The following is a 57,671-nucleotide window of genomic DNA, read 5'->3' on the forward strand; positions in this document are numbered from 1 at the left end:
CGTAAAACGTTGTCTTTTTCAAAATCCGTGGAAATGCATGACCGAGTCATTGGATATTATCTGAACATTCATCATTATCAATAAATTGGAATCATGACCGATATTCTGGGAAAAAAGAAATGAGTACAACATTGGAAAAAAGAGTTGAAAACCTGGAATCAGATGTTGCACAAGTAAAAACGGATATTGCCGTTATAAAGTCAAATTATGCGACAAAGGCCGACATTGAGGGGGTTAATTTACTGATTCATAAGGAGATAGCTTCAGTTCGAAGTGATATGTCATTATTGAGTAGTGAAATGTCATCTGTGCACGAGGATATAGCTTCAATGAAGAAAGATATAGTTTCAATAAAGAAAGATATTTTATCTATACATCAGAGAATATCATCTATACATGAAAGTATGTCTGATAAAATATTCTCCCAAACTAAATGGATGATAACAATAATGTTTGGTCTATCCGGTATAATTATTGCTGCAATGAGGTTTATGTTATTAAATTCTCATTAATGTAGAAAAATTTAACTTCTGTAGGCCTATTTTTAAAATATATTTTTTGTTATTAATGAATTGAATAAAATTGAAAGGTGCTTAAGATAAGCTATGTTTTCCATTCGTTTAACACAAAAATCAGATATAACCCAATTACCCGCAATAGAACATTCTGCTGCGAAATTATTTAGATTTATACCTGAATTGGCTTGGGTAGCCGATGGGCATGTACAAACGGAACAGCAGCATTTGGAGTATATTGAGCAAGGTAATAGTTGGGTTGCCCTTAATGTGATTTCTCAGCCTATTGGTTTTATTTTGGCTAAGCCGTTGAATGGCGGATTACATATTATGGAGCTTTCTGTGCATGAAGATTGGCAAAGAAATGGTATCGGAAAGGCATTGATTGATAAGGTAATTATGGTTGCAGAACAGAACCATCTTAACGCTGTTACATTGACAACTTTTCGTTATGTTAACTGGAATGCTCCTTTCTATCACAAATTGGGATTTGAGATCTTATATTCTCAGCAATTGACTGAGTCATTACGCCAAATATTACAACGTGAAATCGATTATGGATTTGCTGAAGGACAACGTTGTGCAATGAAACTTTTGCTTACTAGACCCACTGTATCTGAATAAGATCGTGAGCTTGAATATGGTTCCAGTTTTGAAAAGAATGAAGAGATTAGAATTGACACCAGATATGATTTTTTCCATATCTGGTGTCAAAGAATCGACTATTTTAAGGTCTTTCTGCTTTTACTGTTTTTCCGCGTAATAGTTTCCTGACCCAAAAGCGGTTTGGATGTAAAGCCGCTAATGTCTCATCATCAAGTGGCAGGGCTTCTCCAAAAATCTGACTAGCCAGTAATTCTGCACTTAAGGGGGCGGAACATAAGCCCCGCGAACCTAATGCACCAAGAACAAATAAACCAGAATAACAAGGAGATTTTTCAATAACCTTATTAGCATTTATTTGCTGAGATAAGTTTGCATATTTATCCATAAGTTCACTGAAAACAGGAACGTTCCCAACCATTGGCATATGATCCCGAATGACACACCGTATACCCTGACGGGATTTTTCTTCTGAAATATCAACTTCCTGTGTCCAGTCAACATCAGGAAAACATTTTAGTAAACGCTCACGGTTTTCTTGTTGTTCGATAGAAGAATATTGTGTATCCAACTGATTGCGCTGATAACTGGCGCCGATACAGTGATATTGAGTATGAGGATTAACGGGTGTCATATAGCCATCGTAACACAGCACGCTTTTCAATTGGCGCAGGCTATTTGTGGTTGGAATATGACTCACCTGACCCCGGACAGAGGTAACAGGAAGTTTTTTAGTTTGTTCAAATTGTGGCAGGCAGTGACCATTGGCAATAATGACAACATTGTGATTTTTGCACTGTAGGTTTTCCTTGTCTTCAATTTGTAACTGCCAGCCGCTTTCACTTTGAATGAGTTGCGTTACTTTATGATTAAAATAAATCTGCATTCCACGCTGTTCAGCAAGTTTAATTACTGCTTGGGTGAGTTGTGCTGGGTATAACCACCCTCCTTGTGGATAGTGAATACCATCATAATTCACATCTAATCCACTTACGTGGCTTAATTGGTTGCGATTCATACCAAGTGCGATTTCTTCTGGCCATGCTGTTCGTAGCATTTTGCTAATTTTACTCGCACTTTTTTCATCATAAGCCAACTGGCTGACACCACACCATTGATAATCAAACAATACATTTTCGTCAATTAATTGCTCATACTGACGGCGAGCAAAAGTAAATGCTGATGTAAAAAAACGTTCTAGTGGATCATCATTTCCATTCAATAAGGGATAAATGGCTCCTTGTTGATTGCCTGATGCATTCTGAGCTGGCTGATCATCCTGACAATATAGCGTGACTTTGGCACCGCGGCGTAATAGAGCAAGTGCGGTCAGTGCGCTGGCAACACCGCCGCCAATAATTGCAATATCATCGGTATGAAGAGCAGCTTTGCGAGAAAACCATGGTGTGTCGGTTAAGGGAGTTGGGTCATTTAATGGAGATAAGATACCAGTCAGCATCTCCCTTTTACGCCCGAATCCTTTGATTTTGGTGACATTGAAGCCTGCTTCCTGTAATCCCCGACGGACTATACCAGCAGATGTGAATGTTGCAAATGTACCTTCAGGGCGGCAAAATTTTGCCATTGCAGCGAACAACTGTTCACTCCACATCTGTGGATTTTTGGAAGGAGCAAAACCATCTAAAAACCAGGCATCAACTTTGCCTGTCAGGTTTGAACTTATCTTCGGTAATAAATCATTTACATCTCCAAACCAAAGATCCAGAGTGATAGCTCCATTAGCCAGAATCAATCTATGACAGCCAGCTAATGCCAAAGGCCATTGTTGGCATAATTGTGCAGAAAACTCTTTAAGTTCAGGCCAGCGTTGGTGTGCTGTTTTCAGGTCATCTGGTTTTAATGGATATTTTTCAAAACTGATATAATGGAGTCGTTTTAATGCAGCTTCAGGGTGTTGTTGCCTAAAATGTGAAAAAGATCGACAAAGTGTCAAAAAATTCAATCCAGTACCGAATCCTGTTTCTGCAATAACACACTCTGAACGAGAGTGTGTATTAAAGCGTTGAGGAAAATGATTACCTTTCAAAAATACATATAAAGTTTCTTCTAAACCATCTTGATTTGAAAAATAAACATCATCAAACTGCTCTGAAATGGGGGTGCCCTGCTCATTCCAGCTTAAAGTTGCGCTGTTGATAGTACGGTTTTTCACAATAATGCCTGTACTGTTGATAACAATAATATGAGGATTTTAATGGTCTTCATTTGTTTGTACCACCTATGATAGGGCTTCAGAATTGAGTCCAGATCAATTTTTTCGTGAATTTTTAACCTGATCGGACTTGTTCAGCGTACAAGTGTACGCTAAAGTGCGGATAAATAAATCCCGCAGGCAAACATATTGATGAGGTAAGCAATGAAACGTGCAGTAATCACTGGTCTGGGTATTGTTTCCAGTATTGGTAATAACCAGAAAGAGGTGCTGGAATCTCTGAAAGAGGGCCGTTCCGGGATAACTTTCTCAGAAAAATTTAAAGAAATAGGAATGCGCAGCCATGTTTGGGGAAATGTAAAGCTGGATACTACCGGTTTGATTGACCGCAAAACCCTACGTTTCATGAGTGATGCATCTATTTATGCTTATCTGGCAATGGATGAGGCGATCAAAGATTCAGGCCTGTCCGATGAACAAGTTTCTAACTTCCGCACTGGCTTAGTTGTTGGATCAGGAGGCGGTTCTCCTTATAACCAAGTCGCTGGCTCAGATGGTATGCGTGCTCGTGGATTGCGTGGCGTTGGCCCTTATATGGTCACGCGTGCAATGGCTTCTGGCGTATCAGCTTGTTTAGCAACACCATTTAAAATCAAGGGAGTCAACTACTCCATCAGTTCTGCCTGCTCAACTTCTGCACACTGTATCGGTCATGCCGTTGAATTAATTCAGCTTGGCAAGCAAGATGTCATTTTTGCTGGAGGTGGTGAAGAATTAAGCTGGGAAATGGCTTGTGAATTTGATGCAATGGGAGCACTTTCTACTAAATATAATGAAACACCAGAACAAGCCTCCCGTACTTATGATCAAGATCGCGATGGTTTTGTGATCGCTGGCGGTGGCGGTATTGTTGTTGTTGAAGAGTTAGAGCATGCATTGGCACGTGGCGCGCATATTTATGCTGAGATTGTTGGCTATGGGGCAAATTCAGATGGTGCAGATATGGTCGCTCCTTCTGGGGAAGGTGCTGTGCGTTGTATGAAGATGGCCTTAGATGGTATTGAAGGTGGAGTCGATTACATCAATACCCATGGAACTTCGACACCAATTGGTGATTTGAAAGAACTGGAAGCCATTAGAGAAGTTTTTGGCGACAATACACCTGCCATTTCTGCCACTAAAGCGATGACAGGACATTCATTGGGTGCAGCGGGTGCCCATGAAGCGATTTACAGTTTATTGATGTTGGAGCATGGAATTATTGCACCAAGCATCAATATTGAAAACTTGGATGAAAAAGCACAGGGCATGGATATTATCACTGAACCAACCGAACGCGAGCTAAGAACAGTAATGTCCAATAGCTTCGGGTTCGGTGGTACAAATGCATCCCTAGTGATGCGCAAGTATTCAAACTGATTTTTATGTACTGAAAAATTTATTAATTGTAATGAAAGCCAATCCATTGATTATGTGGATTGGCTATTTTAATTAGGGTGTCATGACATTATTGCGATGTTTCTTAATGATGCGTAAAACCGGTGGGATAACAATCACCATTACCGCCAGAACCAGCAAAATTTGAGCAATATTACTACTCCACAGGATCTCAAAATCTCCATTGCTGATTGATAATGCCCGTCTTAGGTTTTGTTCCAGCATTTCACCTAAGACAAAGCCTAAAATCAGTGGTGACATCGGAAAATTCATTTTTCGGAGTATGTAACCGAAAACGCCTAATCCAACCATCAACATAAGATCAAACGTGGTACTGTGGACGGCATATACTCCGACTGCGGAAATGATGGCGATTGAAGGAACCAGAAACCACGTTGGAATATGCAGCATACGCGTGAATAACCCAATCATCGGGATATTCATAATCAATAATAATACATTGGCGATCAATAAAGCAGCAATAAGCCCCCAGACGATATCAGGTTGTTCTGTGAACATAGTGGGACCGGGAGTGATGTTATAAAGCGTCAAAGCTCCTATCATTACTGCTGTTGTACCTGAGCCGGGTACACCGAGAGTCAGCATGGGAATGAATGAACCACAAGCTGACGCGTTATTAGCGGCTTCTGGCGCAGCTACACCTCGGATATCACCTTTGCCAAATGAATCACTGTTACCACTGATTCGTTTTTCTGTCATATATGTGATTGCGCTGGCAATTGTAGCGCCCGCACCGGGTAATATCCCTACGAAAAACCCAATGAGTGAAGAACGTAAGGTTGGCCCCACACAAGTTGCCGCTTCTTTTCTATTGAATAGTAAGCGTCCTGTTTTTTTAATTACTTTTTGACCTGCTGAAGTACTTTCCAGCATTAATAATATTTCACTGACTGAAAACAGCCCGATAACGACAACGATAAATTGAATGCCATCGGAGAGGTGTACGTTATTAAAGGTGAAACGATAAACACCTGTATTGGAATCTACACCTACAGTTGCCAAGCCTAGGCCAATTAAGGCTGCAAATAGTGATTTTACGGGATTCTGGCTCATCATGCTGCCGAGACAGGCGATAGCAAAAACCATCAATGCAAAATACTCAGCAGGCCCAAATGCCAAAGACCATTGTGCAAGAAGGGGGGCAAACAAAATAATTCCAATAATGGCCAAAAGTGAACCACAAAATGAACTGACGGCGGAGATAGAGAGGGCTACCCCTGCTCGTCCCTGTTTTGCCATTGGATAGCCGTCAAGGGCTGTCATGATAGCGGCCGCATCTCCTGGTACATTCAGTAAGATTGAAGATATTCGGCCCCCATATTCGCAACCAATGTAAACGGTTGCCAGTAATATTAAGGCAGATTCGGCAGGCAATTTTAGTGCAAAAGCCAGAGGTAGCAAGATCGCCACCCCATTTATGGGGCCAAGGCCGGGCAATAATCCAACAACAGTACCGATAAAACAACCAATTAGCGCAATGAACAAGTTTTTGGGCACTAATGCGACTTCAAAACCCTGGCTCAGATATACCCAAGTATCCATTGTTGTCTCCTTAACTAAGCCAACTGCCAATTGGCAGAGTGACATCTAACAGGCGATCAAAAACAAAAAAGAGTGAACTACCGAGGAATAGACCAGAAATAATTGCTGCAAAGAGTGTGGCGTTAAAGAGTAAAGCCACACAGATAGTCAATAATGTGGTTGCTAATGGAAAACCCAGCCACTCAAATGACCATGCATAAATGGCTAATGAGGCAATCAATAAAACTAAGCGACGTAATACTTGTAGTGCCGGCCAGTGGGCGGTATCAGGTTTTTTCAATAGCAACAGTAAAGCACAGAGTGCCATTAATGAAATAATAGCGATTGGAAATGGGCGGGGGCCCAGAGGCTCGTAACTGTATTCGCTATGGATCCCCCATCCAATGACCAGCCCTATTCCACATAGCACTAGCCATACGGTAGCAAAGATACGATCACTCATGATGCCACCCCTGTTATTTTGCTAAACCAAAGGATTTAGCCATTTCATGGTATTGAATAACTTGTTTTTTCACATAGTCATCCAGCTCTTTGCCGGTCATATTGAATTCAAATAACCCGCGCAGTTCACGTTGTTTTTTGAATTCATCAGTTTGTTGGAGTTTTTTAAAGGTATCCACCCACCATTCATATTGTTCATCAGAAACTTTTGGCCCCATATAAAAACCACGAATGACAGGCCAGACAAGGTTATAACCCTGCTCTTTTGCTGTTGGAATATTTGCTAGATCACCGCCTAAGCGTTTATCTGCATAAACAGCGAGTACGCGGATTTTATCGCCATTGAGATAAGGTAACGTTTCACTCAGATCACCGGATACGACTTGAATATGATTACCCAATAGAGCAGTAATCGGTTCACCGCCACCTTCGAACGCGACATAGCGCATTTTGCGGGGATCAATACCAACCTCTTTTGCCAGTAATGCTGTTTTCATCCAGTCTTGACTGCCGATAGAAGCACCTGCCCCAAACACAATACTACTGGGAGCTTTTTTAAAAGCATCCATCAAATCTGTCAGGGTTTTGTAAGGAGAATCATGGCGTACAGCAATCATACCGTAGTCTGTACCGACACTGGCCAGCCAGCGCACATCATTTACGTTGTAGCGCCCAAACTTTCCTTGTGCAAGATTCAATAAAGATCCCCCGGAAAAGGCAACGATAGTACCGGATTCAGCAGGTCGTTGGGCAATAATGGCATTATAGGCAACCGCACCAACACCTCCGGGCATGAATGTCACCCGCATGGGAGACTCTATGGTTTTGGTTTCCAATAGTGAAATTTGGACGAGTTTGCAGGTTAAATCGAAACCACCACCGGGTTTGGCTGGTGCAATACATTCAGTTCTGTTAGGAGCAGAAGTTGCAAAAGCGCAGGCACAAATAAGCAGGTTTGCAGCGGTTAATAATGTTTTGAAAGTTTTCATTTTGATTCCTCACATAGCACCAGTAAAGGATATGAATGACAAGTTTCCGGCGCATATTTACTTATAAAATTGAAACCTTTCAATTACCTTTCATTAACAAAAAGAATTGTCTGGATGTGACTTTAGTCGCTTAATTTGCGTAGAGTTTCGCATAGTTGTGTTAATAAATTGTTTGCAATCATGTTTTTTGTTAACTCGTGTACAATTGTTAAATCTTAATATTGCAATTGAGTAATATCTCCGCTTTATTCCTCTGGTTGATTTTAACAATAGGCATTATTCATGCGTCTTTTATTGGTTGAGGATCATCCGGAGTTATCACATTGGTTACAGAAGGCCTTGAATAATTCTGGATTTGTGGTTGATTTGGCTGAAGATGGCATTGTGGCAGATCAGTTTTTACAGACTGAAAATTATGCTTTATTGATTTTGGACGTTGCTTTACCCAGATTGGATGGGTTATCTCTGCTATCACGCTTACGTAAGCGTGGTCAAAACTTACCTGTATTGTTATTGACCGCCAAAACAGATGTTACGGATCGTGTGAAGGGGTTGAATTCCGGTGCTGATGATTATCTGACCAAACCCTTTGATTTTCAGGAGTTGGAAGCCCGTATTCGCGCGTTATTGCGTCGTGGTACAGCTATACAGCAAGAAACACAAAAATTCGGTTCATTAGCTTATGAAGACAAAGGGTATTTCATATTGAATAATGCCCCATTGGTACTGACACCCAGAGAATTATCTGTTTTAACAGCATTATTTCATCGTCGAGGGCGTCAGGTCTCTAAACAACAATTGTTTGAGCAGGTGTTTTCTCTATCGGATGAAGCGAATCCACAAAGTATAGAGCTTTATGTCCACCGGTTACGGAAAAAGTTACTTAATAGTAATGTAGGGATCAGAACATTGCGTGGGTTGGGATATCAGTTGGAGCTGCTGGAATAATGAATTGTCTGAAAATACCACGGTCGTTATTTCACCAATTGTTGCTGTTCTTTGGAGTACCGTTACTATTACTGGGCTGCGCTTCTGTTTATAGCCAGTATGTCAGTGTAAGTAATGCAGCAATGTTGGCTTATGATAGAACACTGCTTGCATCAGCAAGAACAGTCGCTGAACGTTTGACTATCCGGAATCAGAATTTGATCGTCGATGTGCCTTATGTTGTCCTGGACAGTTTTGAACGCAATACGAATGATCGCCTGTACTATCAAGTTATATCTCCCGAAGGAAAAACGATTTCTGGTTATAGTGACCTTCCTCGAATACCGCAGCATATCCAGCGTTCACCCTTGTATACGGCACTGGCATATTTTTATGATGCGGAATATCAGGGGCAACCTATACGTGTGGTGGGCTTATATCAGCCCATCAATGAAAGCGGTACAATGGGGATGGCATTGATATTGGTGGCAGAAACGGTAATTTCCCGCCAATATATGGTTCATCAATTACTGTTCTCTTCGCTGGTTAATCAAGGGGTTGTCATATTACTGGCATTGTTCCTTGCTTATATCCTGCTCAAGCTACTGCTTAAACCACTGCGAAAACTCTCAGGCCTGATTATCCGTCGTTCTGCTAATGATTTGACACCATTGCCAAATGTTTTACCGTGGTCTGAACTGTCTCCATTGCTTCAGTCATTTAACCAATATATCGAGAGACTGAAATTAATGGTCGGACGCCAAGAGCGATTCAGTGCGGATGCTTCCCATCAATTAAGGACACCTTTAACGGTATTGAAAACACAGGTTGCTGTAGCGCGTGGTGATCAAAATCAAGACCAAAGGGATAACATACTGACGGCAATTGATAAGAGTTTGGATAACATGATCTTGCTGACTAATCGCTTATTACAACTTTCACAGCTTAAAGTGCATGAAAAAGAAGCAATACAAAATTATCAGCCAGTTAATATCGTGGAATTGTTGCAACAAACCTGTTTTTCCCGCTTACAACAAGCAGAAAGTAAAAATATTGACTTAGGCTATGAAGGGGAAGATGCCTTGTGGATCAAAGGTGATCCTCTATTGCTAACTGAAATGTGCGCCAATTTGCTGGATAATGCCATCAAATATACCCCACAAATGGGAATGGTGACGGGAAGGGTTAGCATCATGCCGGATAAAAAATACGGCTGCCTTGAGATCGATGATTCAGGGCCGGGTATCTCCCAAAAGGATATTCATCAATCGTTCATGGCGTTTAATCGCCTGGACAATTCAGCCGGGCTGGAGGGCGCAGGATTAGGGCTGACCATAGTTAAAGAAATCAGCCTCTATCACGGTGCTACTCTCCAGCTTTTACCCAGTGAAGTATTGGGCGGTTTACTGGTGCGAATTTTGTTCAGGCTTTCTGCGAGTGAGCGGGATGCGTAATTGTTGTGCGAGTATCACTCCCGCCAGAACAATGATCCCCCCGATTAAGTGATAACTGTGCATCTCTTCATGGAGAACCAGAATAGCAATGATGGCAGTAAATACAGGAGCCAGATTCATAAAAATAGAAGTCATGTTTGCACCAATGCGAACGAGACCCTGTACCCATAAATAGGGGGCAATAATTGATGCAGGAATACCAGCAAACAGAACAAGGGAAATATTATCGGTCGTTAACTGAATATTGTCGGCCATCATAAAATTGGGCAAAAGCAATAAAACGCCAAACCCAATTTGTACATAGAGTGATTGCCAATTAGGTAATGGAATTGCCCAGCGTTTGGTTAAAACTCCATACAGGGCGTAAGAAGCTGCTGCGATAAACATCATTATTTCTCCGATGCTCATACCATGTTGCAATAGGAAAGAGGGTTCTCCTTTGCTGACCAGCCATACAAGGCCGAATAAAGACAGAACAGTGCCAAGGGTAATACCAACAGTGGGGGCAACCCGCAAAACAAAGATGCTGATAATGACGGTTAATAATGGTATCAATGAAGTGAAAATTCCAATGATTGTTGCATTGACAGTACAGGCTGCGTAGTACGCCAAACTTTGGTTAAGCACCATGCCCAGTGATCCCAGAATCAATAATTTCCACCAATATTGAGCAACAATTTTCCGCTGCTTCAGAACCGGCAATAAGATAAAAGGCGTTAAAACCAGAAAGGCAATGAACCATCGATAGAAAGCAATTGCAGCAGGTGCAATAAGGGTGGCTGCCGCTTTACTGACAACGGCATTGATTGACCAGATCAGTACAGCGACGAGGGGAAACAATAGATTCTTCATTGAGCTAGACTATTTGTGTAAGAGTATCGTCCATTTATTTTAGCAATGACCGATTTATTATATATATTGATAATCAGACAACAGATATGGCAATTAAGACAAGATTTATATCCTTTACTATTTTATGGATAAAAGATTACGGGAGTAAAAATGATAGGGTAGATGGAGGTAACCAAGCTATGTTTCAGCCAGTGATGCCGGATACACTCTCTTTTCGTGATGAAACATTGAATGCTGATACTGAATGTCGGTTACATACACATTCTTTTGGTCAACTAATTTATGTCGTTTGTGGCGTCATGGAAACACAGGTGGAAAAGCAACGTTTCCTTGCCCCTCCGGAATTTTGTATCTGGATACCGGGAAATATTGCTCATTCGAGTTATAACCGGAAGGCGTTAAGATTTTGGATAATTGATATTTCTTCTCAATGGGCTGATATCTTACCGCAAGAGCCTTGTATTATTCGATTGAGCGGTATTTTCAATGCCATTATGGTGGACTTTTTTGAACGAAAAATCCGGCAGCCGGAAACAGAAAAAGATCGACGTTTAGCACAAGTATTGGTTGATCAGTTGGAGTTGTCACCAAGGCAATGTACCTATTTACCTTCCTCAAAAGATAAGTTGCTCGCTCCTATATTACAGGTACTAGAATGCAATCCAGCGGATAATACCCCTTTAGCTGAATGGGCAAAAAAACGTTATACCTCAGAGAGAACTTTATCACGGCGTTGTAAACAAGAGTTGGGGATGTCATTTAGTGAATGGCGGCAGCGGCTGCGTTTTCTGCATGCCATATCCTTATTGGAACAGGGTAAAAGTATTAATGAAATCGCATTTGATGTGGGCTATGGCTCATCATCGGCTTTTATTGCTATGTTTCAGCAGATTGCAGGTACAACTCCCGAACGTTTCAGAAAAGGCTGACCTGATAAAAACTATATAGCCGTTAACGATGGGTTAAAAAAGCGATGATTTGAAAGATGAAGGTATATAGGTTTTATGTGGATAAAGTGGCAGAATAGCGGATCACGCCCATTTAAGCTATTGGATGAGAAAAGTGAAAATTCTGGTTGATGAAAATATGCCTTATGCTGAACAACTCTTTCAGCAATTGGGTGAAGTGCAGGTAATTCCAGGGCGGCCAGTGCCTGAGGGAGTTCTGGAAAATGCCGATGCCTTTATGGTTCGATCTGTCACTAAAGTCAATGAATCCTTATTACAAGGCAGTTCGGTGAAATTTGTGGGAACTGCCACTGCGGGAATGGATCATGTTGATCAGCAATGGTTGTCTCAGGCTGGGATTGGTTTTTCCGCAGCCCCGGGGTGTAACGCAATTGCTGTGGTTGAGTATGTATTTTCAGCGTTGATGTTATTGGCTGAGCAAGATCAATTTCAACTCAAAGATAAAACTGTCGGTATTGTTGGTGTTGGCAATGTCGGAGGACGCTTGGCTGATCGACTGGCAGCTTTGGGTGTGAAGACTCTATTGTGCGATCCGCCCCGTGCAGATCGTGGCGATGAAGGGGATTTTTGGCCTTTAGAAAAATTGGTGAAAGAAGCGGATATTCTGACTTTTCATACACCTCTTAATCAATCTGGGCCATATCAGACTTATCATTTGGCTGATGCAGAATTATTTTCTGCATTACCGGACAACCGAATTTTAATTAATGCCAGCCGAGGTGAGGTGGTTGATAATCAAGCATTACTTTCCGTACTGCAAAATGGGAAAAAATTACGTGTAGTGCTTGATGTTTGGGAACCTGAGCCTAACCTTTCTTTACCTTTGTTGGCTTTAGTTGATATTGGTACTCCTCATATTGCCGGTTATACCCTGGAAGGCAAAGCACGTGGTACAACTCAGGTTTTTGAGGCTTATTGTGAGTTCTTGGGAGAACCTCGCAAGACTGAGCTGGCTGATCTGTTGCCAACACCTGATTTCAGTCAAGTTACGGTGCAGGGAGAAGTGACACAAAGCGTCCTCAAGCGTTTGATGCATTTAGTGTATGATGTGCGCCGTGATGATGCACCCTTACGTCAGGTTGCGGATCAGGAGGGCGCTTTTGATCAATTACGCAAGCACTATCCAGAACGGCGGGAATGGTCTTCCCTGATAGTGCATTGTAATTCAGCAGAGAGCGCTCAATTACTGTCCAGAATTGGATTTAATGCAAAAGTAATTTAATACAGGCAGGACCCTGCCTGTCAGCAAAATAAGAGAAGTGGAGAAAACCAACATGTCAGAAGGTTGGAATATTGCGCTTTTGGGTGCAACAGGCGCAGTAGGTGAAGCGATATTGGCGTTATTACAGGAGCGTCAATTTCCGGTTGGTGAACTGCATCTTCTTGCCAGTGAACAAAGTGTCGGAAAGATTCAGCGTTTTAACGGAAAAAATTTTACTGTTTGTGATGTGGCAGAATTTGACTGGTCACAGGTACAACTCGCTTTTTTTGCCGCGACGATGGAAATAACAGCACAGCATATTGAAAAAGCAACAGAATCTGGTTGCTTGGTGATCGACAGTAGTGGCTTGTTTGCGACAGAGCCGGATGTGCCTTTGGTTGTTCCTGGCGTTAACTCACACGCATTGGCTGAATATCGTAACCGTAATATCATTGCGGTGGCAGATAGTTCAACAAGTCAGGTTCTGACCGCCATCAAGCCATTGATCGATGCGGCTGGAATTGCCCGTTTACAGTTGACCAATATATTGCCGGTTTCCGTCCATGGCAAAGCAGCTATTGATGAACTGGCAGGGCAGAGTGCTCGCTTATTAAATGGCATTCCACCGGATGAAGGGCGTTTCATTAAACAATTGGCTTTTAACTTGTTGCCTTTATTACCTGATGCAGAAGGTACAGTGCGTGAAGAACGCCGTATTGTCGATCAGGTTCGCCGGATATTGCAGGATGAAGGGTTGCCTGTTTCTGTAAGCTGTGTCCAGTCTTCTGTTTTCTATGGAATAGCACAGATGGTAAGTGTGGAAACACTGCGCCCGGTTGGTATAGAAGAAGCTCGTGGTGAATTTGAACGCTTTGAAGAAATTAAAGTCTCAGAAGAAGGTGATTATCCGACTCAGGTAACAGATGCTTCAGGCAATGATGGTTTGAGCATAGGTTGCCTGCGCAATGATTACGGTATGCCCGAAATGCTGCAATTTTGGTCAGTTGCCGATAATATCCGTTTTGGTGGCGCATTAATGGCGGTTGAAATTGCAGAAAAACTGGTGCAGGAGCAATTTTACTGATGTCTGATACAGAGCTGAGTCAGTCTGTGCCAGAGGCAAAGAAAGTGAAAATTGCACTGGGGATTGAATATGACGGCAGTCGATATTATGGTTGGCAACGCCAGCAAGAAGTGAAAAGTGTACAGGAATGTTTGGAAAAAGCCCTGTCGAAAGTAGCTAATGAGCCAGTTGCAGTTTTCTGTGCGGGCAGAACAGATGCAGGGGTACACGCAACCGGGCAGGTCGTCCATTTTGAAACCTCAGCGCAACGCAAAGATGCTGCATGGACAATGGGGGTGAATACGCATTTACCACCAGCTATTGCAGTACGTTGGGTCAAAACGGTGGATGATGAATTTCATGCTCGTTTCAGCGCAACAGCTCGCCGTTATCGCTATGTGATTTTCAACCATCGCTATCGTCCGGCGGTATTGGCGAGGGGTGTTACACATTTTCATTATCCATTGGATGAGAAAAAAATGCATGAAGCTGCACAGAGCCTGTTAGGAGAAAATGATTTTACTTCTTTCAGGGCGGTGCAGTGCCAGTCCAATTCACCGTGGCGTAATATAATGCATATTAACGTTAGTCGGCACGGGCATTATATTGTTGTGGACATTAAGGCAAATGCTTTCGTTCATCACATGGTACGCAATATTGTCGGCAGCTTGCTGGAGATTGGCTGTGGTAATCAGGACATTGGCTGGATGGCTGAATTATTGGCACTGAAAGATCGAACAAAAGCGGCAGCAACAGCTAAGGCTGAGGGCTTATATTTAGTTGCCGTGGATTATCCTGCGTGTTTTGGTTTACCTGAACCCATTATGGGGCCGCTATTTCTGGAAAATGATTTAGCTTCTGGCGAATGATTTAATCTGACATTTTCGGATAATGACAAGGATGTTTGGTCATAACGAGGAATATTATGGAGTTTTTGACTCATTTTGTTGATTTTGCGAAATTCATTGTCGATTTTATTTTACACATTGATGCTCACTTGAAGGAATTGGTTAGGGATTATGGTAGTTGGGTATATGGCATTTTATTCCTGATCGTATTTTGTGAAACAGGTTTGGTAGTTACGCCATTTTTGCCGGGAGATTCCTTGCTATTCGTGGCTGGTGCACTATCCGCATTAGATTCCAACGATCTTAATGTACACATCATGGTAGCCTTGATGATTACAGCCGCGATTATTGGCGATGCTGTAAACTATACCATCGGTAGAATTTTTGGTGAGAAACTGTTCACTAATCCAAATTCAAAAATTTTTCGCCTGAGTTATTTAGAGAAGACTCATGAGTTTTATGAAAAACATGGCGGGAAAGCAATAATTTTGGCTCGGTTTGTGCCAATTATTAGAACGTTTGCACCGTTTGTTGCAGGGATGGGGAAAATGTCTTACCGCCACTTTGCTGCTTATAATGTAATCGGTGCATTTATCTGGGTGCTATTATTCACTTATGCGGGTTATTTATTCGGTGATATGCCAGTTATACAGGAAAATCTGAAATTATTGATTGTTGCAATAATCTTTATTTCTATTCTGCCCGGTGTAATAGAAGTTTGGCGTCATCGCCGTGCTGCATCAAAAAAAGCGGCAGGTAGTACAGTAGATAGATAGTAGATAACCGTAAACAGGTTTGAGCAGTTTTTTATCCACACTGCAATAGCATTGTGGTTTAATGGCACGTAAAACAAAAGCTGGCAGCAGCCAGATTCAGACGGAAAGGTTCATTAATGAGCTGGATTGAAAAGATTCTAAATAAAAGCAAAATTATGCAAACTCGTAAGGCAAACATACCTGAAGGAGTTTGGACAAAATGCGATAGTTGTGGTCAGGTACTTTATCGTGCTGAATTAGAGCGTAATCTTGAAGTGTGTCCCAAATGTGACCATCACATGCGCATTTCAGCCCGTAATAGATTGAATTCATTTTTGGATGAAGGCACTGGCACAGAATTAGGCAGTGAGCTGGAACCTAAAGATATCCTGAAATTCCGCGATATCAAAAAATACAAAGATCGCTTAGCTGCTGCTCAGAAGCAGACGCAAGAAAAAGATGCGCTGATCGTGATGAAAGGTCAGCTGCATAATATGCCTGTTGTGGCAGGTGCCTTTGAATTTAATTTTATGGGCGGTTCAATGGGTTCTGTTGTTGGTGCCCGTTTTGTCCGTGCTGTCGAACAAGCACTGGAAGATAGCTGCCCATTCGTCTGTTTTGCTTCCAGTGGTGGGGCTCGTATGCAAGAAGCCCTGATGTCACTGATGCAGATGGCAAAAACCAGCGCTGCGCTGGCGAGAATGCAAGATCGTGGTTTACCTTATATTTGCGTTCTGACCAATCCAACAATGGGTGGGGTGACAGCAAGTATGGGAATGCTTGGTGATATCAATATCGCTGAGCCTAAGGCATTGATTGGTTTTGCGGGTCCTCGCGTAATCGAGCAGACCGTGCGTGAAAAATTGCCGGAAGGTTTCCAACGCAGTGAGTTCTTATTGCAGAAAGGCGCGATTGACATGATTGTACCTCGTACGGAAATGCGTGATAAAGTTGCCAGTCTGCTTGCAATGTTGACTCACAAACCGCAGCCGGGCACAAAAGCAGAGTCAGTAGAAGAAGACGTTGTTGAATCTACTGAGGTCGAAGCTGATATAAACATCAATCCTAATAAAGAAGATGTCTGATATTTTGCAAATTCCTCAAGCCACGTCGCCGCTGATGGTGTGGCTTTCCTACTTAGGAAACCTGCATGCCAAAGCCATTGATATGGGGCTTGAGCGTGTAGGTAAACTTGGTCGCCAATTAGGCTTATTGAACCCAGCACCCAAAATCATCACGGTGTCAGGCACCAATGGCAAGGGAACTACTTGCCATACCCTTGAATCTGTTTTTCTGGCAGCAGGGCTTAAGGTCGGTGTATATAGCTCCCCACACTTGGTTCGCTACACTGAGAGAGTACGTATTCAGGGTAAAGAACCAACGGAACAAGATTTCTGTCGTGTATTTGCAGAGATTGAGGCCCAGCGTGGCGACATCTCATTAACTTATTTTGAATACGGAACATTGGCAGCATTACAGCTGTTTAAAGAAGCTGATCTTGATGTTGTGATTTTGGAAGTTGGGTTGGGTGGTCGTCTGGATGCCACCAATATCGTTGATGCTGATATTGCAGCAATCACCAGCATTGCATTGGATCATACCGATTGGCTGGGTGCTGATCGCGAACACATTGGTCGTGAAAAAGCCGGCATCTTTCGTCGCGGGCATTTTGCTGTTGTAGGTGAGCATGATATGCCTCAGTCAATTGCTGATGTTGCGGATGAATTGGGGGCGAAGCTCTTTCGTCGCGATGTTGATTGGCACTTCTCACAAAATAAAAATAGCTGGAATTGGCTAAGCGATAACCGGCATTTCAATGAGTTGCCTTTACCCAATCTTCCGTTGGCGAATGCTGCAACTGCGATGGGAGTGATCCACTGTTTGTTGCAGCAGGATGACAAAGTCAGCCGAGCCATTAATGAACAGGCAATCCATGCAGGACTGAGAAATGCCCAATTGCCGGGGCGTTTCCAAATTGTCAGGGAAAACCCGCTGATCATTTTGGATGTTGCCCATAATCCACATGCAGCAGGCTATCTGGTACAAAAATTGGCAGAACTGCCTCGTTCAGCAGACAGTAAAATTCGTGGTGTAGTTGGCATGTTGGGAGATAAAGACATTGCGGGTACGCTTGCTTGTCTTTCTCAACAGATTGATGAATGGTACTGTGCATCATTACATGAACAGAGGGGAGCAGAAGCTGGAGTCTTGTCTGGGCATCTTATGCTCGCCCGCACATTCTCCAACGTGGAGGCAGCGTGGCAGCAGGCCATAGAAGATGCATCGGTGCAAGATATCATAGTGGTTTGTGGCTCTTTCCACACTGTCGCGCATGTTATGGAGACATTGGAGGGGGGCAAGGAAGATGGCCAGTAAATTTCAAAATCGCTTGGTTGGAACCATCGTTCTTGTTGCATTGAGTGTGATTGTCCTGCCTATAGTTTTTGATAGCGACAAGAAATATAACGACGGTAAATTTGCTTCGATTCCTTTGGTGCCAAAATCGGGTAATGAAGAGAATATTGACTCGATCCCACCATTGACACAAAACATGCCGCCCACACCGTCTAAAGGTGCTGCGGAAACAATGCAACTACAGGATCAAGCGTCAGACACAGGCATGCCGTCTACGGTGAAATCCGAAATATCTCCTCCACGAGAGGTACTTCCTCCACGAGAAATACCGCCTCAGCGGAAAGAGGAAATTAAACCACCGGTCAAACCTGAACCTCGTATTGAAAATAAACCAGAAACTAAATTGAAGTCAGTAGAGCAAGCTCCTCAGGCAACAGCATATGTTGTTCAACTTGGCGCATTAAAAAATGCGGGTAAAGTTGATGAGATATTGGCGAAATTGCGCCTTTCGGGGCATCAGGTATATACAGTCCCTTCTTCTCCGGTACAGGGGCAGTTAACACGAATCTATGTTGGGCCGAATGCGTCAAGGCAGAAGCTGGAATCCATTTTATCCGAATTAAGGGAAATCACGGGGTTACAAGGACAGATCAAAAACTATAAGCCATAACCAATTGGCGCTTCGTGGGGAGCTGAAAGCTTCCCATGATCACACCACAAGCTCTACCATGGAGTTTATAAGGGTTAAGTATGACAGGTGATTTTCCATTGTGGAAACAGCAGTTAAAGATTGACCCATCACAGCGAATGCAGTTTGTTTACTTACCGAAAATAATTTTCAGTGGAGTGATAAATCTACTACGCAAACGTTTTCGTTTTCTGTTAGAATGCGCCCGACCTGAATGTTGGGAGCCTGTTTTTGGATTAAAATATGGTCTGGATTGATTATACGATTATTGCCATCATTGGTTTCTCGGCACTGGTTAGCTTGATCCGTGGTTTTGTTCGCGAAGCGCTCTCCCTGATAACGTGGGGCTGTGCTTTCTTTGTCGCAAGCCACTTCTATACTTACTTGGCGGCGTATTTTACCCGTCTTGAAGATGAACTGGTGCGTAATGGAATAGCGATTGCTATCTTATTCATTGCAACACTGATTGTTGGCGCGGTAGTAAACTATGTAATTGGTTCACTTGTTCAGCGAACTGGCCTGTCAGGTACTGATCGGGTTCTGGGGATCTGTTTTGGGGCCTTGCGCGGCGTCTTGATTGTGTCTGCTATTTTGTTTATTGCAGATTCTTTCACGCCACTTCCCAAAAGTCAGGATTGGCAACAATCACAATTGATCCCACAATTCAGTCAAATCATCAGGTGGTTTTTTGACTACCTACAAAGTGCGTCGAGTTTCCTGCCGGAGAGATAATGCTCTCCGCTTAGCTGATGAGGAAAGGCTACATGTGCGGTATTGTCGGTATCGTCGGTTTTACACCGGTTAACCAGTCGATTTATGATGCATTAACGGTGCTTCAGCACCGTGGACAAGATGCAGCAGGCATTGCAACTATTGATGGTAACAATGGGTTTCGTTTACGTAAGGCTAATGGGTTGGTCAAAGATGTGTTTGAAACGCGGCACATGTTACGTTTACAGGGAACCATCGGAATTGGACATGTTCGTTACCCTACGGCGGGCAGTTCCAGTGCATCTGAAGCGCAACCTTTTTATGTGAATTCTCCTTTTGGTATCACGTTGGCGCATAACGGCAATCTTACAAACGCACATGAATTAAAAAAAATGCTGTTTGAAAATGCCCGCCGTCATGTCAATACCACTTCAGATTCTGAAATCCTACTGAATGTTTTTGCTAATGAGTTAACCCAGTTTCCATATTTTCCATTAGAGCCTGATGATATTTTTTCAGCAGTCGCAAAAATGCACAAAAAAATTTGTGGTGCTTATGCTTGTGTTGCCATGATCATTGGGCATGGATTAGTCGCTTTTCGTGACCCGCATGGTATTCGTCCTCTGGTGCTGGGCAAAAAAACCTTGGAAGATGGTCGTAATGAATACATGGTGGCATCAGAAAGTGTGGCACTGGACACATTGGGTTATGAGTTCCTGCGTGATGTGGCTTCTGGTGAGGCGATTTATATCACTGAAAACGGGCAATTGTTTACTCGCCAATGTGCAGAAAATCCATCATTAACCCCTTGTCTGTTCGAATTTGTTTATTTCGCTCGTCCGGATTCCTTTATTGACAAAATTTCGGTATATAACGCACGATTACGGATGGGAAGGAAACTGGGTGAAAAAATTGCCCGTGAATGGGAAGACTTGCATATTGATGTTGTTATTCCCGTACCGGAAACGTCTTGTGACATCGCCCTGGAAATCGCCCACATTCTGGATAAACCCTATCGCCAGGGCTTTGTCAAAAATCGTTATGTCGGGCGTACTTTTATTATGCCGGGTCAACAGGAACGACGTAAATCGGTTCGTCGCAAACTGAATGCCAATCGTGCTGAATTCCGGGGTAAAAATGTTTTGCTGGTGGATGATTCCATTGTGCGTGGAACCACGTCTGAACAAATTGTTGAATTAGCGCGTGAAGCTGGAGCCAAGAAAGTCTATTTTGCTTCGGCAGCACCGGAAGTTCGTTTCCCGAATGTTTATGGCATTGATATGCCGAATGCCAATGAATTGATTGCCCACGGGCGGGAAGTGGATGAAATTCGCCAGATCATTGGTGCTGATGCTCTGATATATCAAAACCTCCAAGATCTTGTTCAGGCTGTACGGGAAGAAAACCCTGATATTGAAAAATTTGAATGCTCCGTATTCGATGGTATTTATGTCACGAAAGACATTGACCAGATTTACCTCGACTATCTGGAAAACTTGCGTAAAGACGATGCCATGAAAGTACGTGGACAGGGCGAAATAGAGAATCTGGAAATATATAATGAAGGATAATATTCTTATTATCATTTAGTTATAGTCAGAATCTCAGAGGAAAACATGAAGAAATTGATTGTCGGGCTGACCGGGGCAAGTGGTGCGATTTATGGTGTCAGGTTACTGCAAGTTTTGCAGCCAGTAAAAGGCATTGAAACGCATTTAGTGATCAGCCAATCAGCTCGGCAGACACTGGCATTGGAGACAGACTATTCCCTGCGAGATGTACAGGCGTTGGCTGATGTTGTGCATGATAATCGTGATATTGCTGCATCCATTTCCTCTGGTTCCTTTAAAACATTGGGGATGGTGATTTTACCTTGTTCAATAAAAACCCTATCAGGGATTGTGCATAGTTACACTGACGGTTTAATCACCCGTGCCGCAGATGTTGTTCTGAAAGAAAATCGCAAGTTAGTGCTGGGGGTGAGAGAAACCCCCTTACACTTGGGGCACCTGAGATTAATGACGCAGGCCGCAGAAATCGGGGCGGTGATAATGCCGCCTGTTCCCGCCTTTTATCATCGCCCTGAACATATTCAGGATATCATTGACCAAACGGTTAATCGTGTGTTGGATCAGTTCAATATTGATTTGCCAGAAGATCTGTTCAGCCGCTGGCAGGGTGCTAGACCCATTGGGTATAGCACTTAACCTCAGTAATCTTAGTTACAATCTTAGATAGGAATAACGTTTAATCTATTAGAATGATTTCTATTCGATTAATCCCTCTTCCTTTGTTTTTCCTTGAAATTTTGATCTTTCCGATTTCTTTAGTATTGGAAACATGAGTGCCGCAACATAACATTTTTATGTTACGGCATTGCCAATACCTTAGCTCATCTTCTGTCGTGAAGGTAATTTCATTTTCCAAGAAAATGAAATTATTGACTTGCTCTTCAACACGAACTTTATAATTATTTTCAGGGTCACTCTATCCCTTATTGATCTTCCAAGATTATAAGATTCCAGTTTAATTTTAATATCCCGGCATTGTTTTTATCTGAATGCGTTTTTATCTAAATAAACTGTTCTCTTAATAATAAGAAGAAATGCTGCTGTAAACAGAACACAGCAGCACCTCATCAAATCGGCAGATATATCAAATTAGCAAGGATTGTTTTTTGCTTTTATCACATCTTGCAAGGCTTCTTCTAATTGAAAATAACGGAAGCCAAATCCGGCTTTTTCCAGTTTCTCTGGAATGGCTTGTTGGCCACCTAAAACTAATTCTGCGGCTTCCCCCATCATTGCTTTCAATACAAATTCAGGAATGCGCATAAAGGCAGGGCGATGTAAAACACTTGCGAGTGTGGAACTGAAATGCTCATTATGAACAGGATAAGGGGATGTCATATTAAAAGGACCATATAACTCAGGTGATGCCAGTAGGTAATAGATACCATTAACCATGTCATCAATGTGTATCCAGGGCATGTATTGCTTGCCACTACCGATTGCCCCACCTAAACCTAACCGAAACAGCGGCAGCATTTTTTGCAGTGCCCCACCTTCCGGAGCCAGCACGATACCTGTACGTAACAAGCATACACGGGTTTTGTCGCTTTTGGCTTGTAAAGCAAGTTGCTCCCAACGTTCACAAAGCTGATGGGCAAATTCATTGTGAGGAGGATCATTTTCGGTAACCACCGATTGTCCCTGATCACCGTAATAGCCGGCGGCTGAACCAGAAATAAATACAGATGGTGGAGATTCACTGGTTTTGATTAGTTTGCTCAGCTGTTCTGTGAGTAGCCAGCGGCTTTGGCAAAGTATTTCTTTTTGCTTCGGTGTCCATCGTTTATTGACAATAGGTTCGCCGGCAAGATTGATCACGGCATCAAAACCGTTTAGATCGCGCAGCTCATTTAGCGTTGTCCAACATTCAACGCGATCAGAAAACAGAGAATAGACCTTTTGTGGTGAGCGACTCAAAATGGTGATGGAGTGGGGGAGCGAAAGTAATTGGCGGGTCAAGCGACAACCAATCAACCCTGTTCCTCCCGTAATTAAAATACGCATAGCCACCCCCTGAGATAATAATAGACAATTGCATATTGACTATAACAAGGAATGGCTTAAATGGTAGCGAAACATGCTGTTATCTGTTAACAATGTCAAGTTTTGTGGTGAAATATATCGCCATTAACTGAATTTTTTACATGTATCTGATTCAGGCATCTTTATAGGCTGTTTGGGTCGCAGGGCGTTGACTGATCTTATCCAACCATTTTGCAACCGCAGGATAATCCTGCAAATCGACTTTTTGGTGTTCATGGCATTTCGCCCATGGGTAAGTAGCAATATCTGCGATGCTGTATTCATTTCCTCCAAGGTAGGCCGTTTTTTCCAGTTGGGTATTTAGCACCTTATATAAACGTTTTGATTCTTCCACATAGCGTTGAATGGCGTAAGGTACAACTTCTGGGGCATAGCGATTGAAGTGGTGATTTTGACCGAGCATTGGGCCGAAGCCAGCAACTTGCCAAAATAGCCATTGCAATTGTTCGGTACGTTCACGTAAGTCTTTGCTTAATAGCCGATCTGTTTTGTTTGCCAGATAAAATAAAATGGCCCCTGATTCGAAGATGGAGACAGGTTCTCCGCCGTCGGCGGGTTGATGATCGACAATAGCCGGGATCTTGTTATTGGGTGCAATGGCAAGAAATTCAGGTTTGAACTGCTCTCCAGTGCTGATATTGATGGGATGAAGAGTGTAAGGAATACCGGTTTCTTCGAGAAAGAGGGTAATTTTATAGCCATTTGGAGTAGGGGCATAATATAGGTCTATCATATAAACTCCGTTAATAATAACTCACTGAAAAATATAGCGGTATTACATTACCATCGTTTGTCTGTAAAATGTTATAAATTTCTTGTGATAGCGTTGGTGGATTTATTTTAGTCAATTATGGTAATTCTTATCTGTTTTAGCCTCCTTAACCGGGGCATTACAGTAAAAACTGGCATACAACTCATTAATAAAAGGTTTTTAGGATGGTGCAAGAAAAATCAGCAAATATTGAATGGATTGACATCGTTAATGAAGACAATCGAGTGATTGCGCAATCGACTCGCCAACAGATGAGAGCGCAGAACTTGAGGCATCGCGCTACTTATATTGTAGTGCATGATGGTATGGGAAAAATTCTGGTTCAGCATCGTACAGAAACAAAAGATTTTTATCCGGGAAAATTGGATGCAACGGCAGGTGGGGTCGTTATGACAGGGGAAACTCTGCTGGATGCCGCTCGTCGAGAAGCTGAGGAGGAGCTGGGGGTTGCAGGTATTCCTTTTGCCGAACATGGCATTTTTTATTATGAAGAGCAAACTTGTCGTATATGGGGTGGCCTGTTCAGTTGTGTGACTCATGGCCCATTTGCATTACAGGAAGAAGAAGTAACAGCGGTTTACTGGTTAACACCAGAAGAAATTACAGCCCGTTGTGATGAATTTACTCCGGATTCTTTGAAAGCACTGTCCCTTTGGTTATCGCGTAACAAGCAAACGGAACTGTCCTAGTATATTTTATCGTTTATATGACTCTCTTTATAGAGAATTAAACAATGATTTAAAGAGGGAGAGATATATTTAAAATATATCTCCCTTATTTTTAATTATTTTTATTTTATGAGTCTATCTATTAAAATAATGTGACAGATAAAATAAATTAACAATGGTAACTTTGCTTAATAAAATGCATTAGATATGATTTCAAATGAAATCATATGCAAAGACACAACGGAAATTGATTTAAATTATATTGCAATTGCATAAAAATTAATTTCTTTCAATTCATTTATATAATTCAATAAGTTACTTTTATGATTTTTTATTTTTAATGATAAACAATAAAAAATAAATTTTAAAATAAAATAAAAAATCAAATACTACTCGTTGCAAGATGAATGAATCCATTCATTACTCCGTTAAGATTAATAGCACTAAGGGAGTTACCATGTCTTATTATGACAATTTCAAAAGACTTGATGATTTAACAATCGCTTTTACTGGAAGTACATCTAATAATGCGAAAATTTACGGTAATGGATTAAATCAGGTAGAGATTATTGTTGGTGTTAAAATAATCGATGAAAATGATAAACCCGTGACGATGACACAGGATGATTTGAAAAACAGCATTTTTTTATGCGACTATACGACTGGTGATGGGATTAGCAATAATGGAAGCAGCAGCACCTGGAATTACTCTTATAATGAAAATGATTATACAACCGCAGTGAATTATTCTAATGCCAGTAGTTTCTTTACACCTTCTGATGACGGCTCTGTCGGTTATAATTATCTTAAGTTATATATTTATTCTAAAAGTCCCAGTGATGGAAAAGTATTTGCCGCAGGGATTAATATTCCTACTATTGGTACATTCAATACAACGAAAACTGGCACCAATACACCAAATGGACCAAATGGTACAGGTTCGAAATTTGTTAAACCTGCTAATGTTACCGTTTCTGCTTTAACACCTTATAGTTATCAGACAGGTGATTTTTCATTTAATCTAGACGACCAATCTTTAAGTAATTCAAGTGATCAAGGTGCAATTCTTTATAATGTAGTGTGGCGAAATTTTTACTTAGATATCCAGAAAGAAGGCTATCGTATCGTCAAAATAGAATCTAATAACAGCTCTGGATATCGTTTCACGAGTGATTATAGCGGCTGGTGGGTTTGTCAGGGGTTTGATTTTTCTGCCGAGTATGGAAAAGGCGAGATGAAAAAATCAGTCAGTATTGTTTTTGGTAAATATACATTTGGTGTTTCTGGAAATATAAATAGACAAAAAGGTATTTGTTTTTCCGCGATCCATGCTACCTGTACCGTTCCTACCGGATATTCCTCGAAAGGCACTACGTCAGTCACTATCTACGATCAATATGGTAATAAATCAAAGCCTATTATTGCCCAAGATGGGGATAACCTAAAAATACAAGGTATGGGTTAATAAAAATATAAAACAAAGAACATGCAAAGGAAACCTAAGAATGAAAGACGATATCTGTATTCAAAATCACTTACCACAAATGGTATGTGAAGAAATTGAAAAAAATCTTCCTTTAATGACTTGTGGCTTGATTATCAATTTACATACTGAAAGTGAAGTTGATACATTAAATATTCATTATGAATTTTTTGAAAATAAAGCACTAAACCAGAAAGAATCTTCTTTGCTTCCTGAAAATGCCCTAAATATAGGGAGCAGCATGGGAGTTGTCAGTCATATGATTTTTACTCATTGTGATGACAATGCTGACGATTTATCAATGTATCAGGAACAGAGTAATCAGCTGGGTCTTTGTTCTATTGTCGTATTATGGCCAAGTGGTCGCTGTGTAAATATTGATCCAGAAACGCATTTTTCTTTTGAAGGCCGTCCTTATATTTTGGGAAAATACGATTGTTATTCTTTAATTCGCGATTATTATCATTCCAAAGGAATTATCTTATCTGACTATTTGCGAAATGATTATTATAGCAATCCCAATATTTTTGCTGATAAATCGCCAAACGAAGGATTTATTCAAGTCAATATTGATGATATTAAAATTGATGATATGCTGATATTTGATATTCCTGATTCAATATTAAAACATGCGGGTATCTATACTGAAGATAACATGCTTCTTCATCATTTACCACCGGGTAAGAGTGTCTATATGCCTTTTACAGAGAAATGGAGAAAAAGAATTGATTCTGTCTGGCGGCATAAACAATTAGTTAAATGATATAAATCATCTCTCATTTGAATCGTAATTGAAACATCATGCTCTTTGTATAAAGAGCATGATTTATTAAAATTAAAAGTTAAGGTATGAAACATGAATAATAGTTTTAACACTCAAGCTTTTAACTTCCTCAGTGCCTCAGAAGGTGGCGTTGATCCTCGTACAGGGTTATATAATTTAAGCCTTCCTCTAATGAAAGTGACGGCAAATAATTTATTAGGGCCTGAATTAAAATTATCGTTAAATTATTCTCCTCTGGAGAATATGAATCAGGGATTAGGAATTGGTTTTACGTTAGGGCAAACGATTTTTAATAGCAGCACGAATCAATTACAGCTAAGTACAGGGGAAAACTATAAAATCGTCCCCGGTACAACTGATGCCCGTGATAAAAAAATTGATAACTTCCAATTCTCGTTTACCAATGGTGAAAATGAAAGTGCAGGTTATGATATTCAATATAAAAATGGGACTTATGAGCATCTGTCCTTAATCGGGGGCAATTTTTATGCCGCGGATCTGATCCAATCCCCCATCGGGCGGAAAATTACACTTAACTGGTCATACACCGGGCAATTTATTCAGTTATTCACCGTAAAAGATGAACTTAGAACGTTATGCTCTTTCAATTATGATAATTCTGTCATTTTAACCTTATGGCCTGAAACACCTGATAGTTATCAGCTAGAATTTGTTTTACTGGGAAGTGAACAACTTACTGAAGTATTACTTCACGATAATGATTCTCCTCTTTCATGGCAATTCGGTTACGAATATGTTGGCCCCGGAGGAAGTATCAATGCCATTACTTCAGTAAAATATCCGACGGGTAAAGAAGAAAAAGTGGTTTACAACTCGACGGAAGGAATGCAATTCCCGGATAATTCCGGCTTGGCGCCTTTACCTTATGTGATTGAATTTACGCAGCTACCGGGAGGTGGTCAGCCCGCTAATATTAAAAATTATGAATATACCACAACGAATTATTTAGGTTATGCCGGTGATTTTGGTCATTGGAGTGCAGATAGTGATTATACCTATACAACATTGACAGATTATATTTATGGTTCAACAGAATATTTTCTCGATGAACAAGGAAAACCGGCTATTTCAATTCAGCGTTCCTATAACAACTATCACTTATTAATCAATGAACGCCATGAACGTCAGGCGTGTGTAACAGAAAATACGACTGATTATTACGCTGAAAAGGGGGTTTTCTTTGATGATCAACCTAAACAGTTTCTTCTGCCTAAACAGAGCTCGATCATTTATATCGATGCTGATCAGAATCAGCGAACAGAAATTACCACAACTGAATTTGATGAATATGGCAACCTTACGCTGAAAATTACGCCTGATGGTACAAGAACAGAAGTCAGCTGGTATAAAGCCGAAGGTGAAGAAGGATGCCCGCCAGAACCCAATAACTTTGTCCGGTTTATGAAAAGTTCTGCCACTGTTTCTATGCAAATACCCGGTATACCCACTCCACCTATACAGGAAACCCGCTATACCTATGCGACAATAGGTGATTCCTCTTTTATTGTTCAGATTTCGGAAGCATTTTATAGCGATAATAAACGTCTTCATCAGAACACGACTGAATATCAGTCTCAGCTCAATAGTCAGGAATTCGGCAGAATAACCGGAACAAATAATATTATTTATTCTGAATCGAGTGATAGCTATCAATCGTCCCAACATATTGATTCTCAGGTCAGTGAAGATGTATTAGCTCAAACCAGCACATTGACAGGCTATGACAATATCCAAACTTCATTTTCACGCAACTATTGTGCGAAAAAAGGACTTTTACTCAATGAAAAAAATGTGCAGCAAGTTGAAACCCATTATGAATACGATGTATTAGGGCGGATTATCTCCCGTACTTATAACCCTGATTCATCCTATGAAAATAAAACACGCTGGCAATATGAATTCTCAAATCAATCGCTGTTAACAACGGAAATTGATGCGAAGGGAAATGCCATCCGTCACCATTTTGATGGTTTAGGGAACCTGATTCAGCAACAAAAAATGGAAGTGAACGAAGGGAAGTGGTTTGAGATCAAAAATTACCAATTTAACTCATTGGGTGAAATCAACACGGGCACCGGCTACGACTGGCCTGATGATGCGCAGCCAAAAAACAGCCATTCTGTGACAGCAGAAAACCAATATGATGGCTGGAGTAGCCTCGCTGTCACGCAGTATAGCGATGGCACAACCAATCATCAGATCAATCATCCGGTTGATATGCAAAGTATCGTTTATAAAACAGGGCAATCAAATTCGGAAAATAGTGAAAGTGGCCATGTAACAATTACTTATGATGTTAACCATAGGCCTTTAACCCTCTCACGCACCACAGTTTCAGGTACAGAAGACGGGCAACGGCACTTTGTTTATGATGGCTTAGGGCGTTTATATCAGGAAATCAATGAAGTCGGAGCAGTTGTAACGCGTATTTATGATGACTACCATCGCGTCATAAAACAGATTCAACCTGATAACACCGAAGTGAACATCACTTATGCACCGTATTTAACCGGAAATTATATTAGTGCTATTTCAGTGAAAGGCAAAAATGCGCAGAGTGAAATTAAAACCTGGGATTTGGGTACACAGCAATTTGATAGCCTTGGCCGACTGACTGAGCGTGTCAGTGGAGGACGATTATATCAATATCATTATGAAGGCGGGGCAACAAAGCCTGCGCAAGTCATCACACCAGCCGGTGAGCAATTAGAATACACTTATATTCCCGAACTGAATAACGTCGTTAATCAGTTTACGGCTAATGGTATAACACAACAGTTTACTTATGATCGCATCACCGGGCTTTGCGTATCCGCAGATGTATCAGGGGGGCAACGCACTGTTAACCATTGGAATGGTGCCGGAAAACTTTCTGCGGAACAATTTTATAATCAGACAGAGACGTTAAAAGAAACCGCTTATCAATGGACTCTGATGGGGCAGCTTATAAACTTTACCGATATTTCACAAAAAACCACTTATTACACTCGAAACTCAGTCGGCCAGATCACTCAAATACACGATGATAGCTTGAACTGTGCGCTGGGTTATGATCCTTTAGGGCAACAAGTGTCCCAACTCACTCAAAATACACAAACACAAGAGAGTTTACAGACCATATTGGGTTACGATGACTTTGGGCGAGAAATCAGCAGGGAGATACTGAATAATCAGGGAAGTAGTATCAAACTCTCACAATCATGGCGTGAAAATGGTCAATTGGCGACAAGAGAAACCTCTCAGGACGGAAACGCTGTTCGTACAGAAAACTGGGAGTATGATATTTGTGGCCGAATGACCCGCTATCAGGCCAGCGGGCAGTACCTCTCTGATAGTTACGGTATGCCGATTGCTGAACAAACGTATAGCTACGATGCTTTGAATAATGTGTCGCAAGTTGTCACAACACAGCCTGATGATTCAAAAGATATCGCAAGTTATTGGTATGAAAATACTGATGACCCAACCCAGCTAACGAGAGTCACACATTCCCACCCAGGCTATCCGTCTGAAATTGCCTTATCTTATGACGCTAATGGCCGTATGCTCAAAGATGAGGCCGGACGCACACTGACTTATGATGCTTTAGGGCGGCTGACTCGTGTTCAGCAGGATGATACTGGCTGTGAATATGGTTACGATGCGTTCAACCGCATGGTGACACAAAATATTAATCAGAATAATCTGCATGAACTGTATTATCGCGGCACTGAATTAGTTAACGAAGTGCAGGTTGAGCAAAATGAAACATCTCGTCTGGTTAAGCTGGATCAACAGTGTCTTGGCGTTGCCGCGAATGATGAGTTAACACTGTTGAATGGTGATCAACACAACAGCCTGTTATGGTCCCAACCAACAGGACAAGGTGGAGAACTGCACGGCTGGACACCTTATGGTGAAGGAAGCAGCGCATCGTTACCTGTCGGATTTAATGGTCAACGTGCTGACCCTGTCAGTGGCATGTATCACTTAGGTAATGGTTACCGTACTTATAATCCGGTTTTAAGGCGCTTTAACAGCCCGGATAGTTTCAGCCCATTCGGTGCGGGAGGGATTAACCCATATGCCTATTGTCTGAATGACCCCATTAATCGCCTTGATCCAACAGGTCATATCAGCAGTCAGGCAATTGCCGGGATCGCGATGGGTGTTATTGGCTTATTGGCGACGATATTCACTGCCGGTGCTGCCATTGCGGCTGCCGGTGGCGTGATGGCGGCTGTCGCGGCGGCGAGTACAACCTCTCTTGTCACCGGCTCAGTAGCGGCAGTTTCCGATGTCACGGCAATTGTCAGTGGTGCATTAGAGGATGCCAGCCCGGAAGCCTCTTCTGCATTAGGCTGGGTATCGATGGCGACCGGTTTCGTCGGATTAACCACTGATCTGGCAAAAAGTGCCGGTAAGTTCGCCAAGAATACGAAAAATGCCATTCAGGAAGCACGGGGTCGGTTATATCGGATCCAGCAGGAAGGGTTATCGGGACGCGGAGCCCCCGCAGCAGCCAAAGCCTGGAAAGCCGAAGATGCAATGACTTTCTATCGGGCAGATGACAGAAGCCCTGACCAAATCCGCCAAGCAGGCGGTTTTTATCCAAGAAGCGCAGATTCAGCAGACACAATCAAAGATAGATTCAAAACAAATTTCAGCCAAGATGGCGGGACACTATCTCAAAATCATGTGAGATCACCAAACCCTGATTTTGTTTCATTTGGTACAGATCTTGAATCAGGTGGATATGCGGGAACACGTAACTACCTTTATAAAGTAGAAATTCCGGGAATGAAAGAAATGCCGATTACGCCGGGGGTGATGGGAACAGCAACGGTGGGGAGGATTATGCCAGTAAGTGCCCCCAAATTACTGCTGACAGGGGATAATGTGGCTTCTTCACAATTTATTGCAATGATGCCGAAGAGAACATCTGAAGCAACATTCGCAACCCCGGTTCCATCAGACTATATTACGGGTTATCGTGCCAGAGGGGCAGAAGGGTCACAATTTTTAGACTTCAAGATTTGATATCTGGCGGATTTGACTAATAAGAGCACCCGTATAAACGGGTGCTCTTAAATATCTTAAGCGTCTTTTTTGCTTGTTATTTCATTAAGCAATGCTTTACCAACAAATTGAATATCAGGTTGTTGCATAATGGAGAGATGAGTACCCTTGATATCAATAATGGTTAACTGTGCTTGTGGAATGACCTTATGCCAGCCGAGACTGACACTATTTGCAGTGTCAGTTTCTTGTTCTGTTGCCCTGAATAGGGTGATGTTAACGTTGGCAGGGCATACCGATGGGACATGATAATTAGCCGCAACCGAGATATTGTGATACAGGAGCAGGTGCTGTCTGACATTTTCAGGAGTAATACCATTTGGCAGCAAATTGTTCTCTTGCGCCAATATTAATAATGCCTTGAAATCACGTTTAAGCACCAGTTCATCGATTGCCTTTTGCAGGTTATCAGGGAGGTTTTCTGGTATGTTTTCCACGAAAAGGATTGTTTCATCAAAAACAAATCCAGCCTCTTTATCCGCCTGTGTGAAGGTATCTTCGTAGCTGGCATGGGAGTCAAGAAGCCCAACAAAACGCACGGCTTCACCTTCCGCAATCATTTGGCAGGCCATTTCATAGGCGATAGACCCCCCAACAGACCAACCAGCGAAGCAGTAAGGCCCCTGAATCTGTGCCTGACGGATGCATTCAACATATCCTTTAGCTCTGTCTTTCAAGTTGATTGGGGTATCTTCTTCCTCTGGTACAATATTGGCGACAAGTCCATAAATTGGTATTTCTTTGTCATTAATATGAGGGGCAAGATCGTAAGCATAATCAATGTTTCCCCCGACAGGATGAACCAAGAACAGTGCAGGTTTGGCGCTGTCTTTATGATTACCTTTGTGATCCTTTTTACGATTGTCTTTGCGATTATCTTTGCGAATAGTCACTAAATTCGTCTGTTGGGTAAGGGTGTTATCTGACTGAATAAACGCGACGAATTCACTAATGGTTGGATATGCAAGAAAATCCCGCATTGCAACATCGATATCCAAGACTTGGCGCAAGCGTGCAACAATTTGTAAGGTTAACAGTGAGTGACCACCCAACTCGAAGAAATGATCATGGCGTCCGACCCGTCCTATACTGAGGCACTCTTGCCATACTTTGGCCACAGTATTCTCCATTTCTCCTATCGGAGCCTCATATCCTTGCGTAATGATGGCGGATTCATCCGGTGCAGGCAAAGCTTTACGATCCAGTTTACCGTTGGCGGACAGCGGGAAGGCATCCAATATCACAAACGCACTGGGGAGCATGTTTTCCATCAGGCGTGTGCTCAGGTACTCACGCAGTTGGGAAGGGGTGAGAGTGACGTCTGATTGCGGGATAACATAGGCCACCAGACGCTTGTCACCACTCTCTCCTTCCCGGGCGATAACGACCGCATCACTGACATTTTCGCAGGTCGCCAATTGCGCTTCGATTTCACCCAATTCAACGCGGAATCCACGGATCTTAACCTGAAAATCATTACGTCCCAGATACTCAATCATGCCATTTGGCAACCAGCGTCCCAGATCACCTGTTTTGTACATGCGCGCATCTGGTTGCCTGCTGAATGGATCAGAAACAAATTTTTCTGCCGTCAAATCGGGACGGTTTAAATAACCACGGGCAACGCCGGCTCCACCAATATGAATTTCTCCACCCACACCAAGAGGAACCGGTTGTCCGAGTGTATCCAGAATATAAATGCGGGTATTGGGTAATGGGCGGCCAATCGGAATATTATCGGTGATATCCCAGGACTGCTTGTTATCCGGTGTTGATGCTTTATCCAGCGTTAATGTTGTGACGATAACCGTCGTTTCCGTCGGGCCATAGGAGTTAATCCAACGGCAAGACTGTGTTTCCGGCATAGATTGCCAGCTCAACAAATGGCGTAACTCAGCTTTTTCACCGCCGACGATAACTGTGTGCAGATATTGGCCGAAACCACTGCGTTCCATCATCATCTCTTGTACCCATTGATGCCAGAAAGCCGTCGGCATATCCATGATGGTGATTTTCTGCTCATTCAATAGATCGACAAATTCTTCATCCGGCACGCGGATATGAGCAGGACGCAGAACCAACGTTGCACCGGAGGCAAGGGTCGGGAATATATCCGATACTGAGGTATCAAATGCCACGGTTGCAAATTGCAGGATGCGATCACCCGGTTGAGGCTCGCTGGTCTTGCGCTGGGCATGAATAAAGTTCACCACATTGCGGTGTTCCAGCATGACGCCTTTCGGTTGTCCGGTTGAGCCAGAAGTATAGATGATATAAGCCAGATGATGTGGCTGGAGTCCTGTTTGGCTGGCATCAGGGTTGTGTACTGGCTGTTTTGCCACGCTATCACGATGAATTTCCTCATCCAACAACCAGACATTCACACCCTGTATCGGTAAGCGTGCCTGTAAATGTTGCTGGGTCAACAGTAACACGGGTTTGCTGTCCGATAACTGATAGGCCAGACGATCGACAGGATATTCTGGATCGAGTGGAACATAACCTGCACCCGCTTTGAGAATACCGTACATGCCAATGATCATGTCCAGACTGCGGTCAGCACAGATAGCGATGCGATCATCCGGACGCACACCCGCAGCAATCAGTTGGTGTGCCAATTGGTTGGCATGGCGGTTCAGTTCCGCATAACTCAGTTGCGTATCATCAAACACCAGTGCAGTGGCATCCGGTGTACGTTCTGCCTGTTGTTCGAACAGTTGATGGATCAACATATCCTGCTGATAATCCATCTCAGTCTCGTTAAAATCCTCCAATAATTGGCGACGTTCTGCCAGTGGCAGGATGTCGATTGATTGGATTGGTTGTTCAGGGGCATGTTGCAGTGCAGCCACAATACCTTTCAGGGCAGCATTGACATAAGCATTGATGCGTACAGGATCAACTTTCTGGCTGCATTGCGCCGTGAGTTCGAATCCGTCATCAAAATCATCTACGTCCAGTGATAACGGATAATTACTACGCTCCTCACTTTCCAATTCCTGAATACCTTCCCAGGCTGGTGAATCTGATTGCTCTTCATCACGTGGGCTATGACGGAAATTAAGCAAGCTGTTAAACAGTGGCAATGATGCCTGAACGCTACTGCAACGCTGAGCAATCGCCAGCGGTGTCTGTTCATGATCCAGCAACTCGCTCAGGCGTTGATAAGTTTCCTGTATCGCCTGCTCAACTGTGCGCCCTTGTAATTGAATACGGACTGGCAGGGTATTGATAAACATACCAAGCACTTGAGAAGCACCCATGCCACCCTGTAACCGGCCCAGCAGAACCGTACCAAACACCACATCATCACGACCACAGCATTGTGCCAATACTTGTGCCCAAGCCACATGGAACAGAACCGCTGAACTGATGCCTTGCTGGCGGGCGCAATCACGGATCTGCTGTGCCAGTTCGTCATCCAGCGTGAAAATATTTTCCACTATTTTATCGTGTTCATCGTATTCATCGCGGTTATTCCCCTGTACATCAAGCAATGCGAACGGCAGGGTCGGCTCTTCCACATCGCCCAGTAACTGCTGGAAATAGGCTTTATGTACTTCAATCGGAACTTTACGAATTTGGGCAATAAAATTGCGGTAAGGCAGGGGAGCCGGCAGGCTATCTTCTTCACCCAAGATCAATGTTTGCACTTCGCTGAAAATGATTTCCAGCGACAGATGGTCACAAACCAGATGGTGATGCAGCAGGCCCAGCCACCACAGACCAGATTCAGGATCTTTGGCAATGTGAGCTGCCAACAGTGGCGCTTTGGTAATATCCAACCGTATTGAATCAGGATCAGTCAGGCGCTGTAACTGCGTTTCGGCACTTTCTCCGGCTGATAATGTGACTTCAATAATCGGCAGTGGTGCATGGCGATGGACAACTTGCACGGGTGCAGGCAGTTCTTGCCAGTGGAAAGCGCTGCGCTGAATATCATGGCGATTAATGACCTGTTGGAGCGCCTGCAAGAAACTATCCAATCGCGTGCGGCTGTCAAAGTTCATCAGAATGTTTTCGAGATAGGTATCGCCTTTTTCTTCCAGTAAATGGTGGTAAAGAATACCTTCCTGCAATGGCCCAAGTGGATAAATATCCTGAATATTGGCGACGCCGCCCGGTACACGGGCAACAATTTGGTCAATTTGTGTCTGAGTTAATTCCACCAGAGGCAGCATATCCGGGGTAATGTTCTGACTGTCTTCGTGGATCAGGTTAGGTGGAATAGCCAGTGGATCAGCATCTTGATCACTATCCTGATTCAAGCGGGCGCTCATGGCAGCCAGTGTTGGCGCAGAGAAGACCGCGCTGACATCAATCGATAGCCCTTGCTGACGCAACTGTTCAATCAGGCTGACAACCAGCAATGAATGGCCGCCCAGTTCAAAGAAATTATCATGGCGTCCGACCTGTTCTAATTCCAAAATAGATTGCCAGACTGCTGCCAGTTTCTGTTCTGTTTCTCCTTGCGGTGCTTCGTACCCACGGCTGACGGTGGCTGAGCGATCTGGCGCAGGCAGTGCCTTGCGATCTAACTTACCGTTGGCAGACAGCGGGAAGGCATCCAGCATAACAAACGCACTGGGTAGCATGTATTCCATCAGGCTGGAACTGAGTTGTTCGCGTAAATCTGCCGGTTTCAGAGTGATGCCGGTTTGTGGGATCACATAAGCGATTAAACGTTTGTCACCGGTTTTTTCCTCACGGGCAATGACTACAACATCTTTAACGCCTTCACAAGCAGCCAGTTGCGCTTCGATTTCGCCCAACTCAATGCGGAAGCCGCGTATTTTGACCTGAAAATCATTGCGTCCCAGATATTCGATATTACCATCAGGCAGCCAGCGTCCCAGATCGCCGCTTTTATACAAGCGGGCATCGGCTTTTTTGCTGAATGGGTCAGGTACAAAACGCTCTGCCGTCAGATCCGGACGATTCAAATAACCGCGGGCAACACCGTTACCTCCAATATGAATTTCTCCGCTGACGCCAATGGGGGCAAGTTGCCCTGATTTATCCAGAATATAGATTTGAGTATTGGCGTGTGGATGACCAATCGGAATGGTGTCGGTGATGGGGTAGGTATTATCACTTAAAATCAGATTCGTGGCCGTAACGGTGGTTTCAGTCGGGCCATAAGAGTTGATCCAACGGCAGCGCTGTGTTTCTGGCAGAGATTGCCAACTTACTAAATGACGAGATTCTGCTTTCTCACCGCCAACAATGACCGTATTCAGGTAAGGGCTAAAACCCATGCGATCGGCTTTCATTTCCTGTATCCATTGATGCCAGAAAGCAGTCGGCACATCTATGATGGTGATCTTATGCAGGTTTAGAAAGTCGATAAACTCTGCATTTGGTACACGGATATGTGCAGGGCGCAGGACTAAAGTCGCTCCCGAAGCCAGTGTCGGGAAAATATCAGACACTGAAGTATCAAACGCAACGGTTGCAAATTGCAGGATGTGCTCGCCTAATTTAGGTTCGCTTATCTGGTGCTGGGCATGGATAAAGCTCGCCACATTGCGGTGTTCCAGCATCACGCCTTTAGGCATTCCAGTAGAGCCGGAAGTATAGATGATATAGGCCAGATGATGCGGTTCAAGTCCCAATTGGTGAGTATCCGGATTATGGACTGGCTGTTTTGCCACGTTATTCTGATGGGTTTCATCATCCATCAACCAGATGGGTAAGTCGTGTGTTGGCAAGAGTCCTTGCAAATGTTGCTGGGTGAGCAATAAAGCAGGTTTGCTGTCCGATAGCTGGTAGGTCAGGCGTTCGACGGGATATTCCGGATCGAGCGGAACGTAACCAGCACCCGCTTTAAGAATACCGTACATGCCAATGATCATGTCCAGACTGCGGTCGACACAAATTGCCACGCGATCATCGGGACGCACGCCGGACGCAATTAGCTGATGGGCCAGTTGGTTGGCCTGCTGGTTCAGTTCGGCATAACTCAATTGGTTTTCACCAAAGATCAGCGCAATGGCATCAGGCGTTCGTTCCACTTGCTGTTCAAATAATTGGTGAATTAAGGCATCTTGCGGATAATCGACGGCGGTATTGTTAAATGTTTCCAGCAATTGGGTACGTTCAGTCAGTGACAAAATGTCGATTGACTCAATGGCCCGTTCTGGTGCCTGCCGCAGTGCGGCGACAAGACCTTCCAGAACTGTATTCATGTAGGCATTGATACGGGCCGGATTAATTTGCTGGCTGCATTGTGCGGTAAGCGAGAATCCATCGTCAAAATCATCCACATCCAGCGACAATGGATAGTTACTGCGTTCTTCGCTCTCTAGTTCGTCAACACCTTCCCAGGCGGTTGAGGCCGTTTGTTCATCATCACGTGGGCTATGGCGGAAGTTCAGCAGGCTGTTAAACAGCGGTAATGGTGCCTGAATACCACTGCAACGTTGGGCGACGGCCAGAGGTGCCTGTTCATGTTCCAGCAATGCACTTAACTGCTGATAAGTTTCCTGTACTGCCTGTTTAACGGTACGTGCCTGTAATTTAACGCGGATAGGTAAGGTATTGATAAACATACCGAGCACTTCGGATGCGCCAACTCCACCTTGCAGTCGTCCCAACAAAACTGTGCCAAATACGACATCGTCTCGTCCACTGCATCGCGCCAGTACTTGTGCCCATGCAACATGGAAAAGTGCGGCAGAACTCATACCCAGTTGACGGGCGCAATTACGGAGATTGTGGGCGAGTTTGCTGTCCAAAGTGAAGACGTTTTCCACTATCTCATTGAGGTTGCTACCTTGTACATCAAGTAATCCAAACGGTAAGGTAGGCTCTTCCACATCTCCCAATAATGCACGGAAATAATTTTGGTGAACTTCCAGCGGCACATTGCGGATCTGCGCGATAAAGTTCCGGTAAGGCAATGGCGTTGGTAGATTCTCGCTTTCTCCCAAAAGCAGGGCTTGTATTTCACCGAATATCATATCCAGTGATATGTGATCACAAACTAAATGATGATACTGCAAGGAAAGCAGCCACTTATCGCAGGATGGTTCTTTAGCAATCTGAGCTGACAATAATGGTGCTTTGGTAATATCCATCCGTATTGAACGGGGATCGGTAAGGCGACGCAACTGTGCTTCCGGAGTTTCTGTTGTGGATTCGTCTGTCGATTCTGCCGATAAAGTCAGTTCGGTAATAGGCAGTGGAGCATGACGGGAGACAACCTGCACGGGTTTGAGAAGTTCTTTCCAATAAACAGCACTGCGCAGGATATCGTGTCGGTCGATAACTTGCTGGAGTGCCTGTAAGAAACTATCCAACCGTGTCCGGCTGTCGAAAATCATCAAATGGTTGTCCAGATAGAGGTCACCTTCAGTTTCCAGCAAATGGTGGAATAAAATACCTTCCTGCAATGGCCCTAATGGATAAATATCCTGAACGTTGGAAACACCGCCCGTGACATGGGAAACGATTTGGTCAATCTGGTTTTGGGTCAATTCCACCAGTGGCAGCATGTCTGGCGTAATGACAGAACTGTCTTCTTTGATCAGATTAGGTGGTACTTCCTGTATGGTGGTAGCCTGGTCACTATTATGATGAATGAGTGCGCTCATTGCGGCCAGTGTCGGTGCAGAAAATACCGCGCTGACATCAAGGGACAGACCGTGTGGGCGGAGTTGCTCAATCAGATTGACCACCAACAATGAATGCCCGCCCAGTTCAAAGAAATTGTCCTGACGTCCGATTTGTTCCAAATTCAGCAGAGATTGCCAGATTTCTGCCAGTATTTGCTCGGTTTCTCCTTGTGGTGCTTCGTACTCGCGGCTGACGATAGCAGAATGATCAGGCGCCGGCAGCGCTTTGCGATCCAGCTTGCCGTTGGCGGACATCGGGAAAGCATCCAAAATAACAAACGCACTGGGCAGCATATGATCCATCAATCGGCTGCTCAGTTGCTTACGTAATTCAGCAGGGCTGAGTGTAACCCCCGTCTGTGGAATCAGATAAGCGACCAGCCGCTTGTCACCCAGGCCTTCTTCACGGGCAATCACCACGACGTCGCTGACGCCTTCGCAGGCAGCCAATTGCGTCTCAATTTCTCCCAGCTCAATGCGGAAACCGCGTATCTTGACCTGAAAATCGTTGCGTCCCAGATATTCAATCATGCCATTGGGCAGCCAGCGCCCCAGATCGCCGGTTTTGTACATACGGGCGCCTGCGTGTTCGCTGAATGGATCAACAACAAATTTCTCTGCCGTCAAATCAGATCGTTCCAGATAACCCCGGGCAACACCTGCGCCACCAATATGGATCTCGCCACTGACCCCGACAGGAACGGGCTGACCGTGAGTATCCAGAATATAAATTCGGGTATTGGGCAGCGGGTAACCAATCGGGATGATGCCTTCGAAATGCAAGGGATTTTTGTTGTCCAGTTCCAGTGTCGTGGCAATCACGGTGGCTTCCGTCGGGCCATAGGAGTTAATCCAGCGGCAGGATTGGGTTTCCGGACTGGACAGCCAATTCATTAAATGCCGGTATTCTGCTTTCTCACCACCCACAATAATGGTGTGCAGGTAAGGGCTGAAACCACTGCGGCCGGCCATCATCTCCTGTACCCAGTGATGCCAGAAGGCGGTCGGCATATCCATGATGGTGATCTTCTGCTCGCGCAAGAAGGTGACAAATGTCATATCCGGAATTCTGACATGCGGCGGACGCAGAACTAGCGTGGCGCCAGATGCAAGGGTCGGGAAAATATCAGACACTGAGGTGTCAAATGCCACGGTTGCAAATTGCAGGATGCGATCACCCAATTCAGGCTCGCTGGTCTGGTGCTGGGCATGGATAAAGTTCACCACATTGCGGTGTTCCAGCATCACGCCTTTAGGCATTCCGGTAGAGCCGGAAGTATAGATAATATAGGCCAGATGATGCGGTTCAAGACCCAATTGGCTGGCATCCGGATTATGCTCTGGCTGTTTTGCCACGCTATCCCGGTTATTTTGATCATCCAGCAGCCAGACCGGCGTGTCCTGTATTGGCAAGCGTGCTTGTAAATGGTGTTGAGTCAGCAATAACACCGGCTTGCTGTCTGATAGCTGATAGGCCAGCCGTTCGGCGGGATATTCCGGATCAAGGGGAATATAGCCGGCACCCGCTTTCAGGATACCGTACATGCCAATGATCATATCCGGGCTGCGCTCAGCACAGATTGCGATGCGGTCATCGGGGCATACGCCGGAAGCGATCAGGTGATGAGCCAACTGATTGGCATGGCGGTTCAGTTCCGCATAACTCAGCTGGCTATCGCCAAACACTAACGCGGTGGCATCAGGTGTCTGTTCTGCTTGTTGCTCGAATAGCTGATGAATCAGCATCTCTTGCGGATAGGCCAGTGCCGTATCGTTGAAATCCACCAACAATTGATGACGTTGTTGTGGTTGCAGCAGTGGTAAATCTTCCACTCGCAGAGAATCATCCTCAACCATTGCAGCCAGAAGGGTTTGCAGGTAACTGGCGATACGTTCAACGCTGGCATGGTCAAATAAATCACTGGAATATTCCAAATCCCCCACTAAGCCATTTTCAGTATCATTCATGGAGAGGGACAAATCGAAATGAGAGCTGTCTTCGGTCAGATTGATTTCACTGATAGTCGCATCCGGCAACTCTATACTTTGCTGTCCCGGCGTATTATCTACTGACATCATGACCTGAAAAATCGGGCTATGGCTGAGACTGCGCGGTGGTTTCAGCGCTTCAACCAACTGTTCGAATGGTAGATCCTGATGTGCGTAAGCTTTCAGTGCATGAGCTTTAATCCTAGCCAGCAAAGTACTGACCGTTGGATTGTCGTCCAACTGTACCCGTAGAGCCAGTGTGTTGACAAAAAATCCAATCAGCGACTCTAATTCGCGGTATTGCCGATTGGCTACCGGTGTGCCTATCACCAAGTCCTTCTGCCCGCTGAGGCGTGAAAGCAGGGTGGCCCATCCTGCCATCAGGGTCATAAACAATGTTGTCCCGTGGCGTTGGCTGAGGTGTCTTAATCCTGCACTCAACTCCAATGGCAGGGCGATATCAACGCGTCCTCCTGTGTAACTTTGTTTCTCTGGGCGTGGCCTGTCAGTTGGCAGTTCCAAAAGTACGGGAGCACTCTGTAATGCATCACGCCAGAAATTTACTTGTTTTTCCAGCACTTCTCCCTGTAACCATTGTCTTTGCCACAGCGCATAGTCAGCATACTGGAGTGTCAGGGCAGGCAGAGGGTCATCCTGACCTTGGCTGAATGCATGATAAAGCGAGGAAAGTTCATGCATCAGAATATTGAGAGACCAGCCATCAGAAATAATATGATGCTGAGTTAACAGCAGGATATGTTCATTTTTTGCCACCCGCAGCAGACGGCCCCTGATCAGGGGGCCTTGTGCAAAATTAAATGGTTGACTGGTTTCACGCTGCGCTGTTTCTTCAATAACGATCTGTTGCTCTTCCGCAGGTAAGTGACTGAGATCTTCTATTGCCAGAGAGAAGCCGCTATCTGGCTCGCCGATGATTTGCTGGGCCTGGCCTTCTACCATCTGGATGGTTGTACGCAGAATTTCATGACGAGCGACAATTCTGTCCAGTGCTATTTGCAGGGCATCCAGATTCAGATAGCCTTGCAGGCGCAACCCCCCCGGAATGTGGTATGCCGTTTGTGCTGCCGGATCTAACTGCGCCAAGAACCACAATCGTTGCTGTGCCCAAGACAGGGGGAGAGTCTGCTGGTCTGCGCTTCTCGGTGCAATTTGCCTTTTTTCCCCGGCCTGACTATTTTTGATGCGTTCATTAATTTTTTTCTGGAGTACCGCTTGTCTTAATTCAAGCAGGCTTAGTTCTTTGTTACTCATTTAATTAATTATCTCCATTTAACAGGGCACGCAGTTCATCTTCAGACAAGTTCTCCAATTCTTTTTGCAGCGATTCGATATCTTCTTGTGCGAAAAAGGTTTCGATTTGTCTTGACGCGATAAGCTCAGCGAGCTCAGAAAGTTCTGGATGGGCAAATATGTCTTGGATAGACACTTCAAGATGGAATTCATCACGCAATCTTGCCATTAACTGGATGATTGATAAGGAGTTTCCACCCAAATCAAAGAAGCTGTCATGGCGTCCTATTTGTTCCAACCCCAACAAACCCTGTAGGATAGTGGCGATCTGCTGTTCGATTTCACCCTGAGGTGCTTCGTATTCACGGCTGGCGATAGCTGATCGATCCGGTGCTGGTAGTGCTTTGCGATCTAATTTGCCACTTCCGGTCAATGGGAAAGATTCCAGCATGACAAACGCGCTGGGCACCATATAGCTGGCCAGATGGGTGTTCAGTTGTTCACGCAGGCTATTGGCATCTGGCGTGAAACCGGATTGCGGTATGACATATGCCACCAGACGTTTGTCACCGGTTTCTTCTTCACGGGCGATGACCACAGCATCCCTGACGCTCTCACAGGCTGCCAGTTGTGCCTCAATTTCTCCCAACTCAATACGGAAACCGCGTATCTTGACCTGAAAATCGTTGCGTCCCAGATATTCGATATTACCATCTGGCAGCCAGCGTCCCAGATCGCCCGTTTTGTACATACGGGCTCCTGTTTGGTCGCTGAATGGGTCAGAAATAAATTTCTCCACTGTCATCTCTGGCTTGTTCAGATAACCCCGTGCGACGCCCAAACCACCGATGTGAATTTCACCACTGACACCAACAGGGGCAGGCTGACCAAGGGTATCCAGAATATAAATCCGGATATTGGGCAACGGGCGACCAATCGGAATGTTGTCATTGGTATACGGAACTTGCCTGTCATCTATCGTCAATGTGGTGACAATGACAGTGGTCTCAGTCGGGCCATAGGAGTTGATCCAGCGGCAGGAATGAGTGTCAGGGCTGGAGAGCCAGCTCATTAAATGGCGATGTTCTGCTTTCTCACCACCGACAATGATGGTGTGCAGGTAAGGGCTGAAACCACTGCGGCCTGCCATCATCTCCTGTACCCAGTGATGCCAGAAGGCGGTCGGCATATCCATGATGGTAATCTTCTGCTCGCGCAAGAAGGTGACAAAAGTCGCGTCCGGTACTCTGACATGAGGCGGGCGTAGAACCAGTGTGGCACCCGATGCAAGGGTCGGGAAAATATCCGATACTGAGGTGTCAAATGCCACGGTTGCAAATTGCAGGATGCGATCACCCAATTTAGGTTCGCTGGTCTGGTGCTGGGCATGGATAAAGTTCACCACATTGCGGTGTTCCAGCATGACCCCTTTGGGTTGTCCGGTTGAGCCGGAAGTGTAGATGATATAGGCCAGATGGTGTGGCTGGAGACCCATTTGGCTGGAATCAGGGTTATGATTGGGCTGTTTTGCCACATTAGTGCGGTGAATTTCGTCATCCAGCAACCAGACCGGCATGTCCTGTGTTGGCAAAAGCCCTTGTAAGTGTTTCTGCGTCAGCAATAGTGCTGGTTGGCTGTCCGATAGCTGATAAGCCAGACGTTCAGTCGGGTATTCAGGATCGAGCGGAATATAACCCGCACCGGCCTTGAGGATACCGTACATGCCAATGATCATATCCAGACTGCGGTCAACGCAAATTGCCACACGATCATCAGGACGCACGCCGGATGCAATTAACTGATAAGCCAGTTGGTTGGCCTGTTGGTTCAGTTCGGCATAACTCAATTGGTTTTCACCAAAGATCAGCGCGGTGGCATCAGGCGTTCGTTCCACTTGCTGTTCAAGCAATTGATGGATCAAGAGATCCTGCGGAATTTCGACGGCGGTATCGTTAAAGGTTTCCAGTAATTGAGTTCGCTCTTCTGGAGACAGAATATCGAGCAACTCAATTTTTTGTTCCGGTGCATGTTGCAAGGCAGTGACAATTCCTTTCAAAGCCATGTCCATATAGGCATTTATGCGTGCCGGATTAATCTGCTGATTGCATTGTGCAGTGAGTGCAAATCCATCGTCAAAATCATCCACATCCAGCGACAATGGATAGTTACTGCGTTCTTCACCACTGAGTATCTGCATGCCTTCCCAAGCCTGCGATTCAGATTGTGACTCATCATAAGGACTGTGGCGGAAGTTCAGCAGACTGTTAAACAACGGCAATGGTGCCTGAATTCCACTGCAACGCTGGGCAACGGCCAGCGATGCCTGCTCGTGATCGAGTAATTCACTGAGTTTCTGGTGGGTTTGCTGTACAGCCTCCTTAACGGTGCGATCCTGTAATCGAACGCGAATAGGCAGGGTATTGATAAACATACCGAGCACTTCTGAAGCGCCGACGCCACCCTGTAAACGTCCCAGAAGAACCGTACCAAATACCACGTCATCCCGTCCGCTGCATCGCGCCAATACTTGTGCCCATGCAACATGGAACAGTACTGCGGAACTCATGCCCAATTGACGGGCACAATTACGCAGATTGTAGGCGAGCTCGCTGTCCAGCGTGACAGTATTTTCTACTATTCTGTGAATGTTTTGTTCATTAATATCTTTTTCATTAATACCTTTTGCATTAACGTCTTTTTCGTTGAGATTACTTTCATTGAAATTGCTGCCTTGTACATCAAGTAACCCAAAGGGCAGGGTCGGCTCTTCGACATCCCCAAGCTGTTCGCGGAAATAAGTTTGATGAACTTCCAACGGCACGCTGCGGGTTTGGGCGATGAAATTACGGTAAGGCAGAGGCGTTGGCAGACTGTCGTTTTCTCCTAATATCAATGCCTGAATTTCATTGAAGATCATGCCCAAGGAAATGTGGTCGCAAACTAAATGATGGTGCAGCAAGGAGAGCAGCCATTGTCCAGACTCAGGATCTTGAGCAATATGTGCCGCCAGAAGCGGGGCTTTAGTGATCTCCATCCGTACCGTACGAGGATCAGTGAGACGACGCAATTGTGTTTCTGCATTCTCTTCTGCTGACAGTGTGAGTTCAATAATCGGCAATGGCGCATGACGATAAACGACCTGGACAGGTTCTGGCAGTTCTTGCCAGTACACAGCACTGCGCAGGATATCGTGCCGGTCAATTACTTGTTGAAGTACGTGGAGGAAAGTATCCAAACGAGTCCGGCTGTCAAATGCCATGAGCTGACTGTCCAGATAAATATCACCTTCTGTTTCCAGCAGATGATGGAACAGGATCCCCGCCTGTAATGGCCCCAGAGGATAGATATCCTGAATATTGGCAACCCCTTCAGGTACGAGGTTGACAATCTGGTCGATCTGGTTTTGGGTCAACTCCACCAGTGGCAGCATGTCTGGCGTAATAATCTGGCTTTCTTCGTGGATCAGGTTCGGCGGAATAATCAGTTCGGTAACACCTTGAGCGGTATTCTGATTTAAACGCGCGCTCATGGCCGCTAAGGTTGGTGCGGAGAAGACAGTGCTGACATCAAGGAATAGGTTATGTTGGCGCAATTCCTCGATCAGATTGACCACCAACAATGAATGCCCACCCAGTTCAAAGAAATTGTCCTGACGTCCCACTTGTTCCAGACCCAGCAGGGATTGCCAGACTGCCGCCAGTTTTTGCTCGGTTTCTCCTTGTGGTGCTTCATACTCGCGGCTGACAATGGCTGAATGATCAGGCGCCGGCAGCGCTTTGCGATCCAGTTTGCCGTTGGCGGACATCGGGAAAGCATCCAAAATAACAAACGCACTGGGCAACATGTGTTCCATCAAGCTGGTGCTCAGTTGCTCACGCAGACGGGCAGGATTCAGTGTGATGCCTGATTGTGGAATGAGGTAAGCGACCAGCCGCTTGTCACCCAGGCCTTCTTCACGGGCAATCACCACGACGTCGCTGACGCCTTCGCAGGCAGCCAATTGTGTCTCAATTTCTCCCAGCTCAATGCGGAAACCGCGTATCTTGACCTGAAAATCGTTGCGTCCCAGATATTCAATCATGCCATTGGGCAACCAACGTCCCAGATCACCGGTTTTGTACATACGGGCGCCTGCGTGTTCGCTGAACGGATCAACAACAAATTTCTCTGCCGTCAAATCAGATCGATCCAGATACCCACGGGCAACGCCTGCGCCACCAATATGGATCTCGCCACTGACCCCGACAGGAACGGGCTGACCGTGAGTATCCAGAATATAAATTCGGGTATTGGGCAGCGGGTAACCAATCGGGATGATGCCTTCGAGGTGCAAGGCGTTTTTGTTGTCCAGTTTCAGTGTTGTGGCAATCACGGTGGCTTCCGTCGGGCCATAGGAGTTAATCCAGCGGCAGGATTGGGTTTCCGGACTGGACAGCCAATTCATTAAATGCCGGTATTCTGCTTTCTCGCCACCCACAATAATGGTGTGCAGGTAAGGGCTGAAACCACTGCGGCCGGCCATCATCTCCTGTACCCAGTGATGCCAGAAGGCGGTCGGCATATCCATGATGGTGATCTTCTGCTCGCGCAAGAAGGTGACAAATGTCATATCCGGAATTCTGACATGTGGCGGACGCAGAACCAGTGTGGCGCCGGATGCAAGGGTTGGAAAAATATCTGACACTGAGGTGTCAAATGCCACGGTTGCAAATTGCAGGATGCGATCACCCAATTCAGGCTCGCTGGTCTGGTGCTGGGCATGGATAAAGTTCACCACATTGCGGTGTTCCAGCATCACGCCCTTAGGCATTCCGGTAGAGCCGGAAGTATAGATGATATAGGCCAGATGATGCGGTTCAAGACCCAATTGGCTGGCATCCGGATTATGCTCTGGCTGTTTTGCCACGCTATCCCGGTTATTTTGATCATCCAGCAGCCAGACCGGGGTGTCCTGTATTGGCAAGTGTGATTGTAAATGGTGTTGAGTCAGCAATAACACCGGCTTGCTGTCTGATAGCTGATAGGCCAGCCGTTCGGCGGGATATTCCGGATCAAGGGGAATATAGCCGGCACCCGCTTTCAGGATGCCATACATACCAATGATCATATCCGGGCTGCGCTCAGCACAGATTGCGATGCGGTCATCGGGGCATACGCCGGAAGCGATCAGGTGATGGGCCAACTGATTGGCATGGCGGTTCAGTTCCGCATAACTCAGCTGGCTATCGCCAAACACTAACGCGGTGGCATCAGGTGTCTGTTCTGCTTGTTGCTCGAATAGCTGATGAATCAGCATCTCTTGCGGATAGGCCAGTGCCGTATCGTTGAAATCTACCAACAATTGATGACGTTGTTGTGGTTGCAATAGCGGCAAATCTTCCACTCGCAGAGAATCATCCTCAACCATTGCTGTCAGCAGAGTTTGCAGATAGCTTGCAAGCCGTTCAATGCTTTCACGATCAAACAGATCACTGGCATATTCCAATTCACCAGCTAAACCGTTATCGGTATCGTTCATGGAAAGTGACAGATCGAAATGAGTGCTTCTTCGGGTTGATGGCAGTTCATCCAGCACTAAATCGGATAACTCAAGAGATTGTTGTATTGGTGTGTTATCCAGCGCGAGCATGACCTGAAATATTGGGCTGTGACTCAGGCTACGCGGTGGTTGCAGCGCTTCAACCAACTGTTCAAATGGCAAATCCTGATGCACGTAGGCTTCCAGTGCATGGGTTTTTATTTGCGTCAATAACGAGCTAACTGTAGGGTTATCCTCCAGTTTAACTCTGAGCGCTAACGTATTGGCGAAAAAGCCGATCAACGGTTCCAGTTCGCTGTGCTGTCGGTTAGCGACAGGCGTTCCAATGACGATATCTTGTTGACCACTGATGCGGGCAAGCAAGACTGACCAAGCAGCCAGTAAGGTCATGAATAGTGTGGAGCTGTGGCGTTGGCTCAATGTTTTTAAGCCATCACTTAATTCAGGTGAGAGGGTAAATGCTACCTGATCTCCGCGATAGCTCTGAACCGCAGGACGGGGTCTGTCTGTCGGCAGTTCCAGCAAAGCAGGGGCACCTTGTAGTGCTTCCCGCCAGAAATTGACCTGTTTTTCCAGCACCTCACCTTGCAGCCATTGCCGCTGCCAGAGCGCATAGTCAGCATACTGCACTGTCAGCGCAGGTAGTGGATCGTTTTGTCCATGAATGAAAGCGCGGTAAAGAGTTGCCAGCTCATAGATTAAGACGTTCAGTGACCAGCCATCAGAAATCATGTGGTGCTGGGTCAACAGCAGAACATATTCATCATTGGTCAGTTTCAGCAGTTGGCCACGAATTAATGGTTCCAGTGCAAAATCAAAGGGATGGTTAGTTTCAAACTCAGCGGCTTTATCAATGGCAGCCTGTTTTTCTGTCTCTGTTAACTGGCTGAGATCTTTAATGGTTAAACTGAAACCACGATCCGCATCGGCAATAACTTGCTGGGCTACACCATCCACCACTTTAATGGTTGTACGCAGAATTTCATGGCGGGTTACTATTCTGTCCAGAGTGGCTTGCAGTGCGTTCAGGTTTAGCTGACCTTTCAGACGCAAGCCTCCAGAGATGTGATATGCCGTCTGAGCAGCAGAATCTAACTGAGCCAGAAACCACAGGCGTTGTTGTGCCCAAGAGAGCGGAAGAGCTTGTTGTCGGCTGGCGGGCAATATCACCTGTTGTATTGGTTGCTGTATTGGCTGTTGTTCTGAATGATGCTCTGATTGATGTAATGAATGTTGTACTGATTGTCTGGCTGTATCCAGTGATTGCGCCAAATCTGACAAAATTGGACGAGTGAAGAGATCCTGCAAGTCCAACTTGGTGTTGAATACTTGGCGTAAACGGGAAGCCATTTGTACGGTCAGCAAAGAGTGCCCGCCCAGCTCAAAGAAATTGTCATGGCGTCCCACTTGCTCCAGACCCAGCAGGGATTGCCATATTTCCGCCAGTTTTTGCTCAGTTTCCCCTTGGGGTGCTTCATATTCACGGCTGGCAATTGCAGTACGATCCGGTGCAGGCAAGGCTTTGCGATCTAACTTACCACTGCCGGTCAGCGGAAAAGCGTCCAATATGACAAATGCACTGGGAATCATGTGCTCCATCAAATGAACGCTCAATTGTTCACGTAGATGAGAAGGTGTAAGAATAACGTCCGGCTGTGGTATCAGGTAAGCCACCAGACGTTTGTCGCCAGCCGTATCTTCACGGGCAATGACCACAACATCTTTGACCCCTTCGCAAGCAGCCAGTTGTGCTTCGATTTCTCCCAGTTCAATACGGAAGCCGCGTATCTTGACCTGAAAATCATTGCGCCCTAAATATTCAATGTTGCCATCCGGCAACCAACGTCCCAAATCACCACTTTTATACATGCGGGCATCGGGCTTCTTGCTGAATGGATCTGACACAAAGCGTTCTGCCGTCAGTTCCGGTCGGTTCAGGTAACCACGGGCAACCCCTGCGCCACCAATATGGATTTCACCGCTGACGCCGATGGGAACAGGATGACCGAGAGGATCGAGAATATAAATATGGGAATTGGCATTGAGACTGCCAATCGGAATATTACTGATGATGTTAGAAGAATACCCACCATTCAGTGTCAATGACGTCACAATGACAGTGGTTTCGGTCGGGCCATAGGTATTGATCCAACGGCAGAATTGAGTTTCCGGCAGAGACTGCCAATCCACCAGATGGCGGGATTCCGCTTTCTCTCCGCCAACAATAATCGTATTCAGATAAGGGCTAAAACCTGTACGATCGGCTTTCATTTCCTGTACCCATTGGTGCCAGAAAGCCGTAGGTACATCCATGATAGTGATCTTTTGCTGGTTTAAAAAGTCGATGAATTCTGCATCTGGTGCGCGGATATGTGCAGGGCGCAGGACCAAAGTTGCTCCCGCAGCTAGTGTCGGGAAAATGTCAGACACTGAGGTATCAAATGCCATGGTCGCAAATTGCAGAATGCGATCCCCTGATTGGGGCTGGCTGATTTGATGCTGGGCATGGATAAAATTCACCACATTGCGGTGTTCCAGCATTACGCCTTTAGGCAGTCCGGTTGAACCAGAAGTGTAGATAATATAGGCCAGATGGTGTGGCAAAAGACCTAATTGGCTGGCATCAGGATTATGTATCGGCTGTTGTGCCACGGTATTCAAGTGATTTTCATCATCCAACAACCAGACCGGAACTTCTGTCACCGGTAAAGTCGCCTGTAAATGTTGTTGGGTCAGCAATAATCTTGGGGTGCTGTCTGACAACTGATAAGCCAGCCGTTCGGCAGGATATTCCGGATCAAATGGAATGTAACCGGCCCCTGCTTTGAGAATTCCCAACATGCCAATGATCATATCCAGACTGCGCCCGACACACAGAGCCACACGATCGTCCGGGCGTATACCAAAGGCAATCAGGCTGTGTGCCAGCTGGTTGGCCCGCTGGTTCAGTTCTGCATAACTCAGTTGAGTATCCTGATACACCAAAGCAATGGCATCAGGCATTGATTGTGTTTGCTGCTCAAATAGCTGGTGGATCAGTTTATCTTGCTGGTAGGGGAGTGCTGTATCGTTAAAATTCACCAACAGTTGTTTGCTCTGTTGTGGCGTCATCAGTGGCAGTTCAGCGACTCGTTGGCTATCATCAGCCGCCATCGCCGCCAGCAATGTGTTTAAGTGGCTGACCATACGCTCAATCGTAGTGTGGTCGAACAGATCACTGGCGTATTCCAGATCACCCACTAAACCATTTTCAGTTTCATCCAGAGTTAATGTCAGATCAAAGTAAGAGCTGTCCCTGATTAATGGCCGCTCATCCAACACCAATCCCGGCAGTTCGAAATGCCGTTGTCCCGGTGTATTATTTGTTGCCAGCATGACCTGAAAAATTGGGCTGTGGCTCAGGCTGCGAGGAGGTTGCAGGGTTTCGACCAGTTGTTCGAAAGGCATATCTTGGTGAGCGAATGCATTGATTGCTTGTTTTTTCACTTGTGCCAACAGTTCACTGACACTGGGGTTATCATGCAATTGAACACGTAATGCCAATGTATTGGCAAAAAAACCGATCAAAGGGGCTAATTCAGGTTGTTGACGATTGGCGATGGGAGTACCAATCACAATATCATCCTGACCACTGATACGGGAGAGCAATGTAGCCCATCCGGTCAATAAGGTCATGAACAGGGTGGTTCCGTGACGTTGGCTGAGATCTTTTAAACCCGCCTGTAATGTCGGGGAGAAATCAATATTAACGCGTCCACCAGTATAGCTCTGTTTTGCTGGACGCGGCCGATCAGTGGGTAATTCCAGAAGCGCGGGAGCGCCTTGCAAAGTGTTGCGCCAGAAATTAACCTGTTTTTCCAGCACTTCTCCCTGTAACAAATTTTTTTGCCAGAGAACATAATCAGCATACTGAATTGTCAGGGCTGGAATAGGATCTGGCTGCCCTTGACTGAATGCACGATAAAGCGTGGACAGTTCTTGCATAAATACACTGACTGACCAACCATCAGAGATAATATGATGTTGAGTTAACAGCAGGATATGTTGATCTTCTGCCAGTTTAAGCAGCCGTCCCCGTGCCAATGGGCCATTAGCAAAATCAAAGGGGTGATTTGCTTCAAGGTGGGCCACTTTTTCGATTGCGGCCTGTTGTTCTGACAGCTCTGAAGATAATTGGCTGAAATCTTCTTGTATCAGGGGAAAGCCACAAACTGTATTACTGATGGTTTGCTGTGCTTCATCCTCTACCGTCACGATAGTCGTACGCAAAATTTCATGGCGTGCCACAATGCGATCCAGTGCCGCTTGAAGGGCATTCAGGTTCAGTTCGCCTTGTAGGTTCAATCCCACGGACATATGGTATGCCGTTTGTGCGGCAGGATCTAATTGAGCAAGGAACCATAAGCGTTGCTGTGTCCAGGATAATGGCACACCATTATCACGCGACTGGATCGTGATTTCTGTTTTTTGAGTAGACTGGCGGGTCAGTTTTGCTGATCTGGCTAACTCAAGTAGTCTTCTGCGTTCAGCTAATGGTAGAGATGAAAGCTCGTTATTGTTCATTTGATTATCACCACTCAAAACAATGTAAAGTAAAATCTAATTCATTGATTTATAAATATCGTGCAGAGACTCTGAATCGAATTGCAGTAATAGAGAGTCGATAATGCATTCTTCAAGCTGACAGAGGATTGGATGGGAAAACAGTTGATGAATGGATAATTCAACATCAAATGTTTTTTTGATTTTCGACTGTAGCTGTAGCACTAACAGAGAATGACCACCCAATTCAAAGAAATTGTCATAACGGCTTATCCGATCCAGTCCCAATAGTTCTTGCCAGATGGCAGCCAATTGCTCTTCGGTTTCGCCTTCTGGAGCCGCATATTCGCGGGTTGACATGGCTGAGTGATCGGGCGCTGGCAGAGACTTGCGATCGAGTTTTCCATTTGGAGAGAGAGGAAAGGCCTCCATCATCACAAATGCGCTCGGTATCATGTAATCGGCGAGATTTCTGCTTAATTGCTCACGCAGTTGAGAAATGCTTGGCGTGCAGTCTTTATTCGGGATCAAATAGGCTACCAGACGTTTATCTCCCACTCCGTTTTCACGGGCGATCACCACAGCTTCGCGAATACCAGCGCATTGGTTCAGGCTGGTTTCAATCTCGCCCAATTCAATGCGTAATCCGCGAATTTTGACTTGGAAATCGTTGCGTCCCAGATAGGCGATGTTGCCATCCGGTAACCAACGTCCCAGATCGCCCGTTTTATATAGACGAGCATCAGGATCAGCACTGAATGGATCGGTAATAAAACGCTCTGCGGTCAATTCAGGTAAATTCAAGTAACCGCGTGTCACTCCGACACCGCCGATATGAATTTCACCGATTACCCCGATAGGAACAGGCTGGTTATGTTTATCAAGCAAATAGATCTGGGTATTGTCTATCGGACGGCCAATTGTTATTTGAGATTGAGTGTGATGGTTATCTTGCTCGATCAAAAGGTCGGTGGATGCCGTTGACCAGATAGTGGTTTCTGTCGGCCCGTATAGATTCCACAGACCACTGACTTTTTCTCTTAAACGCTGTGCCAGTTCGTAAGGCAATGCTTCCCCACCGCTTAATGCCTTGATTTTCGCGCCTGTCCAGCCGGAATCGAGCAGCATTCGCCAGGAAGTGGGGGTCGCTTGTACAATTTTGATGTTATGTGATGCAATTAATTCTTCTAATTGCTTAGGATCTTTAGCCGCCAGTGATGGTGCTAAGACAATGCGGCTGCCGCTGAACAAGGGCATATAGAGTTCCAGACCAGCAATATCGAAACCAATGGTTGTGGAGGCGAGCATCGTATCACTGGCAGTAACTTGTAATATTTCCTGCATTGAGAGCAGCAGGTTAACCACACCAATATGTTCTACCATTACTCCTTTGGGTAAGCCCGTTGAGCCGGAAGTGTAGAGAACATAGGCTAAATGGCGCGACGTTAGCCCCAAACGAGCGGCTTCTAAGTTATCGTTGGCTTGGTGAGCGATGTTTGCCTGAATGGTTGGATTATCCAAAAACCAGACAGGAATTTCAGTCGCGGGCAGTTTTTCTTGCAAGCCCAGATGAGTCAGCAGGATCACAGGCTCACTGTCTGACAAAACATAGGCGAGCCTATCGGTCGGATATTCAGGATCGAGTGGCACATAGGCTGCACCGGCTTTTAAGATTCCCAGTAGGGCAATGACCATGTCCAGACTACGTTCCGTGCAGATGGCAACGCGATCATCTGGACGAATGCCCGCTTCAACAAGGGCGTGAGCCAATTGGTTAGCTCGCTGATTTAACTCCATATAACTGAGTTGAGTATTACCATATAGCAGCGCAGTTGCAGTCGGGCTGCGTTCTACTTGTTGTTCAACAAATTGATGAATTAAAGCGTGTCGTGGGAAAGGTTTTTCTGTGTCGTTAAAATCATGGATGACTTGCTGACGAGTCTGCTCATTCATCAATGGCAAACGATTAACTGACAGTTGTTCGTTATCCGCTATGGCTTCCAACAGAGTCAAGAGATTCTGCATAAGCTGGGAAATGAATTCAGCATCAAATATCGCAGTGTCATAATGAAAGGCATAACCGATTTGGTCACCGGCCTCTAAGACATTCATCATTAATGGAACAGGGACATCGGCATAGAAAGGATATGGAAAAGGCCGCAACTCTGCATTTCCCCACTGTACCGTGCCATTGTCATTTTCCGCCATCCAGAGTGCAGTCAGGTCGCCAATATATCTGGCTTTTTGGAATATCATGACCGTTTGGAAAACGGGGTGAACTTCTGCATTGCGTTGCAATTTCAGTTGTTCCAGCACCTTAGAGAATGGATATTTCTGGTTTTCAATACCCTGACGGATGGTTTTTGTTGCTTGTGTGATATGTTCTTGTACCGACATATCACCGTTTATCTGGCAGCGTAAGGCGACCGGGTTAATAAACTCACCAACCAATTTTCCCCAGCGGGCACGGCCTCTTCCCGGCATGATAGAACCAATAATGACGTCATCCACTTCGGTATAACGGCTCAGGAGGATTTGGTAGGCGGCCAGAAAGATAGCAAACAGGCTGTTATCATATTTGGGTACCAGCGCTTGCAGTTTATGGGACAGCGACTTGTTAATTATTTTATTTAAGGATATTTTCCCGGCAGTGGGGAGGGGGCTGTTTTTAGGCGGCCATTGTGATACGGCTAAATTGCCCGACAATGTATTCTGCCAGAATTGTTGTTGTTTTTTTGCGCTGGCACTTTGTAACCATTTTTGCTGCCATTCCACATAATCATGGAAACTATTTTCAGAAGCAGGCTCCAGAGGTTTTCCAGAAAGCAGCGCATCAAGTTCATCCAGCAGTATCCAATAAGACCAACCATCAACGGCCAGATGATCAAAGGTCAGCACCATTACGCTTTCTTGTGGATTACACTGATACCAACTGGCATAAACCCGCAGCGGGTGTGCGAGATCAAACGTGTGCCAGCAATCGTCCTGAACACGTTGTTTAAGAGTTTCTTCGCTAAGATGTTGGGCATCATGTACTGTGAGTGTGATTTTAGAACTGTCTGTGATGCAATAACCCAATTCGCCGTGATATAGTCCAAAACTTGCTCGTAGCATCGGATGTCTTTGCACCAATTTATTGAGAGCTTCTTCTAGACACTTAGCTGTTAAGCCCTTAATACGAGCACAAAATGCACTATTATTTTGACCTCGTTTGTCGGGGTCAATTTGATATTGAAACCAGCGGCTGCTTTGAGCTTCCGACAAAGGAAATGATTTCAATTTTCCAGGGTAATTCATTCTATAGCTCCCTTTTTATGGGTACATTAAAAATAAAAACATGAGAACTGATAAAACAAAAAATCACACTTGAGTTTAAATTGATAAAAATAGGCCAAAGAAATAGGCGATAATCCTATTCCTGTTAAAAAAAGTACTATTTTTAGTACTGTTTGGCATAAATAGTTATGTATCCATAACAAGCGACATGAAAATAGCTGACCATTCTAATAAAAAAGAACAGTCTTATTTTTCATGTATGCTTAATTCCATTTCATTTATAAATTAAATTATGTTCCTTGCGATATTAGATAATCTTACATTAAATTTTTTTATTACACATTGCTAATAATGTTTTTATAATGTGTCTAATTTTATTATAGGTATTATGTGTTAAAACTTATTGTTAATGGTGATTTTATGTTCACGTCGTCACTCAAAATCTATTGGGTGTATAAAGTGAAATAAGAGCCTAGTAAAATAGGCTCTTTGCTATGAGCTTTATTTCATTCTATATCATTTTATTTCAACTTCATTGTTTGCGATTATATTTTAATCGACTATATCCTTCATTTTTAATCTTACGTTAAAATTTGAAATTTATTGAGTGTAATGATTTTTATTGCTTATTTCTTTAATATGGCCATCCTCTAATTTGATAATACGGTCGGCAATATCAAAATAAGCATCATCATGGCTGATAATTATGACAGTTTTACCACCAGATTTTAATTCAGGCAGTAGCTCAGTATAGAATAAGCGTTTAAACACCGGATCTTGGTCGGCTGCCCACTCATCAAATAGATAAATAGGACGGTCTTCTAAATAAGCTGATACTAAAGCCAGCCGTTTCCGTTGACCCGCAGAAAGATTTGTTGTGGAGAATCCACCATCAACAATTTTAACTTTGTGCGCCATGTTTAATGCTTCAATATAATGCGTTGCTTTTTCGGTGACATTCATATCGCTGTTTAGTAATTGCTCAAATAGATGGTAATCAGAAAAAACAGCGCCAAAATGTTGACGATAATGCTCATTATTAGAAGGCGTTACTTGTACACCATTTAATGAAATAGAGCCGGATTCTTGTTCAAACAGGCCAACAAGCAACATGGCAAGCGTTGTTTTTCCACTACCGTTGCCACCGACAATAAACACAATTTCACCTTGCGATATTTTCAAACTCAATGGGCCGAGTGCGAATTGGCGATCTTCTTTATCGGTTGTGTAATGGTGAATAACATCTTTCAGTTCAATCTCTATTGGTTGTTGATTGTTGAATGGGCTAGGGCCTTCAATCTGTACGGACAGTGCTTCTTCCAGCTGGCTGTCAAGGCGACGCATTTTATTCAATGAGACTTCCGCTGCCCTCAGTTCTGGAATTGCGCCGATAACCTCACTAATCGGGCCTGATAAGAAGAGAACAAGTAGTGATACAGTAACTAGAGTTGATGGTTCTTGAGGGATCCAAATTGGAATAACAAAGACGATTAAGCCAATCATGACATAGAATGT

General features: G+C 44.6%; 34 protein-coding genes (1 of these 34 running past the window's edge). 22 read left to right on the forward strand and 12 right to left on the reverse strand.

Annotated features, from left to right (window positions below):
- The 3 genes from Xvie_RS26030 to Xvie_RS26040 form a co-directional block, all read left to right on the forward strand.
- A partial coding sequence (locus tag Xvie_RS26030; protein WP_244175492.1) for an IS1 family transposase occupies positions 1 to 84 on the forward strand: 84 nt, incomplete at its 5' end.
- A 35-nt stretch (positions 85 to 119) separates the two neighbouring features.
- The gene (locus tag Xvie_RS26035) at positions 120 to 512 is read left to right on the forward strand and encodes a hypothetical protein (RefSeq protein WP_086108312.1); all 393 of its coding nucleotides are present in this window, start codon (positions 120 to 122) and stop codon (positions 510 to 512) included.
- A gap of 93 nt (positions 513 to 605) precedes the next feature.
- Entirely contained in the window at positions 606 to 1,139 is a 534-nt protein-coding gene (locus tag Xvie_RS26040; protein WP_086108313.1) for a GNAT family N-acetyltransferase, read from the forward strand.
- Between the two features lie 103 nt (positions 1,140 to 1,242).
- Here Xvie_RS26040 and mnmC read toward each other — a convergent pair whose 3' ends face one another.
- A complete protein-coding gene (mnmC, locus tag Xvie_RS26045; RefSeq protein WP_086108314.1) occupies positions 1,243 to 3,291 on the reverse strand; it encodes a bifunctional tRNA (5-methylaminomethyl-2-thiouridine)(34)-methyltransferase MnmC2/FAD-dependent 5-carboxymethylaminomethyl-2-thiouridine(34) oxidoreductase MnmC1 in 2,049 nt (682 codons plus the stop codon).
- Between the two features lie 204 nt (positions 3,292 to 3,495).
- Here mnmC and fabB point away from each other — a divergent pair, with 204 nt between their 5' ends.
- Positions 3,496 to 4,710: a beta-ketoacyl-ACP synthase I gene (gene fabB, locus Xvie_RS26050; RefSeq protein ID WP_086108315.1), complete on the forward strand. Its 1,215-nt coding sequence runs from the start codon at positions 3,496 to 3,498 to the stop codon at positions 4,708 to 4,710.
- Between the two features lie 72 nt (positions 4,711 to 4,782).
- On the opposite strand, the gene Xvie_RS26055 is transcribed toward fabB, so the two are convergent.
- The 3 genes from Xvie_RS26055 to Xvie_RS26065 are packed head-to-tail and all read right to left on the reverse strand — an operon-like array spanning position 4,783 to position 7,721.
- Positions 4,783 to 6,291: a tripartite tricarboxylate transporter permease gene (locus Xvie_RS26055; protein WP_086108316.1), complete on the reverse strand. Its 1,509-nt coding sequence runs from the start codon at positions 6,289 to 6,291 to the stop codon at positions 4,783 to 4,785.
- Between the two features lie 10 nt (positions 6,292 to 6,301).
- Entirely contained in the window at positions 6,302 to 6,733 is a 432-nt protein-coding gene (locus tag Xvie_RS26060) for a tripartite tricarboxylate transporter TctB family protein (protein WP_086108317.1), read from the reverse strand.
- A 13-nt stretch (positions 6,734 to 6,746) separates the two neighbouring features.
- The gene (locus Xvie_RS26065) at positions 6,747 to 7,721 is read right to left on the reverse strand and encodes a Bug family tripartite tricarboxylate transporter substrate binding protein (RefSeq protein WP_422645939.1); all 975 of its coding nucleotides are present in this window, start codon (positions 7,719 to 7,721) and stop codon (positions 6,747 to 6,749) included.
- Between the two features lie 282 nt (positions 7,722 to 8,003).
- Between Xvie_RS26065 and tctD the strand changes: the two genes are divergently transcribed.
- Both tctD and Xvie_RS26075 read left to right on the forward strand, forming a co-directional pair.
- The gene (gene tctD / locus Xvie_RS26070; protein ID WP_086108319.1) at positions 8,004 to 8,669 is read left to right on the forward strand and encodes a transcriptional regulator TctD; all 666 of its coding nucleotides are present in this window, start codon (positions 8,004 to 8,006) and stop codon (positions 8,667 to 8,669) included.
- On the forward strand, positions 8,669 to 10,102 hold the full coding sequence (locus Xvie_RS26075) for a sensor histidine kinase (protein ID WP_086108320.1): 1,434 nt from the start codon (positions 8,669 to 8,671) through the stop codon (positions 10,100 to 10,102). The genes tctD and Xvie_RS26075 overlap by 1 nt, the downstream gene beginning before the upstream one ends.
- Here Xvie_RS26075 and Xvie_RS26080 read toward each other — a convergent pair.
- The gene (locus tag Xvie_RS26080; RefSeq protein WP_086108321.1) at positions 10,052 to 10,954 is read right to left on the reverse strand and encodes a DMT family transporter; all 903 of its coding nucleotides are present in this window, start codon (positions 10,952 to 10,954) and stop codon (positions 10,052 to 10,054) included. The genes Xvie_RS26075 and Xvie_RS26080 overlap by 51 nt on opposite strands.
- 179 nt (positions 10,955 to 11,133) lie before the next feature.
- Between Xvie_RS26080 and Xvie_RS26085 the strand changes: the two genes are divergently transcribed.
- From Xvie_RS26085 to Xvie_RS26140, 12 genes are all read left to right on the forward strand, one after another.
- Positions 11,134 to 11,883 (forward strand): AraC family transcriptional regulator, encoded by a 750-nt coding sequence (locus Xvie_RS26085; protein WP_167376236.1) that lies wholly within the window; start codon positions 11,134 to 11,136, stop codon positions 11,881 to 11,883.
- A gap of 133 nt (positions 11,884 to 12,016) precedes the next feature.
- Positions 12,017 to 13,144 carry a 4-phosphoerythronate dehydrogenase PdxB gene (gene pdxB, locus Xvie_RS26090; RefSeq protein ID WP_086108323.1) on the forward strand — a complete coding sequence of 376 codons (1,128 nt, stop codon included), beginning with the start codon at positions 12,017 to 12,019 and terminating at the stop codon, positions 13,142 to 13,144.
- 52 nt (positions 13,145 to 13,196) lie between these two features.
- Positions 13,197 to 14,207, forward strand: a complete 1,011-nt coding sequence (locus Xvie_RS26095; RefSeq protein WP_086108324.1) for an aspartate-semialdehyde dehydrogenase — start codon at positions 13,197 to 13,199, stop codon at positions 14,205 to 14,207.
- The gene (gene truA / locus Xvie_RS26100) at positions 14,207 to 15,055 is read left to right on the forward strand and encodes a tRNA pseudouridine(38-40) synthase TruA (protein ID WP_086108325.1); all 849 of its coding nucleotides are present in this window, start codon (positions 14,207 to 14,209) and stop codon (positions 15,053 to 15,055) included. Before Xvie_RS26095 ends, truA begins: the two co-directional genes overlap by 1 nt.
- 56 nt (positions 15,056 to 15,111) lie before the next feature.
- Positions 15,112 to 15,810: a DedA family protein gene (locus Xvie_RS26105; RefSeq protein WP_086108326.1), complete on the forward strand. Its 699-nt coding sequence runs from the start codon at positions 15,112 to 15,114 to the stop codon at positions 15,808 to 15,810.
- 116 nt (positions 15,811 to 15,926) lie between these two features.
- Positions 15,927 to 16,874: an acetyl-CoA carboxylase, carboxyltransferase subunit beta gene (gene accD / locus Xvie_RS26110; protein WP_086108327.1), complete on the forward strand. Its 948-nt coding sequence runs from the start codon at positions 15,927 to 15,929 to the stop codon at positions 16,872 to 16,874.
- Positions 16,867 to 18,165 carry a bifunctional tetrahydrofolate synthase/dihydrofolate synthase gene (gene folC / locus Xvie_RS26115; RefSeq protein WP_086108328.1) on the forward strand — a complete coding sequence of 433 codons (1,299 nt, stop codon included), beginning with the start codon at positions 16,867 to 16,869 and terminating at the stop codon, positions 18,163 to 18,165. The genes accD and folC overlap by 8 nt, the downstream gene beginning before the upstream one ends.
- Positions 18,155 to 18,814 carry a cell division protein DedD gene (gene dedD, locus Xvie_RS26120; RefSeq protein WP_086108329.1) on the forward strand — a complete coding sequence of 220 codons (660 nt, stop codon included), beginning with the start codon at positions 18,155 to 18,157 and terminating at the stop codon, positions 18,812 to 18,814. Before folC ends, dedD begins: the two co-directional genes overlap by 11 nt.
- Positions 18,815 to 18,894: 80 nt before the next feature.
- Positions 18,895 to 19,089, forward strand: coding sequence for a hypothetical protein (locus Xvie_RS26125; protein ID WP_086108330.1), 195 nt, complete (start codon positions 18,895 to 18,897; stop codon positions 19,087 to 19,089).
- Positions 19,076 to 19,564, forward strand: coding sequence for a colicin V production protein (cvpA, locus tag Xvie_RS26130; RefSeq protein ID WP_086108331.1), 489 nt, complete (start codon positions 19,076 to 19,078; stop codon positions 19,562 to 19,564). Before Xvie_RS26125 ends, cvpA begins: the two co-directional genes overlap by 14 nt.
- Positions 19,565 to 19,596: 32 nt before the next feature.
- A complete protein-coding gene (gene purF / locus Xvie_RS26135) occupies positions 19,597 to 21,114 on the forward strand; it encodes an amidophosphoribosyltransferase (RefSeq protein WP_086108332.1) in 1,518 nt (505 codons plus the stop codon).
- A gap of 45 nt (positions 21,115 to 21,159) precedes the next feature.
- Positions 21,160 to 21,750, forward strand: a complete 591-nt coding sequence (locus Xvie_RS26140; protein WP_086108333.1) for a UbiX family flavin prenyltransferase — start codon at positions 21,160 to 21,162, stop codon at positions 21,748 to 21,750.
- 40 nt (positions 21,751 to 21,790) lie between these two features.
- Here Xvie_RS26140 and Xvie_RS26145 read toward each other — a convergent pair whose 3' ends face one another.
- From Xvie_RS26145 to Xvie_RS26155, 3 genes are all read right to left on the reverse strand, one after another.
- Positions 21,791 to 21,904, reverse strand: a complete 114-nt coding sequence (locus Xvie_RS26145) for a hypothetical protein (RefSeq protein ID WP_086108334.1) — start codon at positions 21,902 to 21,904, stop codon at positions 21,791 to 21,793.
- Between the two features lie 299 nt (positions 21,905 to 22,203).
- Positions 22,204 to 23,118 carry a TIGR01777 family oxidoreductase gene (locus Xvie_RS26150; RefSeq protein WP_086108335.1) on the reverse strand — a complete coding sequence of 305 codons (915 nt, stop codon included), beginning with the start codon at positions 23,116 to 23,118 and terminating at the stop codon, positions 22,204 to 22,206.
- Between the two features lie 151 nt (positions 23,119 to 23,269).
- A complete protein-coding gene (locus Xvie_RS26155; protein WP_086108336.1) occupies positions 23,270 to 23,890 on the reverse strand; it encodes a glutathione binding-like protein in 621 nt (206 codons plus the stop codon).
- A 203-nt stretch (positions 23,891 to 24,093) separates the two neighbouring features.
- Here Xvie_RS26155 and yfcD point away from each other — a divergent pair, with 203 nt between their 5' ends.
- The 4 genes from yfcD to Xvie_RS26175 all read left to right on the forward strand — a co-directional run bounded on the left by yfcD (position 24,094) and on the right by Xvie_RS26175 (position 31,904).
- Positions 24,094 to 24,618, forward strand: a complete 525-nt coding sequence (gene yfcD, locus Xvie_RS26160) for an NUDIX hydrolase YfcD (RefSeq protein ID WP_086108337.1) — start codon at positions 24,094 to 24,096, stop codon at positions 24,616 to 24,618.
- 436 nt (positions 24,619 to 25,054) lie between these two features.
- On the forward strand, positions 25,055 to 26,062 hold the full coding sequence (locus Xvie_RS26165) for a hypothetical protein (RefSeq protein WP_086108338.1): 1,008 nt from the start codon (positions 25,055 to 25,057) through the stop codon (positions 26,060 to 26,062).
- Between the two features lie 40 nt (positions 26,063 to 26,102).
- Complete coding sequence (locus Xvie_RS26170) at positions 26,103 to 26,843, forward strand: NlpC/P60 family protein (RefSeq protein WP_086108339.1); 741 nt, start codon at positions 26,103 to 26,105, stop codon at positions 26,841 to 26,843.
- A gap of 93 nt (positions 26,844 to 26,936) precedes the next feature.
- Positions 26,937 to 31,904 carry an RHS repeat domain-containing protein gene (locus tag Xvie_RS26175; protein WP_086108340.1) on the forward strand — a complete coding sequence of 1,656 codons (4,968 nt, stop codon included), beginning with the start codon at positions 26,937 to 26,939 and terminating at the stop codon, positions 31,902 to 31,904.
- A gap of 56 nt (positions 31,905 to 31,960) precedes the next feature.
- Here the strand turns inward: Xvie_RS26175 and Xvie_RS26180 are convergent, their stop codons facing one another.
- The 4 genes from Xvie_RS26180 to Xvie_RS26195 all read right to left on the reverse strand — a co-directional run.
- Positions 31,961 to 42,820, reverse strand: a complete 10,860-nt coding sequence (locus Xvie_RS26180) for a non-ribosomal peptide synthetase (RefSeq protein ID WP_086108341.1) — start codon at positions 42,818 to 42,820, stop codon at positions 31,961 to 31,963.
- Between the two features lie 4 nt (positions 42,821 to 42,824).
- Positions 42,825 to 52,901 carry a non-ribosomal peptide synthetase gene (locus tag Xvie_RS26185; RefSeq protein WP_086108342.1) on the reverse strand — a complete coding sequence of 3,359 codons (10,077 nt, stop codon included), beginning with the start codon at positions 52,899 to 52,901 and terminating at the stop codon, positions 42,825 to 42,827.
- Positions 52,902 to 52,937: 36 nt separating this feature from the next.
- A complete protein-coding gene (locus Xvie_RS26190; protein ID WP_086108343.1) occupies positions 52,938 to 56,177 on the reverse strand; it encodes a non-ribosomal peptide synthetase in 3,240 nt (1,079 codons plus the stop codon).
- A 579-nt stretch (positions 56,178 to 56,756) separates the two neighbouring features.
- Positions 56,757 to 57,671, reverse strand: the 3' portion of a protein-coding gene (locus Xvie_RS26195; protein WP_086108344.1) for a cyclic peptide export ABC transporter. Its footprint extends 720 nt past the window's final position; only the last 915 of its 1,635 coding nucleotides appear in the window; its start codon lies off the right edge, out of view; it ends in the stop codon at positions 56,757 to 56,759.

It is taken from the genome of Xenorhabdus vietnamensis, from assembly GCF_002127535.1.
Lineage (GTDB): Bacteria > Pseudomonadota > Gammaproteobacteria > Enterobacterales > Enterobacteriaceae > Xenorhabdus > Xenorhabdus vietnamensis.

Coding starts and splice junctions, on each gene's coding strand:
- Xvie_RS26035 (WP_086108312.1), top strand. CDS start 120: ATGAGTACAACATTGGAAAAAAGAGTTGAAAACCTGGAATCAGATGTT.
- Xvie_RS26040 (WP_086108313.1), top strand. CDS start 606: ATGTTTTCCATTCGTTTAACACAAAAATCAGATATAACCCAATTACCC.
- fabB (WP_086108315.1), top strand. CDS start 3,496: ATGAAACGTGCAGTAATCACTGGTCTGGGTATTGTTTCCAGTATTGGT.
- Xvie_RS26055 (WP_086108316.1), bottom strand. CDS start 6,291: ATGGATACTTGGGTATATCTGAGCCAGGGTTTTGAAGTCGCATTAGTG.
- Xvie_RS26060 (WP_086108317.1), bottom strand. CDS start 6,733: ATGAGTGATCGTATCTTTGCTACCGTATGGCTAGTGCTATGTGGAATA.
- Xvie_RS26065 (WP_422645939.1), bottom strand. CDS start 7,721: ATGAAAACTTTCAAAACATTATTAACCGCTGCAAACCTGCTTATTTGT.
- tctD (WP_086108319.1), top strand. CDS start 8,004: ATGCGTCTTTTATTGGTTGAGGATCATCCGGAGTTATCACATTGGTTA.
- Xvie_RS26075 (WP_086108320.1), top strand. CDS start 8,669: ATGAATTGTCTGAAAATACCACGGTCGTTATTTCACCAATTGTTGCTG.
- Xvie_RS26080 (WP_086108321.1), bottom strand. CDS start 10,954: ATGAAGAATCTATTGTTTCCCCTCGTCGCTGTACTGATCTGGTCAATC.
- Xvie_RS26085 (WP_167376236.1), top strand. CDS start 11,134: ATGTTTCAGCCAGTGATGCCGGATACACTCTCTTTTCGTGATGAAACA.
- Xvie_RS26095 (WP_086108324.1), top strand. CDS start 13,197: ATGTCAGAAGGTTGGAATATTGCGCTTTTGGGTGCAACAGGCGCAGTA.
- truA (WP_086108325.1), top strand. CDS start 14,207: ATGTCTGATACAGAGCTGAGTCAGTCTGTGCCAGAGGCAAAGAAAGTG.
- Xvie_RS26105 (WP_086108326.1), top strand. CDS start 15,112: ATGGAGTTTTTGACTCATTTTGTTGATTTTGCGAAATTCATTGTCGAT.
- accD (WP_086108327.1), top strand. CDS start 15,927: ATGAGCTGGATTGAAAAGATTCTAAATAAAAGCAAAATTATGCAAACT.
- folC (WP_086108328.1), top strand. CDS start 16,867: ATGTCTGATATTTTGCAAATTCCTCAAGCCACGTCGCCGCTGATGGTG.
- dedD (WP_086108329.1), top strand. CDS start 18,155: ATGGCCAGTAAATTTCAAAATCGCTTGGTTGGAACCATCGTTCTTGTT.
- Xvie_RS26125 (WP_086108330.1), top strand. CDS start 18,895: ATGACAGGTGATTTTCCATTGTGGAAACAGCAGTTAAAGATTGACCCA.
- cvpA (WP_086108331.1), top strand. CDS start 19,076: ATGGTCTGGATTGATTATACGATTATTGCCATCATTGGTTTCTCGGCA.
- purF (WP_086108332.1), top strand. CDS start 19,597: ATGTGCGGTATTGTCGGTATCGTCGGTTTTACACCGGTTAACCAGTCG.
- Xvie_RS26140 (WP_086108333.1), top strand. CDS start 21,160: ATGAAGAAATTGATTGTCGGGCTGACCGGGGCAAGTGGTGCGATTTAT.
- Xvie_RS26145 (WP_086108334.1), bottom strand. CDS start 21,904: ATGTTATGTTGCGGCACTCATGTTTCCAATACTAAAGAAATCGGAAAG.
- Xvie_RS26150 (WP_086108335.1), bottom strand. CDS start 23,118: ATGCGTATTTTAATTACGGGAGGAACAGGGTTGATTGGTTGTCGCTTG.
- Xvie_RS26155 (WP_086108336.1), bottom strand. CDS start 23,890: ATGATAGACCTATATTATGCCCCTACTCCAAATGGCTATAAAATTACC.
- yfcD (WP_086108337.1), top strand. CDS start 24,094: ATGGTGCAAGAAAAATCAGCAAATATTGAATGGATTGACATCGTTAAT.
- Xvie_RS26165 (WP_086108338.1), top strand. CDS start 25,055: ATGTCTTATTATGACAATTTCAAAAGACTTGATGATTTAACAATCGCT.
- Xvie_RS26170 (WP_086108339.1), top strand. CDS start 26,103: ATGAAAGACGATATCTGTATTCAAAATCACTTACCACAAATGGTATGT.
- Xvie_RS26175 (WP_086108340.1), top strand. CDS start 26,937: ATGAATAATAGTTTTAACACTCAAGCTTTTAACTTCCTCAGTGCCTCA.
- Xvie_RS26180 (WP_086108341.1), bottom strand. CDS start 42,820: ATGAGTAACAAAGAACTAAGCCTGCTTGAATTAAGACAAGCGGTACTC.
- Xvie_RS26185 (WP_086108342.1), bottom strand. CDS start 52,901: ATGAACAATAACGAGCTTTCATCTCTACCATTAGCTGAACGCAGAAGA.
- Xvie_RS26190 (WP_086108343.1), bottom strand. CDS start 56,177: ATGAATTACCCTGGAAAATTGAAATCATTTCCTTTGTCGGAAGCTCAA.